Annotated in this window: 55 protein-coding genes (1 of these 55 running past the window's edge); 31 read left to right on the top strand and 24 right to left on the bottom strand. The window is 68.5% G+C overall.

Annotated elements, in window-relative coordinates; genetic code table 11:
• A protein-coding gene (locus tag RM531_RS06930) for a penicillin acylase family protein (RefSeq protein WP_311658280.1) crosses the window boundary here: on the top strand, positions 1–941 show its end. It extends 2,134 nt beyond the left edge of the window; 941 of the gene's 3,075 nt are visible here — the last part of the coding sequence; its start codon lies beyond the left edge, outside the window; it ends in the stop codon at positions 939–941.
• 50 nt (positions 942–991) lie between these two features.
• Positions 992–1,978: a hypothetical protein gene (locus RM531_RS06925; RefSeq protein WP_311658279.1), complete on the top strand. Its 987-nt coding sequence runs from the start codon at positions 992–994 to the stop codon at positions 1,976–1,978.
• 8 nt (positions 1,979–1,986) lie between these two features.
• Here the strand turns inward: RM531_RS06925 and RM531_RS06920 are convergent, their stop codons facing one another.
• Positions 1,987–2,895 carry an alpha/beta hydrolase gene (locus RM531_RS06920; protein WP_311658278.1) on the bottom strand — a complete coding sequence of 303 codons (909 nt, stop codon included), beginning with the start codon at positions 2,893–2,895 and terminating at the stop codon, positions 1,987–1,989.
• 104 nt (positions 2,896–2,999) lie between these two features.
• On the opposite strand from RM531_RS06920, the gene RM531_RS06915 reads away from it, so the two are divergent.
• The 9 genes from RM531_RS06915 (at position 3,000) to RM531_RS06875 (ending at position 13,892) form a co-directional block, all read left to right on the top strand.
• Positions 3,000–4,277, top strand: coding sequence for a putative DNA modification/repair radical SAM protein (locus RM531_RS06915; protein ID WP_311658276.1), 1,278 nt, complete (start codon positions 3,000–3,002; stop codon positions 4,275–4,277).
• 54 nt (positions 4,278–4,331) lie between these two features.
• Positions 4,332–5,744 carry a UdgX family uracil-DNA binding protein gene (locus RM531_RS06910; RefSeq protein ID WP_432280504.1) on the top strand — a complete coding sequence of 471 codons (1,413 nt, stop codon included), beginning with the start codon at positions 4,332–4,334 and terminating at the stop codon, positions 5,742–5,744.
• 64 nt (positions 5,745–5,808) lie between these two features.
• A complete protein-coding gene (locus RM531_RS06905) occupies positions 5,809–6,291 on the top strand; it encodes a MarR family winged helix-turn-helix transcriptional regulator (protein WP_311658274.1) in 483 nt (160 codons plus the stop codon).
• A gap of 48 nt (positions 6,292–6,339) precedes the next feature.
• Positions 6,340–7,452 (top strand): 2'-deoxycytidine 5'-triphosphate deaminase, encoded by a 1,113-nt coding sequence (locus RM531_RS06900; protein ID WP_311658273.1) that lies wholly within the window; start codon positions 6,340–6,342, stop codon positions 7,450–7,452.
• A 295-nt stretch (positions 7,453–7,747) separates the two neighbouring features.
• On the top strand, positions 7,748–9,985 hold the full coding sequence (locus RM531_RS06895) for a hypothetical protein (protein ID WP_311658272.1): 2,238 nt from the start codon (positions 7,748–7,750) through the stop codon (positions 9,983–9,985).
• 122 nt (positions 9,986–10,107) lie between these two features.
• The gene (locus RM531_RS06890; RefSeq protein ID WP_311658271.1) at positions 10,108–10,581 is read left to right on the top strand and encodes a hypothetical protein; all 474 of its coding nucleotides are present in this window, start codon (positions 10,108–10,110) and stop codon (positions 10,579–10,581) included.
• A gap of 86 nt (positions 10,582–10,667) precedes the next feature.
• Positions 10,668–11,909: a polyhydroxyalkanoate depolymerase gene (phaZ, locus tag RM531_RS06885; protein ID WP_311658270.1), complete on the top strand. Its 1,242-nt coding sequence runs from the start codon at positions 10,668–10,670 to the stop codon at positions 11,907–11,909.
• A gap of 135 nt (positions 11,910–12,044) precedes the next feature.
• Entirely contained in the window at positions 12,045–12,833 is a 789-nt protein-coding gene (locus tag RM531_RS06880; protein ID WP_311658269.1) for a glucose 1-dehydrogenase, read from the top strand.
• Between the two features lie 51 nt (positions 12,834–12,884).
• Positions 12,885–13,892, top strand: coding sequence for a zinc-dependent alcohol dehydrogenase family protein (locus tag RM531_RS06875; RefSeq protein ID WP_311658268.1), 1,008 nt, complete (start codon positions 12,885–12,887; stop codon positions 13,890–13,892).
• Between the two features lie 39 nt (positions 13,893–13,931).
• Here the strand turns inward: RM531_RS06875 and RM531_RS06870 are convergent, their stop codons facing one another.
• Genes RM531_RS06870 through RM531_RS06855 form a run of 4 tightly spaced genes read right to left on the bottom strand, consistent with a single transcriptional unit; the run spans position 13,932 to position 16,335 of the window.
• Positions 13,932–14,561 (bottom strand): rhomboid family intramembrane serine protease, encoded by a 630-nt coding sequence (locus RM531_RS06870; RefSeq protein WP_311658267.1) that lies wholly within the window; start codon positions 14,559–14,561, stop codon positions 13,932–13,934.
• A 7-nt stretch (positions 14,562–14,568) separates the two neighbouring features.
• On the bottom strand, positions 14,569–15,189 hold the full coding sequence (locus tag RM531_RS06865) for a flavin reductase family protein (protein ID WP_311658266.1): 621 nt from the start codon (positions 15,187–15,189) through the stop codon (positions 14,569–14,571).
• A 6-nt stretch (positions 15,190–15,195) separates the two neighbouring features.
• Positions 15,196–15,834, bottom strand: coding sequence for a DUF1294 domain-containing protein (locus RM531_RS06860; RefSeq protein ID WP_311658265.1), 639 nt, complete (start codon positions 15,832–15,834; stop codon positions 15,196–15,198).
• Between the two features lie 18 nt (positions 15,835–15,852).
• Entirely contained in the window at positions 15,853–16,335 is a 483-nt protein-coding gene (locus RM531_RS06855) for a YajQ family cyclic di-GMP-binding protein (RefSeq protein ID WP_311651146.1), read from the bottom strand.
• A 69-nt stretch (positions 16,336–16,404) separates the two neighbouring features.
• On the opposite strand from RM531_RS06855, the gene RM531_RS06850 reads away from it, so the two are divergent.
• On the top strand, positions 16,405–17,076 hold the full coding sequence (locus tag RM531_RS06850) for a thiol:disulfide interchange protein DsbA/DsbL (RefSeq protein WP_311658264.1): 672 nt from the start codon (positions 16,405–16,407) through the stop codon (positions 17,074–17,076).
• Here the strand turns inward: RM531_RS06850 and RM531_RS06845 are convergent.
• Positions 17,071–17,373, bottom strand: coding sequence for a DUF3301 domain-containing protein (locus RM531_RS06845; RefSeq protein WP_311651148.1), 303 nt, complete (start codon positions 17,371–17,373; stop codon positions 17,071–17,073). The genes RM531_RS06850 and RM531_RS06845 overlap by 6 nt on opposite strands.
• Positions 17,374–17,494: 121 nt before the next feature.
• Between RM531_RS06845 and pbpG the strand changes: the two genes are divergently transcribed.
• Complete coding sequence (gene pbpG, locus RM531_RS06840) at positions 17,495–18,448, top strand: D-alanyl-D-alanine endopeptidase (RefSeq protein ID WP_311658263.1); 954 nt, start codon at positions 17,495–17,497, stop codon at positions 18,446–18,448.
• On the opposite strand, the gene RM531_RS06835 is transcribed toward pbpG, so the two are convergent.
• From RM531_RS06835 to RM531_RS06805, 7 genes are read right to left on the bottom strand one after another with little or no spacing between them, the layout of a single operon-like run.
• On the bottom strand, positions 18,445–19,431 hold the full coding sequence (locus RM531_RS06835; RefSeq protein WP_311651150.1) for an LLM class flavin-dependent oxidoreductase: 987 nt from the start codon (positions 19,429–19,431) through the stop codon (positions 18,445–18,447). The two genes, pbpG and RM531_RS06835, sit on opposite strands and share 4 nt — an antisense overlap.
• On the bottom strand, positions 19,431–20,129 hold the full coding sequence (locus tag RM531_RS06830) for a YceH family protein (RefSeq protein ID WP_311658262.1): 699 nt from the start codon (positions 20,127–20,129) through the stop codon (positions 19,431–19,433). Before RM531_RS06830 ends, RM531_RS06835 begins: the two co-directional genes overlap by 1 nt.
• Positions 20,130–20,173: 44 nt before the next feature.
• A complete protein-coding gene (locus RM531_RS06825) occupies positions 20,174–21,058 on the bottom strand; it encodes an alpha/beta hydrolase fold domain-containing protein (protein WP_311658261.1) in 885 nt (294 codons plus the stop codon).
• Positions 21,055–21,522: a DUF1499 domain-containing protein gene (locus tag RM531_RS06820; RefSeq protein ID WP_311658260.1), complete on the bottom strand. Its 468-nt coding sequence runs from the start codon at positions 21,520–21,522 to the stop codon at positions 21,055–21,057. The genes RM531_RS06825 and RM531_RS06820 overlap by 4 nt, the downstream gene beginning before the upstream one ends.
• 21 nt (positions 21,523–21,543) lie before the next feature.
• Positions 21,544–22,938, bottom strand: coding sequence for a DASH family cryptochrome (locus tag RM531_RS06815; RefSeq protein ID WP_311658259.1), 1,395 nt, complete (start codon positions 22,936–22,938; stop codon positions 21,544–21,546).
• A complete protein-coding gene (locus tag RM531_RS06810; protein ID WP_311658258.1) occupies positions 22,935–23,087 on the bottom strand; it encodes a DUF2256 domain-containing protein in 153 nt (50 codons plus the stop codon). Before RM531_RS06810 ends, RM531_RS06815 begins: the two co-directional genes overlap by 4 nt.
• Positions 23,087–23,332 carry a hypothetical protein gene (locus RM531_RS06805; RefSeq protein WP_311658257.1) on the bottom strand — a complete coding sequence of 82 codons (246 nt, stop codon included), beginning with the start codon at positions 23,330–23,332 and terminating at the stop codon, positions 23,087–23,089. The genes RM531_RS06810 and RM531_RS06805 overlap by 1 nt, the downstream gene beginning before the upstream one ends.
• A 110-nt stretch (positions 23,333–23,442) precedes the next feature.
• Here RM531_RS06805 and RM531_RS06800 point away from each other — a divergent pair, with 110 nt between their 5' ends.
• Complete coding sequence (locus RM531_RS06800; protein ID WP_311658256.1) at positions 23,443–23,949, top strand: DUF1993 domain-containing protein; 507 nt, start codon at positions 23,443–23,445, stop codon at positions 23,947–23,949.
• Between the two features lie 55 nt (positions 23,950–24,004).
• Positions 24,005–24,499, top strand: a complete 495-nt coding sequence (locus tag RM531_RS06795; RefSeq protein ID WP_311658255.1) for a hypothetical protein — start codon at positions 24,005–24,007, stop codon at positions 24,497–24,499.
• Here the strand turns inward: RM531_RS06795 and RM531_RS06790 are convergent, their stop codons facing one another.
• Positions 24,500–25,909: a hypothetical protein gene (locus tag RM531_RS06790; protein ID WP_311658254.1), complete on the bottom strand. Its 1,410-nt coding sequence runs from the start codon at positions 25,907–25,909 to the stop codon at positions 24,500–24,502. It lies immediately after the preceding gene.
• Positions 25,884–26,087, bottom strand: a complete 204-nt coding sequence (locus RM531_RS06785; RefSeq protein WP_311658253.1) for a SlyX family protein — start codon at positions 26,085–26,087, stop codon at positions 25,884–25,886. Before RM531_RS06785 ends, RM531_RS06790 begins: the two co-directional genes overlap by 26 nt.
• 247 nt (positions 26,088–26,334) lie before the next feature.
• On the opposite strand from RM531_RS06785, the gene RM531_RS06780 reads away from it, so the two are divergent.
• A complete protein-coding gene (locus RM531_RS06780) occupies positions 26,335–27,069 on the top strand; it encodes an SH3 domain-containing protein (protein WP_311658252.1) in 735 nt (244 codons plus the stop codon).
• A gap of 16 nt (positions 27,070–27,085) precedes the next feature.
• Here RM531_RS06780 and RM531_RS06775 read toward each other — a convergent pair whose 3' ends face one another.
• The gene (locus tag RM531_RS06775; RefSeq protein WP_311658251.1) at positions 27,086–28,807 is read right to left on the bottom strand and encodes a sugar phosphorylase; all 1,722 of its coding nucleotides are present in this window, start codon (positions 28,805–28,807) and stop codon (positions 27,086–27,088) included.
• 46 nt (positions 28,808–28,853) lie between these two features.
• Here RM531_RS06775 and RM531_RS06770 point away from each other — a divergent pair, with 46 nt between their 5' ends.
• The 7 genes from RM531_RS06770 to cls all read left to right on the top strand — a co-directional run bounded on the left by RM531_RS06770 (position 28,854) and on the right by cls (position 37,976).
• Positions 28,854–30,188, top strand: a complete 1,335-nt coding sequence (locus tag RM531_RS06770) for a DUF945 family protein (RefSeq protein ID WP_311658250.1) — start codon at positions 28,854–28,856, stop codon at positions 30,186–30,188.
• 51 nt (positions 30,189–30,239) lie between these two features.
• Entirely contained in the window at positions 30,240–32,132 is a 1,893-nt protein-coding gene (gene mnmG / locus RM531_RS06765) for a tRNA uridine-5-carboxymethylaminomethyl(34) synthesis enzyme MnmG (RefSeq protein ID WP_311658249.1), read from the top strand.
• A 76-nt stretch (positions 32,133–32,208) separates the two neighbouring features.
• Positions 32,209–33,864 (top strand): peptide ABC transporter substrate-binding protein, encoded by a 1,656-nt coding sequence (locus RM531_RS06760; RefSeq protein ID WP_311658248.1) that lies wholly within the window; start codon positions 32,209–32,211, stop codon positions 33,862–33,864.
• Positions 33,865–33,904: 40 nt separating this feature from the next.
• Positions 33,905–34,819: an oligopeptide ABC transporter permease OppB gene (gene oppB, locus RM531_RS06755; protein ID WP_311658247.1), complete on the top strand. Its 915-nt coding sequence runs from the start codon at positions 33,905–33,907 to the stop codon at positions 34,817–34,819.
• 7 nt (positions 34,820–34,826) lie between these two features.
• Complete coding sequence (locus RM531_RS06750; protein WP_432280503.1) at positions 34,827–35,732, top strand: ABC transporter permease subunit; 906 nt, start codon at positions 34,827–34,829, stop codon at positions 35,730–35,732.
• Between the two features lie 5 nt (positions 35,733–35,737).
• A complete protein-coding gene (locus tag RM531_RS06745; protein WP_311658245.1) occupies positions 35,738–36,526 on the top strand; it encodes an ABC transporter ATP-binding protein in 789 nt (262 codons plus the stop codon).
• 4 nt (positions 36,527–36,530) lie between these two features.
• Positions 36,531–37,976 carry a cardiolipin synthase gene (cls, locus tag RM531_RS06740; protein WP_311658244.1) on the top strand — a complete coding sequence of 482 codons (1,446 nt, stop codon included), beginning with the start codon at positions 36,531–36,533 and terminating at the stop codon, positions 37,974–37,976.
• Here cls and RM531_RS06735 read toward each other — a convergent pair.
• Positions 37,960–38,778 carry an endonuclease/exonuclease/phosphatase family protein gene (locus RM531_RS06735; RefSeq protein WP_311651174.1) on the bottom strand — a complete coding sequence of 273 codons (819 nt, stop codon included), beginning with the start codon at positions 38,776–38,778 and terminating at the stop codon, positions 37,960–37,962. The two genes, cls and RM531_RS06735, sit on opposite strands and share 17 nt — an antisense overlap.
• A 46-nt stretch (positions 38,779–38,824) precedes the next feature.
• Here RM531_RS06735 and RM531_RS06730 point away from each other — a divergent pair, with 46 nt between their 5' ends.
• Genes RM531_RS06730 through RM531_RS06715 form a run of 4 tightly spaced genes read left to right on the top strand, consistent with a single transcriptional unit; the run spans position 38,825 to position 44,296 of the window.
• Positions 38,825–39,856 (top strand): ABC transporter ATP-binding protein, encoded by a 1,032-nt coding sequence (locus RM531_RS06730; protein WP_311658243.1) that lies wholly within the window; start codon positions 38,825–38,827, stop codon positions 39,854–39,856.
• A 45-nt stretch (positions 39,857–39,901) separates the two neighbouring features.
• Complete coding sequence (locus RM531_RS06725) at positions 39,902–41,170, top strand: amidohydrolase family protein (protein ID WP_311658242.1); 1,269 nt, start codon at positions 39,902–39,904, stop codon at positions 41,168–41,170.
• Between the two features lie 53 nt (positions 41,171–41,223).
• A complete protein-coding gene (locus RM531_RS06720; RefSeq protein WP_311658241.1) occupies positions 41,224–42,636 on the top strand; it encodes an alkaline phosphatase PhoX in 1,413 nt (470 codons plus the stop codon).
• On the top strand, positions 42,629–44,296 hold the full coding sequence (locus RM531_RS06715; RefSeq protein ID WP_311658239.1) for an alkaline phosphatase D family protein: 1,668 nt from the start codon (positions 42,629–42,631) through the stop codon (positions 44,294–44,296). Before RM531_RS06720 ends, RM531_RS06715 begins: the two co-directional genes overlap by 8 nt.
• A gap of 115 nt (positions 44,297–44,411) precedes the next feature.
• On the opposite strand, the gene rbp is transcribed toward RM531_RS06715, so the two are convergent.
• Both rbp and RM531_RS06705 read right to left on the bottom strand, forming a co-directional pair.
• A complete protein-coding gene (rbp, locus tag RM531_RS06710) occupies positions 44,412–44,684 on the bottom strand; it encodes an RNA-binding regulator (protein ID WP_349255414.1) in 273 nt (90 codons plus the stop codon).
• 243 nt (positions 44,685–44,927) lie between these two features.
• Positions 44,928–45,713 (bottom strand): M48 family metallopeptidase, encoded by a 786-nt coding sequence (locus RM531_RS06705; protein WP_311658237.1) that lies wholly within the window; start codon positions 45,711–45,713, stop codon positions 44,928–44,930.
• Positions 45,714–45,872: 159 nt separating this feature from the next.
• Between RM531_RS06705 and uvrD the strand changes: the two genes are divergently transcribed.
• Positions 45,873–48,038, top strand: a complete 2,166-nt coding sequence (uvrD, locus tag RM531_RS06700) for a DNA helicase II (RefSeq protein ID WP_311658235.1) — start codon at positions 45,873–45,875, stop codon at positions 48,036–48,038.
• A 63-nt stretch (positions 48,039–48,101) separates the two neighbouring features.
• Positions 48,102–49,160: a transporter substrate-binding domain-containing protein gene (locus tag RM531_RS06695; protein ID WP_311658233.1), complete on the top strand. Its 1,059-nt coding sequence runs from the start codon at positions 48,102–48,104 to the stop codon at positions 49,158–49,160.
• 22 nt (positions 49,161–49,182) lie between these two features.
• Here RM531_RS06695 and RM531_RS06690 read toward each other — a convergent pair whose 3' ends face one another.
• From RM531_RS06690 to RM531_RS06675, 4 genes are read right to left on the bottom strand one after another with little or no spacing between them, the layout of a single operon-like run.
• A complete protein-coding gene (locus tag RM531_RS06690) occupies positions 49,183–49,821 on the bottom strand; it encodes an SPOR domain-containing protein (RefSeq protein ID WP_311658232.1) in 639 nt (212 codons plus the stop codon).
• Positions 49,821–51,593, bottom strand: coding sequence for an arginine--tRNA ligase (argS, locus tag RM531_RS06685; protein ID WP_432280502.1), 1,773 nt, complete (start codon positions 51,591–51,593; stop codon positions 49,821–49,823). Before argS ends, RM531_RS06690 begins: the two co-directional genes overlap by 1 nt.
• A 35-nt stretch (positions 51,594–51,628) precedes the next feature.
• On the bottom strand, positions 51,629–52,465 hold the full coding sequence (locus tag RM531_RS06680) for a class I SAM-dependent methyltransferase (RefSeq protein ID WP_311658228.1): 837 nt from the start codon (positions 52,463–52,465) through the stop codon (positions 51,629–51,631).
• On the bottom strand, positions 52,462–54,648 hold the full coding sequence (locus RM531_RS06675; RefSeq protein WP_311658227.1) for a primosomal protein N': 2,187 nt from the start codon (positions 54,646–54,648) through the stop codon (positions 52,462–52,464). The genes RM531_RS06680 and RM531_RS06675 overlap by 4 nt, the downstream gene beginning before the upstream one ends.
• A gap of 460 nt (positions 54,649–55,108) precedes the next feature.
• On the opposite strand from RM531_RS06675, the gene RM531_RS06670 reads away from it, so the two are divergent.
• On the top strand, positions 55,109–55,909 hold the full coding sequence (locus tag RM531_RS06670) for a hypothetical protein (RefSeq protein WP_311658225.1): 801 nt from the start codon (positions 55,109–55,111) through the stop codon (positions 55,907–55,909).
• Between the two features lie 54 nt (positions 55,910–55,963).
• Entirely contained in the window at positions 55,964–56,560 is a 597-nt protein-coding gene (locus tag RM531_RS06665) for a Yip1 family protein (RefSeq protein ID WP_311658224.1), read from the top strand.
• On the opposite strand, the gene RM531_RS06660 is transcribed toward RM531_RS06665, so the two are convergent.
• The gene (locus RM531_RS06660) at positions 56,557–57,147 is read right to left on the bottom strand and encodes an NUDIX hydrolase (RefSeq protein ID WP_311658222.1); all 591 of its coding nucleotides are present in this window, start codon (positions 57,145–57,147) and stop codon (positions 56,557–56,559) included. The two genes, RM531_RS06665 and RM531_RS06660, sit on opposite strands and share 4 nt — an antisense overlap.
• Between the last annotated feature and the right edge of the window lie 62 nt (positions 57,148–57,209).

Here is a 57,209-nt window from a genome sequence, read left to right as displayed (position 1 = left end):
TCGCCGACCGCGACGACATCGCCTTCATCCACTCGGGCCTGTACCCGCGACGGGCCGAGGGCGTGCACCCGGACCTGCCGGTCTGGGGTGACGGCACCCGCGACTGGCAGGGTTTTCTGGATCTGGCCGAACACCCGCAGGCGATCAATCCGTCCCGCGGCTTCCTCGCAAGCTGGAACAACCGGCCGGCCCGCGACTGGTGGGCGGCTGACGCCAACGCCAGCTACGGCCCCAACCACCGCAATGACTCTCTCGACCGCCGGCTTACAGACCTGGTCGACCAGGGCAACGTGACCCGCGCCAACGTGGTCGAGGCGATGGGCGACGCCGCCACCGTGGACCTGCGCGGGCGGGAAATGCTGCCGTCGGCCCTGGACGTGCTCGAGCAAGGCACATTGACGGCCGACGAGCAGACCGCGGTCGACCTGATGCGAGACTGGATCGCCGGCGGCGCCCTGCGCCGCGACCGCGACAACAACGGCGAGTACGACGACGCCGCGGCCGTCGCCCTGATGGACGCCTGGTACAACCCGATGATCGAGCAGGCGCTGCCGCAACTTACCGCGCTGGAAAACGTGAACGGCGGCAACCGCATGATCATGGGTCGCGACAACCCACCGGGGCCCATGGGCTCGGCCTACCAGTCGGGCTACTTCCAGTATCTGGAGCGGGTATTCGACATGGCGCTGAACGCCGACCCGCGGCCTTACCGCGAACTCGAGTGTGGCGGACCCGACGGCAACTGCCGGGCGGCGCTGCGCACCAGCCTGGCCACGGCGCTGGACAGCCTTGGCGGCATCGGCAACCGGGCCAACTGGGACGCCGACGAGGCGGGCGATCGCATCGTCCACCGCCCGCTGGGCCTGTCGGCGGTACCCGCCATCGACTGGCAGAACCGCCCGACCTTCCAGCAGGTAGTGGAATTCGAACGGCGGCGGTAACCCCGCCGCTCTGGCCTACAATATCGTGTGTATTACCAACGGAGCCCCGCTTGAAATCCGCCCTTGCCGTTTCCGCCCTCTGCCTGGCCGGCACCGCGCTGGCCGACGACACCGTGATCCAGCGTGAACTGCACGTGGTGGTCAACGTCGAGGCCTCGCAATCCTGGGAGAGCCACACCGAGGAATACGGGCATCAGCACTGGGACGCCGACACCACCCAGCGCTACGAGCTGCGCACCACGCTGCAGTCGGATACCGGGCTGCACACACGCAATATCCTGAATCCGGACCAGCAGAAACGGCTGCGGGCCAAGACCATCCACCTCGCCCGGCAGGCACGGCGCCGCATCGAGGCCAGCGGTAACGAGTTCACCATTCCCCGCACGCCCGAGGAAAAGGCCGACCTCAACCGCCAGCTCCAGGAAGAACAGGCCGCCTGCGGCGCCGACATGGCCTGCCGGGACGCGGTGATGCAGCGCTACGTGGCGATCTTCGCGGTGCTGGACAATCCCGAGGTGCTCGACCCGGCCACCGACGAGGGCACGCCCCGCTACCGCTATTTCGAACCGTTTTCGGGTTGCGACTCGCAGTGGCAGGTCGAGATGCAGATGACCATGACCGGCACGCGCTACAGCGAAGCCCAGGACGAGGTCGTGCCGTTTACCGAGAAGCGCAGTGCCGACCAGGGCAACGTCGCCCAGGACGTGCCGCTATGCCAGCGGTTCCTGGCGGTGATGGACACCGACGCCGAGGCCGAGCCGTTCTATCTGGAGAACGTCTACGTGCCCTCGGCCGAAGGCGAAACCGTGATCACCGAGGCCGGCTACACCCGCCGCAAGACCGAAAGCCAGCCCATGGTCCCGGGCGTGCTGGGCTGGGCCACCCAGCAGTTGCGCCACGCCGAACCCCGCGGCGAAGTCAGCGCGGAGATTCCGCTGAAGTTTGCGCTCAACAACATTTCCGAGGAATCCGGCTCGTCGAAGGGCACGGCCGAGGTCACGTTGCGCTGGTCGTTCACGCCGCTCGGCGAGGACTGACGCCGAATTCAAGTCAGCAAGGTGGTCCGCCAGAACGTGAGCTGATCGGCCACGGCCCGCTCGAAATCGGCGCCAACATAAATGTCGAAGTGGCCGATGTCGTACTCGTGTGTCGTGACCGGGCCGCCCAGCCGGGCAGCGGTGCGGCGGGCCGCTTCGGCCGGCGCGACGCTGTCTCGCGTGCATATCTGGATCAGCGCCGGGCAGCGCACCCGGCGCGCCCGGGTCACTGGCCGATAGGCCGCCAGCGTCAGCGCCATGCGGGCGGTCATCTCGTTACGCCAGTTGTCTGGCGTGATGGCGCTGTAGCCGGACAGGGCATCGTGACTGCTCATTGCGGCGAATTCCCCCGGCGCGGCGATCACCGGCACCGTGACCGGCGCCCGACCAGCCAGCCCGCGCAGCTGATCGACCAGGCCGTTGCCGGCCAGCCGCGCCACGTGACCGATGCCCGCGTATCGGGCCATCGCCAGGGTGGCGGCCAGCCCGTCCATCATCGGCCCCTGGGCGGCGATCGCCGCAATCCCGGCGTCCTCCGCGGCCAGGCTGATCACATGCCCACCGGAGAACGAGCTTCCCCACAGGGCCACACGCTCGCCATCCACCCCGGCCAGCGAACGCGCAAACGCGATGGCCGCGCGCCAGTCGTCGAGCTGACGGCCGACCTGTAGCAGCTGCCGCGGCTCGCCGTCGCTGGCGCCGAAATGCCGGTAGTCGAACAGCAGCACGTTGAGACCGGCGGCGGCAAAGCGTTCGGCATACGGTTCCAGACCGGCATCGCGCGTGCCCGCCAGGCCGTGGGCCATCACGATCACCGGCGCTGGCTCGGTCACAGCGGGCCGGTAATGCCAGGCCCGGCAGGTCACGCCGTGGCTGGCAAAGGCAACGTCGTCGCGGTTGAAGGCGGTCTCGGTCATGGGTCATGCCTGGTTGGTGGGCGGAAATTTCGCAATGCATCCTAACCGAGCCGATCCGGCGTATCCCGCTTGCCCGCGCCATCAAGGTATATGAACATACAGTCATGGAGCTGCTGCGAAAACTCGAGATCCTGGCGGATGCCGCCAAGTACGATGCCTCCTGCGCGTCCAGCGGCACGGCCTCGCGCAACTCGGTGGGCGGGCGTGGCGTGGGCTCCGCCGAGGGCTCGGGCATCTGCCACGCCTACGCCCCGGACGGACGCTGCATCTCGCTTCTGAAGATCCTGCTGACCAATTTCTGCGTCTACGAATGCCATTACTGCATCAATCGGAATTCGTCCAACGTGCCGCGGGCGCGCTTCACGGTGGCCGAGGTGGTGCGGCTGACGCTGGATTTCTACAAGCGCAATTACATCGAGGGCCTGTTCCTGAGTTCCGGGGTGATCCGCAGCCCCGACTACACCATGGCGCAGCTGGTCGAGGTGGCCCGCTGCCTGCGTCAGGACCATGACTTCCGTGGCTACATCCACCTCAAGACCATTCCCGACGCCGACGGCGAGCTGCTGGCCGACGCCGGACGTTTCGCCGATCGGCTGAGCATCAACGTCGAGCTGCCCACGCAGCAGGCGCTGGCTGATCTGGCGCCGGAAAAGGACCACCGCACCATCAAGCTGTCGATGGCCCGCATCCGCGAGCGGCGGGAAGCCGATGCCGAGGCCCGGCGTGCCGCGGCCCGCGTCAGCAACCGGCCACGCGGCGCCCGCCGGCCGCCGACCCGTTTCGCCCCGGCCGGCCAGTCCACCCAGATGATCGTGGGCGCCGACCCCGCCACCGACGCCGACGTCCTGGCCACCACCGATCAGCTGTATCGCTCGTACCGCCTGAAGCGGGTGTATTTCTCGGCGTTCAGCCCGATTCCCGACGCCTCGGTCCGACTGCCCGCCCAGCGCACCTCGCTGGTCCGCGAGCACCGGCTGTATCAGTCCGACTGGCTGATCCGCTTCTACGGGTATCGCCACGACGAGATCACCGCCGGCACCGACGACACCCCCGGCAACGGCATGCTGGACCTGGACATCGACCCCAAGCTGGCCTGGGCCCTGCGCAACCGCGCGGCGTTTCCGGTGAATCTCGACCGGGACGACCGCGAACGCCTGCTGCGGGTGCCCGGGCTGGGGGTCAAATCGGTCAACCGGGTGCTGCAACTGCGCCGCTGGCAGCCGGTGCGGCTGGCGGACCTGGTGGCAATGAAAGCAGACGTACGCAAGGCCATGCCCTTCATCATCTGTGCCAACCATCATCCCGGTGTCGGCGAGGTGACCAGCCAGCGGCTGCGTGCCCGCTTCGCCCCGCCCGCCGAACAGCTGGCGCTGGACATCTGAACCGTGGACCAGCCGTCGCTGTTCGCACAATCGCCGCCGGCCGCAGACCAGCGTCTGGTGGCATTCAACCCCGATTTCGCCGGCTGGCAGGCCGCGGCCCGGTCGCAGCTGGCCGCCGGGCGGCGACCGGAATCACTGTGGTGGACGCCCGACCCGACGGCGGCTACGCCCGCCAACCCGGATCAACCGATACCGGTGCCCCGCCGCTTCATGGAACTGGCCCGCCCGGCCAGCTGCCATCGAGCATCGGACCGCTGGGCACTGCTTTACGCCGTGCTGTGGCGCCTCACCCACGGCGAGCGCCATCTGCTGCAGCTGGCCGGCGACCCGCAGACCGCCCGATTGCACACCTATGCGAAGGCGGTGCGCCGCGACGTGCACAAGATGAAGGCCTTCGTGCGCTTTCGCGAAGTCGCCGAGCCCGGGCACGACGAACCCCGCTACGTGGCCTGGTTCGAGCCGGACCACCACATCGTGGGCTACGCCAGCGGCTTCTTCCGCCGCCGGTTCGCCAACATGCGCTGGTCGATCCTGACCCCCGACCGCTGCGCCCACTGGGACGGCCACGGCGAGGTCTGGTTCACCCCCGGCACCATCCGATCCGCCGCCCCCGACGCGGACGAGATGGAAACCGCCTGGCAGACCTATTACCGGCACATCTTCAATCCGGCGCGGGTGAAGCTGGCGGCCATGCGGGCGGAGATGCCGCAGAAATACTGGAAGAACCTGCCCGAGGCCCGGCTGATTCCCGAACTGGTCCGACAGGCCGATCGGCAGGTGGCGACCATGACCGATGCGCCCCGCGCCGAGCAGGCGCCGCGCTGCGGACCGCGACCGCCGACACCGGATGCCGCGCGGCACCGGGCAATCGAGGCCGCCCCGGCCGATTCGCTGGCCCGGCTGTCGCTGCAGGCCGCGGGCTGCCGCGATTGTGCGCTCGCGGGCCCGGCCACCCGGACCGTGTTCGGTGAAGGCCCGTCCGACGCCCGCCTGATGATCGTGGGGGAACAGCCCGGCGACCGCGAGGACCTCGCCGGCCGTCCGTTCGTCGGGCCCGCGGGACAACTGCTGGACCGGGTACTGGCCGAGGCCGGCATCGACCGCAGCGGCACGTACGTCACCAACGCGGTCAAGCATTTCAAGTATCGCCCGGTCGGCAAGACCCGTCTGCACGCGCGACCGGACGCCGCCGAAATTCGTGCCTGCTGGCCGTGGCTGGACGCCGAGATCCGGCTGGTCGACCCGGAATTCATCGTCTGCCTGGGTGCCACCGCTACGGGCGCCCTGCTCGGCGGGAAAGCCGGCGTGCACCAGAACCGCGGGCGGTGGCTTACCCGCGCCGGGCGGCAAATTCTGGTGACGGTGCATCCGGCCTGGCTGCTGCGCCTGCCGGACAGCCACGCCGCCGGGGAGCGAGCCGCGTTCGCGGCGGATCTGTCCCGGGTGGCGAACGCGCTGGCAGCCTGACCACCGTGGCCGCATACCCGCCCGGGGATTCAACCCGCGTCGGATTCGCGGTAGATTCCCGGGTATGAAACAAGACACCGCCTCCGATGGCCGGTTTCCCAACCTCGCCATCGACGAACAGCTCTGCTTTGCCCTGTGCCGGGCTGCCCGGGCGATAACCCGGGCGTATGCCCAGCGCCTGGCACCGCTCGGCCTGACCTATCCGCAGTATCTGGTGATGCTTGCGCTCTGGGAGGAACAGCCGATGGCCGCGGGCAAGATCGCCGAGCGCATCTGCCTGGATCCGTCGAGCCTGACGCCGCTGCTAAAGCGCCTGGAGAGCAATGGTCTGGTCACGCGGCACCGCCCGGCCGACAACCAGCGCAAGCTGCTGGTGGGCCTCACCCAGACCGGCCGCGACCTGCAGGCCCGGACCGCCGACGTGCAGCATTCGGTGGCCGCGGTCACTGGCCTCGACGTTGGCGAACTCGCGGCGATGCGCGACGACCTGCACGCGCTGGCCGATCAACTGCTCGACGCCGACCGCCAGGATTCGGCCGCCGCCTGATCGGCGCCGGGCATGCAGTCGGCCCGCGGCGCTGGTATAAGACCGCCCATGCAAGAGCCAGCCCGACCCGCCGCCGACACCCTCGACGCCGCCACCGGCATCCTGCCGTCCCAGCATCTCGCGCAGTTGCTGGCGCAGGGCGAAATCCGCACCGGCCAGTCACTCGACGAGGACCAGATACAGCCCGCCAGCCTCGATCTGCGGCTGGGGCCGGTTGCCTATCGGGTGCGCGCCAGCTTCCTGCCGGGCGCGGATTTCAAAGTGGCCGACAAGCTGGATCACTTCGCCATGCATCGCATGGATATCAGCGAGGGCGCGGTGCTGGAACGCGGCTGCGTCTACATCGTGCCGCTGCAGGAGTCGCTGGCGCTGGCGCCCGGGCGCAGCGCGATCGGCAACCCCAAGAGCTCCACCGGCCGGCTGGATGTGTTCACCCGGCTGATCACCGACCACGGCGCCGAATTCGACCGCGTGCGCCCCGGCTATACCGGCCCGCTGTATGCCGAGATCGCGCCGCGCACGTTCAGCGTGCTGGTACGGGAAGGCTCGCGGTTGTCGCAGCTGCGCATCCGCCACGGCGGGACCTCCGGCGACGATGGTCAGCTCAGCCGGCTGACCGGCGAGGCCCACCCCGCCAGCCGCATCCAGCCGGTTAGCGTCGATGTGCGGGGCGAGGAACCCGAGGGCCTGATCGGCTACCGCGCCAAGGCCCACGCGGGGCTGATCGACATCGACCGGCGCGACCATTACGCCATCCGCGATTTCTGGGAGCCGGTACACGCCCGTTACGACCAGGGCCTGGTGCTTGATCCGGGCGAGTTCTACATCCTGGCCTCGAAGGAAGCGGTCGACATCCCGCCCGACCAGGCGGCGGAAATGGTGGCCTACGACACCCTCGTCGGCGAATTCCGCGTCCACTACGCCGGCTTCTTCGACCCGGGCTTCGGCCACGCCGAGGCCGGCGGCAGCGGCGCCCGGGCGGTGCTGGAGGTGCGCTCCTACGAAGTGCCGTTCGTGCTGGAACACGGCCAGACCGTGGGCCGGCTGATCTACGAACCGCTCACCGAACGCCCGGACCAGCTCTACGGCGTCGGCCGGCTGCAGTCCTCCTATCAACGGCAGGGGCTGTCACTTAGCAAGCACTTTCTCAAGCCGAACTAAGCAGGCTAGGATGCCCCCGGGGTCGGCGAATCCCGGGGATGGGAGGACAACAACGAGAGGCGTCGCCACAGACGACGGTCAATAACAAAGATAGCGGGCTGCGGCCCGCTTATTTTTGGTTACCGCCCGTCATCGGCTGTCATCAGCCGTCAATCGCGCCCCGCCAGACTCACCCACACGATATTTCAAACCGCATCGGCCGTTCTTCGGATGGCGGCCACCGCGGCTCGGGTCGCTTCCGCATACGCCGGTACCGACCGCAGCAACCATCCGCTAAACGAGGGAGACAAGCCGAATGCATCATCGAATCCTGCACCGCCTGGCCATCGCGGCCGCGCCGGCCCTGTTCGCCGCCGGCACCGCCATGGCGCAGGGCGAAGACCAGCCGGTCGTGGCCGCCGACATCGAACTGCCACCGGAACTGAGCTGGCTCGCCGACCTGATCGAGGTCGCCAATCTGGACGAGGTGATGCCGGCGCTACCCGCGGATGCCGACTCCATCGAGGATCTGCCGGCGGAAACGCAGGCCGAGCTGGATGCACTGCAACTACGCCTGCAGAGCAACAGCCTCACCAATGGCGAGGTCGCCGAGCAGGTCACCGACCTGCTGCAGGCGGTCGACGTCCAGCAGCTTTACGACGAGCTGCCGCTGGATTCGCTGCCGGGCAGCCGCCCCCTGGTGGAACAGCTCGGCCTTGATGGCCTGATCGCGGACAGCCAGCAGGGCCTGAACACGCTGGGCTTCCTGGTCGACGTCATCACCTTCCGCTTCGAGACCGTCAGCGACGGTGTGACTCGTCAGCACTTCGGCCTGCTGAACACACCCATGCGCCTGAACGTCGACCGCAACTTCGGTGGCGACGTGGTCGCCACCTTCAGCCTGCGCCCGGACGGGGACGGCGGCCTGGGCCTGACGTTCGACGTCAAGCGCACGGAGAACCTGATCCGCGGCCTGTTCGGCGTGGTGCTGGGCAGCCGGCCGCAACCGCCGCTGCCGCTGGATATCCGTGCCGTGGTCGACATCCCGGTCGACGCGCTGGTCGGCGGCACCGAACCGCCGCTGCGGGTGAGCTTCGGCTTCGACAGCGACACCGGCATTCCCGAGCGCGCCACTCTCGACGCCGCGGTGCAGAACGCCACCAGCGGCGGCGCGCTCAATGCCCAGGCGAATCTGACCACCGACAGCCCCAACGATGATCTCGCCCTGGTGGGCTCGGTCAGCCGCGAGCAGGCGGAAACGCGGGAGTTCGTCGAACTGGTCCGCTTTGGCGTCGATCTGTCGCCGGTGCCGGCAAGCTTCGGGCTGGCCGCCGATCTGGCCAACGACCTGAACGTCAGCCTGACGTCGTCGACCCCCACGACCCCGACCGTCACCTTCGATGCCGCTGATCAGGCCAGCGGTGAAATCGTGGTGGATGCCCTGCCGACCTCGCTGGACCTGTTCCTGGGCGCCGATGACGGCAACCAGGTGGTGCAGTACAGCGCGGGTGGGCCGATCGGCGCCATTCTCGCCAGTCTGAACCTGGAGGATGGCCTCGACATCACCGCCTCCCTGCAGGACCTGCCCGACGCCGCCACCCTCGACTTCGGTGACGGTAGTGCCATCGACATCGACCTCGGCGGCGCCGAGATCGGGGAGATCGCCTTCACGCTGACCGACGGCCCCGAACCGCGCAACGTCGCCACCGGCAACAACGGCGCGGTGCTGGACACCACCGAGGGCCTGGTCGCCGGCGCCCGCTTCCAGGGATTCCGCGGCCTGACCTTCGCCACCGACCCGGCACTGGGCCTGACCGCCATGATCGACACCCCCACCCCGGTGGTATTCGACGTGGACATGGCCGATGGCGGCTACGCGGATGTCGAATTCAGCAACTTCCCGTCGGAGGTGTCGCTGTCGCTGGCCGACGCCGAGCTGCTGGACGTGTCGTATGCCGCCAATGAGCCCGTGGACAACCTCAGCGTGCTGACCAATCTCGGGCTCGACATGATCACCGCCGAGTTCGAGAACCTGCCGACGCTGCTCGAACTGTGCGTCGCGCAGGGCGCCGCAAGCTGCACCGGCGCCACCGGCGGCAACGTGGTCGACGCCAGCCTTGAGGCCGACGGCGAACTCACCATCCGCGACGCCTTCTTCTGCCTGGCAGGTGACTGCGCCAACCCGAGCGAGTTCGTGCAGCTGTCGCCCCTGACCTTCACCCGGCTGGCGCTGTCCGGCAACACCGAGGAATCCTGCATCGAAGTCATTTTCATTGGCGAGCAGTGCCTGGGCAACGGCTCGGCCGGCCAGTTCTTCATCGACACCGGCAACGCCCCGGTGATCGGAGACATCGACGCCGATCTCGGCGATACCGAGGTATATATCGATGGGCAGTTCCGGGCGCAGAACCGGCGACTGGACTACAGCGTGCTCGAGGGCGACTTCGACCGCAGCGGCAGCATGATCTGCAACCCGCTGAATGTCGACGTGATCACCGGCGGTACCAATATCGGCGACTTCATCGACCCCGCCGATCTGCTCTGCAGCAACTGACGTGGTCACCGGCCGCACCGGGGGCGGGTAGCCGCCCGTCCCCGGTGTGTCACCGGGTTTCACCCCGGACCGGTCCGCCGGTTATGCTCGGCGGCATCGCCTGACCTGTCACGGGACTTTCAATGACGCGGATTACCCATGCCGGCCTTGCAGCGCTGGCACTGATGCTGGCCACCGCCGGCCATGCCCAGACCGAAGCCGGCAAGACCGATAACACCCTCGGCGCCGAAATGCTGGCCGAATGCGCCCAGCGCGTGCAGAACCTGCGCGAGGAGTCCGCGCGGCTCAACCGGGCGGCCGACGAGTTCGAGCAACGCCGTCAGGCGCTGGCCGAGCAACATGAGTCGGTCGACGGCGGCGACGGGGTGGAAGCCTCGGGGCGCCTGCTGGAATACAACAAGCAGGCCGAGGCCTTCAACGAGGATATCGCCGATTTCCGCGACGAGGTGATTGCGGTCAACGACACCAAGCAGTGGTACCACGATAACTGCGCGAACCGTGCCTACCGGCGCAGCGATCTCGAAGCGCTGCCGGCCGATCAGGCGGCCGCCATGCGGGCCGGGCTGGCGGACGTGGAAGTGCCCTATATCGAATGAGCCAGCCGGGGGTAATCTGGCCTTTTACGGTGCCGATCTGCTAGTTTCACGGTCGATTTTGCCCCGCCACAAGGGAAAACATGCCCATGCGCTACGCTCTTTTCGATCTGCAACGCGAGTGCCTGAAGCCCGCCACGGCCGTGCTGTCGATGGCGGAACACGCCGCCCGCTCGCGGGCCTATCCGCTGGCCCGGACGCCGGTCGGCCGGCTGCAGGCGGCGACGTTCGAATCCACCCGGCGCCTGTTGCAGAGCTATCCCAAGCAGCCGTGGGCCTATGACGATGTCGAGGTGGACGGCGAGCGCCACACCGTTCGCGAGACCGTGGTCGCGCGCAAACCCTTCGCCAATCTGCTGCGCTTCCGGCGCGACGGTCTGCCCGACGATGCGCCCAAGGTGCTGTTCGTGGCGGCGGTCTCCGGCCACCATGCCACCCTGTCGCGGGAAACCTACGAGGCCTTCCTGCCGGATCACGACGTCTACGTCACCGACTGGCTGGACGCCAAGCACGTGCCCGCCAGCGAGGGCCGGTTCGGGCTGGAGGAATACACCGATTACCTGATCGAGTTCCTCGAGGGCCTGGGCCCGGAGACGCACCTGTTCGCCATCTGCCAGGCCGCGGTGCCGGCGATGGTGGCCACCGCCGCCATGTGCCGCGACCGCAATCCCTGCCGGCCGCGCAGCCTGCTGATGATGGCCGGGCCGATCGATATCCGCGTGAATCCCAACGACATGCTCAAGAAGTGCGAGCAGGTCAACATGCCGCTGCTCAAGGCCTCGCTGATCCACCGCGTGCCGGCGCGCTTCGCCGGCGCCGGCCGGCGGGTCTACCCCGGCGCGCTGCAGCTGACCGGCTTCATGTCGATGAACCCCAAGCTGCACCTGACCAAGCACTGGGAATTCTTCCGCAACGTGGCATCCGGCAACGAGGCGGCGGCGGCCAAGCACCGCGAGTTCTACGACGAGTATTTCTCGCTGCTGGACACCACCGAGGAGTTCTACATCGAAACGCTCGAGCGGGTGTTCATCGATCAGCACCTGCCCAAGGGCTGCATGCAGTATCGCGGCCGCACGGTCACCGGGGAGTCGATCCGCGACGTGCCGATCATGACCATGGAGGGCGCGCTCGACGACATGGTCGCGATCGGCCAGTGCAGCGCCGCACTCGACCTGTGCCCGAACCTGCCGGATGCGGACAAGCATGCCTACGTGCAGCAGGGCGTGGGCCACTACGGCATCTTCAAGGGCCAGCTCTACCGCGAGGAAACGGCGCCCGAGGCCAAGGCCTTCATCGAGCGCCACAAGACGCCGCGCAAGAAAACCAACTGACGCCTGAATGTCGGTCGCCGGCCTACCCGTTCGCAGGGGGCCGGCGGCGGGCAGCAGCGGCTAAGGTCGGGAACGCCCCGCGAGAGGGCGCACGAAGACCATACAGATGACGCGAATCATCGGAGGAGAGAACCCATGGGTCGACTGGACGGCAAGGTCGCGCTGATTACCGGCGGGGCACGAGGGCTGGGCGCGGAAGGCGCGCAGGCCATGGCGCGGGAAGGGGCGAAGGTCCTGATTACCGACATCCTGGACGACGTCGGCGAGCAGACCGCCCAGGGCATCCGCGATGCCGGCGGTCAGGCCAGCTATGCCCATCAGGACACCACCGACGAATCGCACTGGCCGACGGCCATCCGTGCCGCGGTGGATACGTTCGGCGGTCTCGACATTCTGGTGAACAACGCCGGCATCGAAATCGTCAAGACGCTGGCCGACACCACCATGGAAGACCTGCAGCGCATCTCGGCGATCAACGAGCACGGCGTCTACATGGGCATCAAGTACGCCGTGGACCCGATGACCGAGCGCGGTGGCGGCTCCATCATCAACCTGTCCTCGGTGGCCGGCATGCAGGGCTTTCTGGGCCTGACCGCCTACTGCATGAGCAAGGGGGCGGTACGTCTGCTGACCAAGGCTGCGGCGGTGGAACTGGCCCGCATGGGCACCAAGATCCGCGTCAACTCGGTGCACCCGGGCGTGATCCAGACCACCATGGGCCAGCGCCTGTTCGAGCGCTACGTCGACTACGGTCTGGCCGAGGACTACGCCGATGCCGAGGCCAAGTTCACGGAGCGCCACTCCATCGGCCGCCTCGGCCGCCCCGAGGACGTGGCCAATCTGTTCGTGTTCCTGGCCTCGGACGAATCCTCGTTCATCACCGGCGAGGAACACGTGATCGACGGCGGTCTGACCTCCGACTGATTCCCCGGCGCCCGCGCGCCGGCTCCATTCTTCGACGCTATCGGAATTCCCATGAAAGCAGTACGCCTGAGCAACCCGGCCAGCCTCGACAATCTGGCGGTGGTGGACATCGACAAGCCCAGCCCGCAGGCCGGCCAGATCCTGGTCAAGGCCCGCGCCAGTTCGCTGAACTTCCACGACTATCTGGTGGTCACCGGCGGCCTGCCGGTGGACGACGGCCGCATTCCGATGTCCGACGTCGCCGGCGAAGTGGTGGAAGTGGGCGCCGGCGTGCGGGAATTCACCGTCGGCGACACCGTGATCGGCACCTTCTTCCCCACCTGGCTGTCCGGCGAACCGACTCTGGCCCAGACCTGGGGCTGCATCCCCGGCGATTCCATGGACGGCTATGCCGCGGAATTCGTCTGCGGGGCGGAAACCTCGTTCACCCACGCCCCGGCCGGCTACACGATGGAAGAGGCCGCGACCCTGCCCTGCGCCGCAGTCACCGCCTGGCGGGCCCTGTTCGCCGAGGGCGAGCTGCGCCCCGGCGAAACAGTGCTGGTCCAGGGCACGGGCGGTGTTTCCATCTTCGCCCTGCAACTGGCCAACGCGGCCGGCGCCACGGTCATCGCCACCTCGTCGTCCGACGAGAAGCTGGACCGGGTGAAGGCGATGGGCGCCGACCATCTGATCAACTACAAGACCACGCCGGAATGGGGCAAGGCCGCGGCCGCCCTGTGCCCGCGCGGCGGCGTGGATCACATCATCGAGGTGGGCGGCCCGGGCACCATGACCCAGTCGATTGCCGCGGCACGCGTGGGCGGCCACATCTCGCTGATCGGCGTGCTCACCGGCATGGCCGGCGAAATTCCCACCGCTGCGATGATGATGCATCAGCTCAAGGTGAAGGGCATTACCGTGGGCACCCGCGAACATCAGCAACAACTGGTCCGCGCGCTGGACAACACCGGCATCAAGCCGGTGATCGACAGCAGCTTCGGCCTGGACGAGATCGCCGACGCCTTCCGGCATCAGGCATCGCAGAAGCACTTCGGCAAGATCTGCCTGAGTTACTAGCGCTCGCGTGTCGCCCCGGGACCCGCCGGGTCCCGGGGTTCAGCTACCCAGCGGCGAGGCGATCGTGCGCAGGAAGTGGCCGGCCAGTCCCGGCTCCATCACCAGCGCGAACAGCACCCCGTAACCCCCGCCCCGGAGATGGGCGCTGTGATTGATGCCGTCGGCACCCTGGCGGGAGGCGTAGACGCTGTAACCCACGTAAAGCGCAGCGAAAACGATCGCCGGCAGCGGCACGAAGAACACGAACAGCAGCGACCAGGGCGCCAGCAGGATGTAGGCGAACAACACCGCCGACACCGCCCCTGAGGCCCCCAGGCTGCGATAGTTCGGATCCCGGGCGTGCCGTAACCAGCTGGGCAGCATCGCCACCACGATGGCCGACACATAGAACAGCGCGTACCCCGGCGCCCCGATGTAGCGGGTGAAGAACGGCTCCATCGCCCGGCCGAAGAAGTACAGCGTCACCATGTTGAACAGCAGATGCGCGCCATCGGCGTGCACGAACCCGTGGGTGACGAAGCGGTGCCACTGACCGCGCCCGATCGCCGGCGGCCAGAACAGCATGTCGCCGAGCAGCTTGCGGTTGCTGAACGCCGGAATCGACACCGCGCAAGTCACCGCAATCAGCAGCAGCGTGACCAGCGGCTCCTGGCTCGGCCCTACCGGCATGGCCGGCTCATTCGGGTCGCGCCATGCGGAACAGGTTCTCGGCGTCGATGCCGAAATAGTCTGCGGGCCCGCCGGCGCGCAGGATGGGCCGCGCCGCCGCGGTGTCGTAGATGCCATCGACGATCAGCATGCGGTCAATGTGCACCCCCACGACCTCGCCGAACACCATCCAGGTATCCACCGCCGCACCGTCCGACCCCTGCAATTGCAGCACCTGAGTACGTCGGCACTCGAAGGCCACCGGCGCCTCCGCCACCCGGGGCGCCGACACTACCCGCGACGGCACCGCAGTGAGCCCGACAAGCTCGAACTCGTCCACGCTGGCATCCACCCCAGCGGCGCTGGCATTCATCGCCTCGGCAAGTTCACGGGTGGCCAGATGCCAGACGAAATCACCGGTCGCTTCAATGTTGTTCAAACTGTCCTTGCGGCCGACGCTGGCGAACCCGATGATCGGCGGGGTGTAATTGAACGCATTGAAGAAACTGTAGGGCGCCAGATTGCGCGTCCCGTCACTCGCCAGGCTAGACACCCAGCCGATCGGCCGCGGCGCGATGATGGCATTGAACGGGTTGTGGGCCAGGCCGTGGCCGGCGGCGGGTTCGTAGAAGTACAAGTCTTCGCTCATCGCGCATCAGGCCGCATTTTGCCAGATTCCATTTATCAACTGATTGATAATATTTGTATTTCCGCCCCACACAAGGTAACCAATTGCGGAAACATTCAGACTTGCCGTGACCCAGAAGATCACTTGGAATTCTTGCTTGCTAGATTTATGGCGTAAAAAGCGCTGCGCCGCCAACCCACCAGGCCAGCCGCCAGCCAGGGCCATTAGATGGAGGGTCGATTCTGACGTCCGCCATTTGCCGAGACGCGCAGAAGATTTATCCCAACTATAGACAAAAAAGGTCATGACACTTACTGAAAGATAAGCAAGCACCACTAACCAGGATATGCGGCCCAGGCAAGCAGCGAATATAATAAAAACTACGAAAAATAACGCAAATACTATCGGCAAAGGGCCAGTCTTCGGTTTCTTTTCCAACTGTTGCGGGGGCCGGGAGCGAGCTGAGTACCGAACTTTTTCGGCTCGCGATTTACCGTTCCTGCCCTTGGCGATTTCGTAGGAAACGATATCCCCGACTTGCGGTCTTCGTGACCTTCCAGAAAACGCTCTAACGTGGACAAAAACAGAGCTTTCGTCTCCATGCCATGAGATAAAGCCGAAGCCCCTTTCATCATTCCACTGCGTGATTGTTCCCTGTAAACGCATTCGACTTCGGCCAAAGCCTCAATCCCGGAAATTATCGAACTGCAACGGCAGTTCCTGCTCGGATTTCTTCAGCATGGCCATGGCCGCCTGCAGGTCATCGCGCTTCTTGCCGGTGACGCGGATCTTGTCCTCCTGGATCTGGGCGCTGACCTTGAGCTTGGACTTCTTCAGTTCGGCGATGATGCGCTTGGCCGCCGCCTGCTCGATGCCCTGCTTGAAGGTCACCGTGCGGCGCACACCGGCCAGGTTGGACTGCGTGTCGCCCAGTTCCAGACTGCGCAGGTCGATGCCCCGGGCGGGCAGGCGCTGGCGCAGGATGTCGTGCATCTGATCCAGCTGGAATTCGCTGGGGGCGTGCTCGGTCAGGACCTGCTTGTCCCAGTCGAAACCGGCATCCACGCCCTTGAAGTCGAACCGGTTGCCCAGCTCGCGGTTGGCCTGGTCCACGGCGTTGGTGAGTTCGTGGACATCCACTTCGGAGACGATATCGAAAGAGGGCATGGCACTCGGCATGGCGAACGGGATGAGCCATTATAGAGGCCTGCCCCTTCCGTTGCCGACGCCGCATTCATGGCTCGATTCCCCCGCCGGCCGGCGCGTTGCGGCCACCTCGCGACAGTCCTGGCCACCGCCCTCGTCGTGCTCGGCCTGCCGTTGACCGGCCATGCTGAGCCGGCCGGTTTCCAGCCGGGCGTTCACTTCCGCGCGCTCGATCCCCCGATGGCCACCCGCTCGGGCGACCGCATCGAGGTACTGGATTTCTTTGCCTACAGCTGTCGGCACTGCTACATCTTCGAGCCCATTCTCGCCCAATGGGCGCGGGGGCTGCCCGATGACGTGGTGCTCAGGCGCGTGCCTCTGACCACCGGGCCCGGCGGCGACCTGCACGTCCGGCTGTTCTACACCGTCGAGGCGCTGGGGGTGATCGACCGCCTGCACACGAACATTTTCGAAGCGGTGCTGCGCCAGGGCCGGCCGCTGCAGACGCGGGCCGACATTCGCGCCTTTCTGGTCGAGCACGGCGTGGACGGCGATGACTTCGACCGGGTGTTCGACAGCCCGACCATCGACAAGCGCATCAACGCCGCCTTCCTGATCAGCCAGGGCTACGGCGTGCGCACCACGCCCACGATGGGAGTGGACGGCCACTACTTCGCCGACCCGGTGCCGGCCCGGACCTACCAGCGTTTTCTGCAGGTGATCGATTTCCTGGTACAGCGGCGGCGCGACGCCGGCTCATAGCGGGTGCGGATCGAGGTCGACATCGGCCACGCGACGCCCGTGCAGCACCACCGACCCGGCATAGCGCCGTTCGCCGCGCACGTAGAACTCGAAGCCATAGGTCCGGCGCAGCGTGGCGCGGCCCCGCCGGTCGCGGCCCGGGCGCAGGGCGCGCAGATGAATTTCGTCGATATACATCACCTCGGCCTCGGCGCAGGCGCGGCGGGCAGCATCGCGCGCCCGTGCCCGCGCCCCCAGCGCACTCCACCAGGCCAGCCCCAGCAGGGCGAAACCCAGCAGCCAGAGCAGGTTGTTCACGGGGCGGTTTCCATGTCGTATTCCACCGGCCCAGTATGGCGGTCCACCCGCCGCCGGGGGTAGCCGCCGGCCGAATCCCCGGGCAGAATCCGGGTTGGCCCGGTCCCTTCACGTCCCCGCAATGTCCCTGAAGCCGCTCGGCGTCCTGCTGCTCACCCTTGTTGCATTCACGGCTCACGGCGAGGCCCTCACGCGCGATACCGACCGCCTGCACCTGGCCTCCGTGCACGCCGCCGTGGTGGACCTGGACGAAGGCGTGATGCTCTACGCCAAGCACGCCGACCGCCCGGTGCCCATCGCCTCGGTCACCAAGCTGATGACGGCGCTGGTGGTGCTGGAATCAGGCGCCGATCTGGACGAATCACTGACCGTGATCGAGCGCGACCGCGAAGCCGCCAACAACGCCTATTCCCGCATCCGGCCGGGCTCCACCATGGCCCGCGGCGAGCTGCTGCGGCTGGCGCTGATGAGCTCGGAGAACCGCGCCGCCTACAACCTGGCCCACCATCATCCCGGCGGATTCGACGCCTTCGTGGCGGCCATGAACCGCAAGGCCGAGACGCTGGAGATGCACCGGTCGCGGTTCGTCGACCCCACCGGCCTGTCGCCCGGCAACCGTGCCACCGCCGCCGATCTGATCCGCCTGCTGACGGCGGCGCTCGCGCGCGACGAAATCCGCGACTACACCCAGACCGGCAGTTACACCGCCCGCTTCGGCAACCCGGCCTACACGCTGCCCTACGGCAACACCAATCCGCTGGTGCGCCGCGCGGACTGGGACGTACTGGTCAGCAAGACCGGGTACCTCGATGAGGCCGGCCGCTGCCTGGCCACGGTGGTGCGGGTGGATGGCCGCCGCTATGGCGTGGTGGTGCTCAATGCCTTCGGCAAGCTCACGCCGATCGGCGACATCGGCCGCATCCGCCGCTGGCTGGTCGAGGGCGAGGGTGGCCGCGTGGCGGGACCGGCGCTGGCCTATGAACGCCGCCGGACCGCGCCGCTGGAAGCCGATCTGCCGCGGGTGGTGCGCATGCCGAGCGACGGCGACACTGCCACCGCCGCCCTGACCCGCTAGCCGGTTCCGGCAATCAGCCGATAGGCGCGCAGGCGCGCCTCGTGGTCGTGGATGTTGGAGACCACCATCAGTTCGTCGGCCCCGGACTCGGCCATCATGGTGTCGAGGCGCTCGCGTACCTGTTGCGGATCCCCCACCACGTGCCGCTGGCGATTCTCCGCGATCAGCTCGCGGTCGCCTTCGGTGTAGTCGTAATCCATGGCCTCTTCCGGCGTGGGCAGCGGCTGGAAGTCGCCCTTGTTGAGCCGCAGCCAGGCCAGATCGAAGCTGGCGGCCAGGTACTCGGCCTCGTCCTCGGTGGGCGCGCAGATCACCGACACCCCGAGAATGGCATGCGGCTCGGGAAATTCGTCCGAGGGCTGGAAGGCCTCGCGATAGCGGGTTATGGCCGGCCCCGGCGGGGTGGCGCTGAAGTGGCTGGCGAAGCTGTAGCCCATGCCGGCGCCGCCCGCGGCCGCCGCACTGGCGCCGCTGGAACCCAGAATCCAGATCGGCGGCAGGCCGACATCGTTGGGCATCACCTTGACCCCGTTGATGGGGTGCATGCGCGGCAGGGTCCCGCGCGATAGCGACAGCATCTGGTTGAACAGGTCGCCGAAGCGTTCCGGCGACTCGGCCCCCAGCGCCTTCGAGGCCCGCGCGTCCGAGCCCGGGGCGCGGCCGATGCCCAGGTCCATGCGGCCAGGGTAGAGCGCTTCCATGGTGTGGAACAGCTCCGCCACCCGCAGCGGCTTGTGGTTGGGCAGCATGATCCCGCCCGGGCCCACACGGATGCGATCGGTGCGGGCGGCCACGTGGGCCAGGATCGGCTCCGGCGCCGGACTGGCCAGGCTGGGCATGCTGTGGTGCTCGGAAATCCAGTAGCGCACATAGCCGAGTTCCTCGGCCAGTTGTGCCAGATCGACGCTGCGGCGCACCGCCAGCGAGGCCGGCGTGCCGCTGGCCACCGGAATCAGGTCGAGAACGGACAGGGGATAACGCATCAATCGGTCTCAGGGTCGGAAATTTCCAGCGCGGCCAGCCGCGCCTCCAGCGTCGCCACCCGGGCTTCCAGGGTTGCCACCCGGTCGTCGAGATCGCCGCCGGGCCGTACGACGGGCGCCGGGCGTTCGTCGTCGTCGGGCGCCGCCCGGCCCAGCGGGGCGGCGGGGGCATCGGCATCCATGTCGGCCCCGGAGCCCAGCGTGTGGGCGTACCGGCATTCGCGCTTGCCCGGCTCGCGCGCCAGTCGCCGCACCAGCGGCCCGGCCGGATCGGCGGCCATGTCATCCAGCGTCGCTTCCACCGCCGCGACGCTGTCGAACGCGAACAGCCGCTGGGCACGCGTGCGCAGCTCTCCCGAGGTTTGCGGGCCACGCAGGAACAACAGAGCCAGCAGCGCCATGGCCTCGGGCGACAGCGCCAGCGGCGTGCCCGGCCCGCCGGCCAGCCGGTGTTCGTACTTGCTGACCCGGCCGCCGTAGCCGGAGGCCATGCGTACCAGATTCTTGCGGGTCAGCGCCCCGAGGGTGGCGCGGACGTCGCCCTCGCTCAGCGCCATCACCGGGTCGCGGGCGCTTTTCTGGTTGCAGGCGTTGACCACCGCGTTGACCGACAGCGGATACTGCTCCGGCGTGGTCACCGCCTTTTCCACCAGACTGCCGAGCACCCGCTGCTCAACCGTATCCAGTTCCAATTCCATGCCGGACTCCTCGCCCAGAGCAAAGACGCGCAGTGTAACGCCCGTCAGCGCAGCACGCGGTCGAGGAAATCGATCCCGGCGTCCACCGCGCCGCGGTCGGCCAGGAACAGCGCCACGTGACCGAGCCCGCGGACCAGGTACAGCTCGGCCGGCACGCCGGCGGCATCCAGCGCGGCCTTCATGTCCTCGGCATGATCCGGCGGCACCAGCATGTCCAGCCCGCCGTGATACAGGAATACCGGCGGCGCCTGCTCGTGAATGTGGGTGACGGGCGACGCCCGGGCGTAGATGTCGGGCCCGTCTTCCCGTGAGGTGCCGAGAAACTGCGGTACCAACGTACCGCCCTCGAACTTGCGCAGATCGGTGGGCGTGCCGCCGGCCACCACCGCCTGCAGGCGCGTATCCGGCCCGCCGTGGGGCTGATCCAGCTCGTCGCCCGCCTCGATCATGCCCAGCAGCGCCACCAGATGGGCCCCGGCGGAATAGCCCATGCCGCCGATACGGGCCGGGTCCAGCGACAGCCGGTCAGCGTTGTCCCGCAGCCAGCGCAGCGCCATCTGCAGATCGTGAATCTGGCCGGGGAAGACGGTGTCCGGGGCGAACCGATAACCCACGTTGAACACCACGAATCCGCGACGGGCCAGGCGTTCGGCGATATCAGCCATGTCGTCCGGCTCGCCCCGAGCCCAGCCGCCGCCGTGCACCAGCAGCACCCCGGGGAAGGGGCCCGCGCCGGCGGGGCGGTAGAGATCGCCGCGCAGACGCTCGGGCCAGTCGTCGCCGACGTAGGCAACGTTTTCCTGAAGCCGGAAATCCCGGGTCTGCGGCGCCGGCTGGGCCTCGCCCGCCACCCGGCCGCTGTGACTGACACAGCCCCCCAGGAGCAGGGCGGCGAGCAGTGCCGCTGCTGCCGGCCGGACCCGGATCACGGCTGCGACCCGGCGGGCGCGGTCATGCCGCGCGCTTCCAGACGCTCGGCAAGCGCTTCCACCCGCTCGCGATTCACCTGGAAATCGTAGTAGCCGACGCGGGCGCTGGAACGCACCTGGATGCGCCCGGCGTCGGGTTCCAGCAGCAGTTCCAGATCATCGGTGTAGAACCGCCAGGGGCTGATCACTTCGGCATGCAGATAGCGGTCGTCGGCCGTGACGATGGTAGTACGCGGCATGCCGGCCACCGCCTCGCGCACCGCCGGCCAGGCCTGATCCGCCGGCTGCTGCAGCCGCAGGGCGGGCACGCGCTTGTCGGGATCGTTGGCCTGGCTGCTCACGCAGCGCGGGGCGGCGGGGCAGTCGGTCAGCCCGCCGTCGACCAGGCCGGTGCTGCGTTCGGTCATGCTGGCGCAGCCGGCCGCGAGGCTAGCCAGAGGCAGGAAGATCAGGAATCGGAACATGGGAAATGCCTCGAGTTGTGGTCAGTCTGCGGCGGCGTCGCGCCAGGCAGCGGGCACCGTCGCCAGCGTCGGATAATCGAGTTGTCGCCGCAGCTCGTCGGGCAGCAGAAACGGCGTGTGCCGCTGGTCCGCGGGCAGCCCCCGCAGCTCGGGCAGCCAGTGACCGACGAATGCCGCGTCGGGATCATAGCGCCGGGCCTGCCAGAGGACATCGAACCCGCGGTCGCGGCGGTCGGTGCCCACCCCTGCCACGCTGGCCCAGTTGCCCCAGTTGCTGGCGACGTCGTAATCCACCAGACGGCTCTCGAACCAGGCCGCCCCGCGGCGCCAGTCCTGCCCCAGATCGCGGGCGAAGAAACTGGCGGCGTTCTGGCGCCCCCGGTTGGACATGTAGCCGGTAGCGGCCAGCTCGCGCATGTTGGCGTCGACGAACGGCATGCCGGTGCGGCCCTCGCGCCAGGCCGCGAAGCGATCGTCATCGCGGGCACGCGGCCGGTCCTGCCGGTTCAGAATGCCGGCCCGCCGGAACAGCCGGCCGCCGTAGGCGCGCAGAATCCAGCGAAAGAACTCCCGCCACAGTAGTTCGAAGCCCAGCCAGTAGGTGGACTCGTTGGCCACGACCTCGCGCTCGAAGCGGTGGATTTCTGCCATCAGCTGCCGCGGGGAGAGGCAGCCCAGCGCCAGCCAGGGCGAGAATCGGGAGGAAAAATCCGGTCCCAGAAGCCCGTTGCGGGTCTGCTTGTAGTCGGCCAGGGCCTCCGTGTCCCAAAAATAATGCCGGACCCGCGCCAGCCCGGCGCTCTCGCCGCCGGTGTAGGGGCAGCCCGCCGCCGGCCAGTCGGATGACGCCGGCAGCGCGTCCGGCCAGCCCGTCAGTCCCGGCGGGGGCGGCGGCAGGCGGGTGGGCGCGGGGATTGGCGCGCCGGGACGGCAGTAGCCCTCCACCTTGCGGCGAAAGCGGCTGAAACCGGGCGGCACGTCATCCGGCGCGAACGGCAGTTCGGCAGCCTCGTACAACCCGTTCGCCTCGTGGCAGTCGAGCATGCCGGCCGGCAGGGCGCGCGCCACGGCGGCGACCTGGTCGCGTTCTTCCGGGGCAATTTCGAAGGTGGTCGTGACCCGCTCGGCACCCAGGGTGGCCGCCAGTCGCGGCAGGAGATCGGACGGGTCGCCCTGCAATACCAGCAGCCGGCCGCCGCACGCCGCCAGACGTTCCCGCATATCGGTCAGCGACTCGCGCAGGAATGCCCGCCGGTGCGGACCCAGACGAGGCTGGCCGTCCGCGTCCCGCGCCTCATGGCGGGCGTCGATGCAATAGACCGCCAGCCAGTGATCGGCGCCGGCGGCCGCGGCGGTCAGTGCCGGATTGTCGTCCAGCCGCAGGTCATTCTTGATCCAGTAGATCGCCGTGGTCATGCGCCGGTGCGACCCTGGCGCTTGCAGCGCTGGCTGCAGTAACGCACCGCCTCCCAGTGACGAGCCCACTTGCGGCGCCAGGCAAACGGCCGGCCGCAGCCGGCGCAGACTCTCTCCGGCAGATCGCCCTTGCGGCGCATGCGTGGCATCAGCCCGCCACCCAGTGCAGGACCAGGGCGGTGACGCCACCGGCGATGGTCACCACCCCCAAGGCCAGCCCGGCGATGCCGGCCCGGCGGCGCCAGCGGGCGCGGCGGCCGGCACGGTGCAGCGCGGCCACTTCAGCCTCGGGAAGCAGGTCCACGTCCCAGTGGGTGGTCTGGCGGTTCTTGGCTTCATTCAGCCAAACGCGGGCCTTGCGGCGGGAGGTCTCGGGCGGATCGGATTCGGGCATAGGCTTGTGTACGTGGGGACGCGATCGCGGATGCGCGGGGAGAATGTCACGGGCCTGTCACGCCGTGGGTCATACTCGGGGCTTGCCATTGTTTCATCCGGAGACCCGACATGAATATCGACATGTACAGCGCTTCGATTCCGGTTTTCGACCGCTTCCTGGCCAACCTGTCCGGGCTGCTCGACAAGGCGGAGGCCCACGCCGAATCACAGGATATGGCCGACACCAAGTACGTGGTCAGCCGTCTTTACGCGGACATGGCGCCACTGTCATCCAACGTCCAGTTCGCCTGCGACACCGCCCGCCGCTGCGCGGCGCGTCTGGCGGGCGAGGACCCGGGCAGCGAAGCCGACGACGAAGCCACCCTGGACGAGCTGCGGGCCCGCATCCGCCGAACCCGCGATTACCTGGCAGGCGTGGATGCGGATCGTATCCGCGGTACCGAGGACAAGACCGTGCTGCTGGAAACCCCGATGGTCACCATGGAATTCACCGGCCATGACTACCTGCTGAATTTCGCGCTGCCCAACTTCTTCTTCCACGTCAGCATCAGCCACGGCATCCTGCGCCAGCAGGGCGTGCCCATCGGCAAAATGGATTTCATGGGCGCCGCCTGACATCCGACCCGGCCCTGACGGCGTATCCAGACCGGGAATCCACGAGGGAGTTGACGTGCCAGACACGGGCCCGTCGCGCGTGCCGCTGCGGCCGAATCGCCTGATCATGCCGGTGTTCTTCGCCGCCAGCGTAATCCTGTGGATGCTGGCCCCGGACCCGGTGCTGGGGGCGCTCACACCGGTGGTGGGCACGCTGGCGGTGATCTGCGCCGGGCTCAATCTGGCGCGGGTCACGTGGATCGTCTACGGCTTTTCCCGCCGCCATCGTGCCGCGTTGCAGCGGCTGGCGGGCCCCGACTGGCGCCAGTTGAACCGGTCGATGGGCCTGATGGTGCTGGTTCTGCTGGCCACCACCGCCATGGCCGCCGGGTTCTACGTGATGGCCACCACCCTGCTGGAACAGCCCGCGAACATGGCCAGCCAGTCCCGCGTGCTGTGGTTGCTGACCGCGGGCGGTCTGGCGCTGGCCATGGCTTTCGGCGAACTGGTCACGCACCTGGTGGCAGTGGTCGACCACACCCTGAAGACACTGTCAGCGCCCGCGGACTAGTCACTCACCGCGCGGCAGCGCCGCGCGCGCCTCGGCCTCCCGCTGCCTGGCCCGCGCCAGGGTGTCTTCCTGCTCGGCAATGCGGCGATCCATGCGTTCGCGACGTTCGCGCAATGTCTCGATGTCCTGCTGCTGCAGGCGCCGATCCTCTGCCTCCGCCTGCTGCCGCGAGACGGGGCTCTGCCAGCGATCCTGGAAGATCACCTGGCCGTCGGTGGTCTTGAGCGCGTTGACGAACACGAAGGCGTGGCGGTCCTCGCCGGCGCGGAAGTCACTGCCGGTGAACGCCAGCCCGACCCCCGGCCGGCCGTTGAGGCCGATGCGAATCTCGTCATGCTCGCCCGGGTCCAGACCACGGCCGCCGAAATCCGCGTACAGGCTGCGATCCTCATAGTAGCGCTGCTCCTGCGGATGCCAGACCACCACATGCACGTCGGCGGACGACAGCTTGTGGCCGCTGTAATTGATCACGTCGGCGAGCACCGTGTCCTCCGGCGTGCCGATGTTTCCCGTGCGCGTGACCAGCCGGGTATTGTCGAAGGACACCAGCTTGTTCTCCGCGGTGAAGGATTCGCGGCGAATGCGCTGCTCCCAGTCGCCGGCCGCGTCGGCCGCTTTGGCGGCGGCCCGGTCGGCATCCAGCGATTGCTCGGCGCGCCGGATTTCGTCGGTGAGACGCTCGCGATCACCCTTCATGATGGTGAGACGATCCGCCGCCAGCTTGCGGGCCTTTTCGGCGTCGTCGAGTGCCTGCAGGGCCTCGGCGCGACGGGCATCCGCGGCATCCATGGCGGCAACGCTGTCGAACCCGCGCCGCTCGGCCTCCGCACGGCGCTCGGCCGCCTCGTCCGCCCGGGCCTGCGCCAGCCGCTCGGCCACTGCCTCGCCGGCCGCTGCCGCGGTGGCATCGCCGGCCAGCCCCCAGTCGAGCAGGAACGGACGATCGTCACGCGTCAGGCGGTATTCCAGCGGCCCGCGGATTTCCAGCGGGGCCAGTTCCGTGCCCGTGGCCCTGGCCCGTTGCCTCAGGTAGTCGGCCGCGCGGACCAGGCCGACGGTATCCATCCCGGAGGCCCGCGCAAACGCCTCGCGCGCCGCCGACCGGGCGAACGGGTAGCCGGTCTGCAATACCGGCAGCACGTCCCGCAGCTCGCCGCGCACCACCAGCGTGGCGCGACACACGCGCACGCCGTCCCGGATGCCCTGATCGGCCGGCTCGAGGATTTCCACCGTCGCCCAGGCCGGTTCGGCGCCGGCGAAGCGGGTGTCCCGATGCATCTGATCCACCACCAGCGGATCGGCGCAGGGGCCGGGCCCGGAGCCGCTGCAGCCACCCACCGCCAGCAGGACCGGCGCCAGCGCCAGCCACCAGCCGCGCCGGGGTTCAGTAATGCGGGGGCGGACCATCATCCGGGCTCGCATCCTGGTCGTCCTGCAGCGCCCGCAGTCGCTCGGCCAGCTGCCGGCAGAAGGCTTCCAGCTCGCCCACGCGGGTCTGCTGGGCGTGCAGCGTGTCTTCCAGCGTGCGCAGCAGATCCTCCTGCCAGGCCAGCCGGATTTCCAGATCGGTGAGTCGCGCATCACTCATGGCGGCATTCTGCCCGCTTCGGCAATGATCGGCATTCATTCAGGTCCGGTTCAGCCATGCGCGCGCATCCTGTGTCGCGTCGGCCGGGTTCCTCCCTGTCCGGTCCGACACGAAGCGGTTCCTGTCCGTTTCATTGTTCTCTCCTCGCTCGGCCGGCCCGTTATCGGGTCGGCCTTTTTTATGACGGCGGCGTTTCGCCTATGATCACCGCATGGTCCCGAACCAAACCCGAGGTTCCCCCCGCATCATGCCAATGTCGATGATCCGTCGCGCCGCCCTGATCGTCTGCCTGGCGGCGTTCAGCCCGGGCGCGACCGCCCAGAGCGAATCCTACGAGTCCGGCGCCGACGCCTTTGCCGCCGGGGACTATGACACGGCCATGGCGCAGTGGCGTCCACTGGCCGAGGAAGGCAACGCCGCCGCCCAGTACAACCTGGGCCTGGTGTTCGCCAACGGGTTCGGCGTGATGCGCAATGCCGGCACCGCTCGCGAGTGGTATCGAAAATCCGCCGAACAGGGTTACGCCCGCGCCCAGCACAATCTCGGTGTGCTGCTGCAGAACGGCGAGACCGGCGAACCCGACTACACCGCCGCCGCCCGCTGGTACCGCGAGGCAGCCGAGCAGGGCGAGGCCGCTGCCCAGAACAACCTGGCCATGCTCTACGTGCAGGGCCTCGGGGTGGAGGAGGACCGCGCCCGCGCCGCCCGGCTGGCCGCGGAAGCCGCCCGTCAGGACAACGAGTCGGCCCGGCGCAATCTCCCGCGGCTGCTGGAGGGGCTGCCGGCCGCCACCATCAAGGGCAGCAAGGTGAACGTGCGCACCGGCCCCGGCACCGATCATGACAAGCTGCTGCAGACCGACAAGGGCGCGCAGGTGCACATTCTCGCCACCGAGGGCGAGTGGAAGGAGATCATCTTCACCGACGGCTACGCGATCGGCTGGATTGCGGAGTTCCTGCTCGATACCGAGGGGGAAGACTAGCCCCGCCGACCCGTGCCTAATTACTGAACCAGGCCACCTGATAGGGCGCCAGCGCCACCTCGCGGATGGTGGCCGGCATCGATCGGCCCGCCACCAGATCCCACCAGCGATTGGCTTCCGGCAGCACCGACGTGCTGAGGCGGACCTCACGGTCGGTGAGGTTGTGCACGGCCAGCAGGGTCTGGCGACCGTCCAGGCTCTGCCGCTCCACCACGAACAGATGATCCCCCAGATCCACGATGCGCTGCGCAGCATCCGGGTGAAATGCCGGCTGCGCCGCCCGCGTGTCCAGCAGATGGCGCATGCCGCGGAAGATGCGTGCCGGCTCGCCTTCGCCGTCCAGCTTCGCGGCCAGTTCGGCATGGTCCCAGCGGCGGCGGTTGATGGATCGATAGCGGCCGCTGGCCTCCACCCCGCGCCGATCGTTGGGCGTGCCGACCAGGCTGTGAAAATACACCCCCGGTACGCCGCGCAGTGACAGCGCGACGGCCTGCGAACACAGGAAACGCGCGGCCGCATGGCCGTCGTCCCCGGCCAGCGCGCTGACATAGGCGATATTCAGTTCGTAGGGATGATGGACGCCGTCGTTGCCGGCCCGGGTGGACACGAAACCGCCACGCTCGCGCACCGTCGCCACCAGCGCGTCCCGCTGTGCGTCATCCAGGATGTTCTCCACCGCGCGCACGCCGATGCCGTCGTGCGAGGCGGTGAAGTTGAAGAAGTGGCACCCCGGCGGCAGCGCCGGCAGCGACGCCGCCCACTCGCGCAGGGCCGCGCCGTCGCCGGTCAGCAGCGTGTGCAGGAGCAGCGGCGGCAGGGCGAACTGATAGGCCAGATGCGCCTCATCGCCGTCGGTGAGATAGCTGATGTTTTCCCGGTGCGGCACGTTGGTTTCGGTCACCAGCAGCACCTGCGGGGCATAGCCGGCCAGCAGGGCCCGCAGGAACTTGATCACCCGGTGGGTTTCCGGCAGATGGATGCAGGGCGTGCCGATCCGCTTCCAGAGAAAGGCCACGGCATCCAGCCGCAGCAGCCGGGCGCCGGCCGCCACATAGCCGAAGATGATGTCCACGAACTCGGCCAGCACCGCCGGATTGGCGAAATCCAGATCGATCTGGTCCTCGCTGAAGGTGGCCCACAGGTGGCGGGTGCCGCGGGCGGTGGGCACCTCGGCCAGCAGCGGGGTGCTGCGCGGGCGCACCACCGCGCGCAGGTCGGTGGCCGGGTCCACCTCGATGAAGTAATCCCGCCCCGGGTCGGCGTCGGCCAGATAGTTGGCGAACCACTGGCTGCCCCGCGAGATGTGGTTGAGCACCAGATCGAACATCAGCTCGCGTTCGGCGGCCAGCGCGCGCACGTCCGACCAGTCACCCAGATTGCGGTCGACCGCGCGGTAGTCGATCACCGCGAAGCCGTCATCCGAGGAATAGGGATAGAACGGCAGCACATGCACCGCCGGCAGCACGTCCGGCACCCGCTCGCGCAGGAAGCGACGGAGGGTGGCCAGCGGCACCTCGCCCGGGGCCTGCACCATGTCGCCGTAGGTGATCAGCACCGCCAGGCTCTGGTCGACCGGGCGACCGGGGCCCGCGTCGCCGGCCGGCAGGCCGTGCTTCTGGGCACTGGCGCTGGCCCGGTCCATAATCAGGGCCGCGCCGCGCCCGCCGTACAGCGGCGTCAGCCAGTCGAGCAGCGTGGCCGTGTCGGGCCGCGGAGGCATTTCGGTCGTTGGAGGCACGCGTGGATTATCGCCGTATCAAGTCCTTCCTGCATCTCATGAAGGCATGATCCGGGCCATTCGCAACGGCCTGCTGGTCGGCCTCATCGGGCTACTGGTCATCGCGCTGGCGGCCCCGATCGTGGTGGGTTTCTATCTCGAACGCGAGCACGAGCGCCTGATCGGCAACATCAACCTGCCCGGCATGTGGCGGCTGGCGCCGGCCGGCTTCGATCGCGGGCTGTTCCGGTCGGACCTGCGCCTGCGGCTGGTGGCTGCGGACTGCGTGGCGCCCGGGTGTGACGGGCCGGTGCTGGATCTGACCATTCATCACGGCCCGGTTCCGTTCACCGCCCCGGCGGCCAGCGGCGCGCGCCTGCAACCCGCCGCCGGCGTCATCACGGGACAGTTGCCGGTGACGGTCCTGCTCGACGCCCGCCGCCTGCAACCCACGCCGCCGCCGCTGACGCTTTACGCGCGAGCCGGCCTCGACGGCGACACCGACCTGCGCGCCGCGCTGCCGGCGCTGAGCCTGCGCGTGCCCGACGGGGATGGCGCGGCCCGGCTGGAAACCGATGCGTTCGAGGCCACCGGCGCAATCACCGGCCCCGACCGGGCCCTGACCGTGCGCGCCATGCTGCCGCGATTCTCGCTGGTGGCCGAACGCGGTGGGCAGATCGGCTTTCGCGATCTGGTTGTCGAGATCAGCGCCGGGCGCGATCCCGATGGCAGACCGGCGGGCTACCGGCTGCAGCTCGAGGACCTGCAACTGGCCACCCCCGGCGGCGACGGCGCCGCCCTGGAGGGGCTGCGCCTGGCCGCCCATGCCCGGGCCGGCGGCGAGAACTTCGATCTGCGCATTTCGCGCATCGCGGCCCGGGGCGAGGACTACGGCCCGGTGCTGGCCGAGGGCCGACTGACCACCACGGACGGCCCGACCCGCCTGCCGGAACTGGCGGCCCGGGTGACGCTGGCACCGGCGCCGTGGGCGCGGCTGGTCCGGGCCGGCCCGACGCTGACGCTGGACCGCCTGCTGCTGGGCGCCCCCGACGGCGACATCCGTCTGGAAGGCGAGATCGGCGCCCGGCCGGATGCCGAGCCTGCGCAGGCCCTGCAGGGCGACATGCGTCTGCAGCTGCCGGTCGCCACCATGCGCAACATTACCGCCGCGGTGATGCGCCACCGGCATCCGGATCAGCCGCCACCGACCCCCGAGCGGGTGGAGGGCGCCATCAATGAATGGCTCGCCCGCGGCTTCATCGCCTATACCGAGCCGGACCACGCCTACGTGATCCACGCCGCCCTGGACGGCGACGACATCCGCGTGAATCAACGCACCCTGGAGAACTGGCAGGTGCTCATCGACGAACTGGACATGCCGGAACCCGCGCCGGCACGTTAGAATTCCGGATTACGCATCACCGCCGGCTGCACGGCCGGGACGGCATTCCGCATGAGCAATACCAACGAATTCGACGTCATTATCGTCGGCGGGGGACACGCCGGCACCGAAGCCGCGCTGGCCGCGGCGCGCCAGGGCGTGCGCACCCTGCTGCTGACCGACAACATCGAAACCGTGGGGCAGATGTCCTGCAACCCGGCCATCGGCGGCATCGGCAAGGGGCATCTGGTCAAGGAAATCGACGCGCTGGGCGGCGTCATGGCCCGGGCCGCGGACCGGGCCGGCATCCAGTTCCGCACCCTCAACGCCCGCAAGGGCCCGGCGGTGCGCGCCACCCGCGCCCAGGCCGACCGCATGCTCTACAAGTACGCGGTGCGCGAGGCGGTCGAGCATCAGCCGAATCTGGCCCTGTTCCAGCAGTCGGTGGACGACCTGATCGTGACCGACGGCCGTGTGGCCGGCGTGGTCACCCGCATGGGGCTGCGCTTCGCCGCGCGGGCGGTGGTGCTCACGGTGGGCACCTTCCTGGGCGGGCGCATCCACGTGGGCACCAGCCAGTTCGGCGGCGGGCGCGCCGGCGATGCGCCCTCGAATGCGCTGGCCGAGCGGTTGCGCGATCTGCCCTTCGACGTGGGTCGGCTCAAGACCGGGACGCCCCCGCGCATCGACGGCCGCAGCGTGGATTTCAGCCGCCTGGCCGAACAGCCCGGCGACGAGCCCGCCCCGGTGTTCTCGTATCTGGGCTCGCGGTCGGAGCATCCCCGGCAGGTGCCCTGCCACATCGCCCACACCAACCCGGCCACCCACGACCTGATCCGCGAGCGGCTGCACGAGTCGGCCATCTATTCGGGCGAGATCGATAGCGTGGGCCCGCGCTATTGCCCCTCGATCGAGGACAAGATCGTGCGCTTCGCCGACAAGGCCAGCCACCAGATCTTCGTCGAGCCGGAGGGCCTGAACACCACCGAGCTCTACCCCAACGGCATTTCCACCAGCCTCGGCTTCGACACCCAGCTGGCGCTGGTACGCTCGATCGACGGTTTCGAAAACGCCCACATCACCCGGCCCGGCTACGCCATCGAGTACGACTACTTCGACCCGCGCGGCCTGCAGGCGAGCCTGGAGACCCGACATCTGCCCGGGCTCTACTTCGCCGGCCAGATCAACGGCACCACCGGCTACGAGGAGGCCGCCGCCCAGGGCCTGCTGGCGGGGGGCAATGCCGCGCTGGCGGTGCGCGGGCTCGAGCCCTGGTGGCCGCGCCGGGACCAGGCCTATCTGGGCGTGCTGGTGGACGACCTGATCACCCGCGGCACGCTCGAGCCCTATCGCATGTTCACCTCCCGCGCCGAACACCGCCTGCTGTTGCGCGAGGACAACGCCGACCTGCGCCTGACCCCGACCGGCCGCGATCTGGGGCTGGTGGATGACCACCGCTGGCAGGCGTTCGAGACCAAGCGTGAGGCCGTGACCCGCGAACAGCAGCGCCTGGCCGACCTGGTGGTGCGGCCGGACGACGTGACCGACGACGCGCTGACCGAACGCCTGGGCGGCCGGCTCAAGGAGGCCTGCAAGGCCGTCGAGCTGCTGCGCCGGCCGAACCTCGGCTATGCCGACCTCCGCGGCCTGCCGGCGGTGGCCGAACAGGCCGTCGACCCGGTAGTGGCAGAACAGGTGGAAATCCAGGCCAAGTATGCCGGCTACATCGAACGCCAGAACGCGGAGATCGACCGCAACCGGCGTCACGAGGACACGCGCCTGCCGGACGGGCTGGATTACGCCGCGGTGGCCGGGCTGTCCAGCGAAATCCGCGAGAAGCTGGCGCAGCAACGGCCGGCCACGCTGGGCCAGGCGGCACGCATCCCCGGGGTGACGCCGGCGGCGGTATCACTGCTGCTGGTGCATCTCAGGAAGGGCGAGCGCGTATATCGGGAAAGCGCCTGACAGGCGACGCGGGGCCGTTCGCCCGCTTTCGCTTTTGCTGTAATCTCGGAAGCGTTTTCCAGCGAGGAGAGTGACTGTGCGAGTCCTTCTGACGGCACTGGGTGTGGGGCTTCTGCTTGCCGGTTGCGGCCAGGGCGGCAGCGGCGAGTCGGATTCCTTCCCGGTCAAGATCAAGCCCGAAATCCTGGACGACGGCACCGGTGTCCTGCGCAAGGGCAACGGCGCCGAACCCGGGACGCTGGATCCACACAAGGCCCAGGGCGTGCCCGCGGCCAACATCCTGCGCGACATCTACGAGGGGCTGATCTCGGAGGAACCCGACGGCACCATCGAGCCGGGCGGCGCCGAAAGCTGGGAGATCAGCGAGGACCGCAAGACCTACACCTTCAAGCTGCGCGAGGACGCGGTGTGGTCGAACGGCGAGCCGGTCCGGGCCGAGGACTACGCCTATGGCCTGCGGCGCACCGTCGACCCGGCCACCGGGTCGGTCTACGCCAGCATCCTGGCGCCGATCGAGAACGCCGAAGCGATCATTGCCGGTGACAAGGCCCCGGACACCCTGGGCGTGACCGCGGTCGACGAATTCAAGCTGGAAATCCGCCTCAAGGCGCCGACCCCCTACTTCCTGGGTCTGCTGACCCACAGCACCACCTACCCGCTCTACCGGCCGGCGGTGGAGGAACACGGCGACCAGTTTACCCAGCCGGGCAATGCGGTCACCAACGGCGCCTATCTGCTCAAGGAATGGGTGGTCGCGTCCGAGATCGTGCTCGAGGCCAATCCGGACTACTGGGATGCCGATAACGTCGGCGTCGGCCGGGTGGAGTATTACCCGATCGAGAACACCTCGTCCGAGCTCAAGCGCTACCAGGCCGGGGAACTGGACTGGACCGGCTCGGTGCCGATCCCGCAACTGGAGACGGTGCGCACGCACGTCCCGGATCAGCTCAAGACCAAGCCCAGCCTGTCCAATTACTACTACGGCCTGAACGTCACCCGCGAACCGTTCCAGGATTCCCCCGAACTGCGCCAGGCCCTGTCGATGGCGATCGACCGCGAGGTGATCGTGGAGAAGATCACCCGCGGCAACGAGATTCCCGCCTACCAGTGGGTGCCGCCGGTGGTGAGCGACTACCAGGGCGCCAAACTGGCCTACGCCGACATGCCGCAGGAACAGCGCAATGCCCGCGCCCGTGAGCTGTATGCGGAAGCCGGCTATGGCGAGGACAATCCGCTGACGGTGGAGATCCGCTACAACACACTCGAGGCGCACAAGAAGATCGCCTCGGTGATCGCCAGCATGTGGCAGAACGTGCTGGGGGTGGACGTGGAGCTGGTCAACGAGGAATGGAAGGTGTTTCTCCAGAACGTGTCCGAGCGCCGGGTGACGGAAGTGTTCCGCGCCGGCTGGGTGGGGGACTACGACGACCCCTACACCTTCCTGGAGTTGCTGCATTCGGATTTCGGCATCAACGGGGCCGGCTACAGCAACCCCGAATACGACGCCCTGCTGAACAAGGCCTCGCGCATGCCCGGCGGCGAGCAGCGCCAGTCGGTGCTGCGGGAGGCCGAGGCGATGCTGCTGGCCGACCATCCGGTGATCCCGGTGTTCTTCGGCACCAGCAAGGCGCTGATCAAACCGTATGTAAAGGGCTATGTGGGCAATCCCATGAGCCACTACTACAGCAAGGATTTCCGCATCGAGCCCGCCGACGACAGCCCGGCCCAATGAGCCGGGTTCGCCGCCCCCGCCCAAACTAGGAGCCGATGCCGTGCTGGCCTACGCCGTTCGCCGCATTGCGGGGGTGGTACCCACCCTGCTGATACTGCTGACCCTGGCGTTCGTGCTGATCCGCTCGGCGCCCGGCGGGCCCTTCGACGCCGAAAAGCAGCTGCCGCCACAGATCGAGGCCAACCTGCAGGCCAAGTATCATCTGGACGAGCCGCTCTACCAGCAGTACGCACGCTACGTGTGGGACGTGCTGCATTTCGATTTCGGTCCCTCGTTCCAGTACAAGGACCTGACTGTCACCCAGCTGATCACGGACGCCTTCCCGGTATCGCTGAAGCTGGGCGCGGCGTCACTGCTGTTCGCTCTGCTGTTCGGGGTGCCGCTGGGCGTGCTGGCGGCCCTGCGGCAGAACAGCGCCACGGACTACGGGCTGATGACGCTGGCGATGGTGGGTATCTCGATTCCCAATTTCGTGCTGGCGCCGCTGCTGATCCTGCTACTGGCGGTATACAACGACTGGCTGCCGGCCGGGGGCCTGGGCGGGCCCAGCCACTTCGTGATTCCGGTGCTGGCGCTGGGCACCGCGATGATGGCCTATGTCGCACGGCTGACCCGCGGCTCGATGATCGAGGTCCTGCGCTCCGATTTCATCCGCACCGCCCGGGCCAAGGGCCTGACCGCCCGTCGCGTGCTGTTCGTGCACGCCCTGCCGGCCGGGCTGACGCCGGTGGTGTCGTTCATGGGACCGGCCACCGCCGGCATCATCACCGGCTCGGTGGTGATCGAGACCATCTTCGGCATTCCCGGCCTGGGCCGCTTCATCGTGCAGGGCGCCACCAACCGCGACTACACCCTGGTGCTGGGCGTGGTGCTGTTCTACGGCATGCTGATCATCCTGTTCAATCTGCTGGTCGACCTGGTCTACGCCTGGCTCGACCCCCGCGTGAGCTACTGAGGGCCGCCTGGTGATATTCCGCCGCAAACGTGACGCGGACAGGCTGGCCGCAACCGCAGAGGTGGCCAGCCGCAGCCTGTGGTCCAACGCCATGCGGCGGCTGATCCGCAATCGCGCGGCGCTGGCCGCCAGTGCGGTGCTGGGGCTGATGGTAGTGCTGGTGCTGATCGGCCCGGCGCTGTCCCCCTACGATCAGGCGACCCAGGACTACGGCATGATCTGGACCGGGCCGGATGCCGGCAGCGGGCATCTGTTCGGGACTGACAGCCTGGGCCGCGACCTGTTCGTGCGCACCATGCAGGGGGGGCGCATCTCGCTGACCATCGGCGTGGTCACCACCCTGGTCAGCCTGATCATCGGCGTGACCTACGGCTCGGTGGCCGCCTACTTCGGCGGCCGGGTGGATTCGCTGATGATGCGGGCGGTGGACATTCTCTACGCCATGCCCTTCCTGTTCTTCGTGATCCTGCTGATGGTGGCCTTCGGGCGCAACATCTACCTGATCTTCATCACCATCGGCGCGGTCAGCTGGCTGGACATGGCCCGTATCGTGCGCGGCCAGACGCTGTCGGTGAAACAGAAGGAATTCGTCGAGGCCGCGCGCATGGCCGGCGCCTCCTCGTTCAACGTCATCCGGCGGCACATCGTGCCCAATCTGCTGGGCGTGGTGGCGGTGTACATCACCCTGACCATTCCGCAGGTGATCCTGTTCGAGTCCTTCCTGAGCTTTCTCGGCCTGGGGGTGCAGGAGCCGGCCACCTCCTGGGGCACGCTGGTCAAGGACGGGGCCGACGAGATGAGCCGCGCGCCGTGGCTGCTGATCTTCCCGGCGGTGTTCCTGGCCACCACGCTGTTCTGCTTCAACTTCATCGGCGACGGCCTGCGCGACGCGCTGGACCCGAAGGACCGTTGATCACGATGCTGCTGCAAGTAACCAATTTACGGGTCAGCTTCGATACACCCGACGGCCCGGTCGACGCCGTGCGCGGGCTCGATTTCGAGCTGGCCGAGGGCCAGACGCTGGGCATCGTGGGGGAATCCGGCTCGGGCAAGAGCCAGTCGGTGCGGGCGCTGCTGGGCCTGCTGGACAGCAATGGCCGGGTCAGCGGGTCGGCGCGTTACCGCGACACCGAACTGATCGGGCTGTCCGAGCGCGAGCTTCGACGCATTCGCGGGTCGCGCATCGCGATGATCTTCCAGGATCCGATGACCTCGCTGAACCCGCATCTGCGGGTGTCCACCCAGATGACCGAGGTGCTGGCGCAGCACCAGGGCCTGCGGCGGCGCGCGGCCATGAGCCGGGCGATCGAGATGCTCGAGGCCGTGCGCATCCCCGATGCGGCCCGGCGTATCCGCTACTACCCGCACCAGTTTTCCGGGGGGATGCGCCAGCGCGTGATGATTGCCATGAGCCTGCTCTGCCAGCCGGATATCCTGATCGCCGACGAGCCCACCACCGCCCTGGACGTGACCGTGCAGGCGGAAATCCTCGACCTGATCCGCGACCTGCGCACCCGCTTTTCCACCTCGGTGATCCTGATCACCCACGATCTGGGCGTGGTAGCCGGCACCTGCGATCACGTGGTGGTGATGCGCGACGGCGAGGTGGTGGAGCGGGCGGCGGTCGGGGCGCTGTTCGACCAGCCGCAGCACGACTACACGCGGCGGCTGCTCGCCGCGGTGCCGAAGCTGGACGCCGGCGGCTGACATCGTGGACATCGCCTGGCAGGCCCAGCTGCGGTTCCTGATCCCGGCGCTGGCCGCCACCCTCGCGGCGGCCGCGGCCGTAATCCACATCCTGCTGCACAAGCGGGATTCCCGCGGGGCCTTCGGGTGGATCGCCGTTTGCCTGCTGTTCCCGCTGTTCGGGCCGGTGCTCTATGCGGTATTCGGCATCAACCGGGTGCAGATCCGGGCCCAGCGTCTGGACCAGCGGGCCACCCATGCCCTGGGCCAGCGGGCACCCGGGGTCGACAGCGGCCACACCCGTCGCACACCTGCGGTGCCCGAGTCCCTGACCGGCCTGGCGGCCGCGGCCGACCAGCTGGCGGCAGTGCCGCTGGTCGCCGGCAACGAACTGGCGGTCCTGCACCACGGCGACCAGGCCTACCCGGCCATGCTGACGGCGATCGAGCAGGCCGAGCGCTACGTCTATCTGGCCACCTACATCTTCGAGACCGATAGCACCGGGCGCCAGTTCGTGGCGGCACTCGGCCGGGCGGTGGCACGCGGGGTGGATGTGCGGGTGATGCTCGACGGTTTCGGCGAGTACTACGCCTGGCCTCGCCGCCGCGCCGGCGGTCTGCTGCGGCGCCAGGGCGTGAGTGTGGCCCGCTTTCTGGCGCCCAGCCTGCTGCCGCCGTCACTGCGCATCAATCTGCGCAATCACCGCAAGATTCTGGTGGTGGACGGCATCCGGGGATTCACCGGCGGCATGAACATCGGCGACCGGCATGTCGGCGCGGCGCGCCGGCCGCGGCGGGTGGACGATATGCATTTCGCCCTGGCCGGGCCGGTCGTGCATCAGATGGAAACCGTGTTCCTGGCCGACTGGGCATTCGTGACCGGCGAACGCACCGCGGCCGGCGACTCGGCGGCGGCTCGGGGGTCGGCCACCTGCCGTGTCATCGACGACGGCCCCACGGAGGACCCGGACCGGATCGCCCTGCTGCTGAGCGCGGCGGTGGCCACCGCCCGCGAGCGGGTGCTGATCATGACCCCCTATTTCCTGCCCTCGGCCGGCCTGATCGCGGCGCTGCAGGCAGCCGCACTGCGGGGGCTGGACGTGTCCATCGTGCTGCCGGCCGCCAACAACCTGCCCTACGTGCACTGGGCTTCGCGCCACGGCCTGCGGGAGCTGCTGGTACGCGGGGTGAAGATCTACTACCAGCCGGCGCCGTTCGTTCACAGCAAGCTGTTCGTGGTGGACGACGGCTACGCCCTGATCGGCTCGGCCAATCTCGACCCGCGCAGCCTGCGGCTGAATTTCGAGATGCAGGTGGAGGTATACGACCGCGGTTTCGTGGCCGAACTGGCCGATCACCTGGCGGGGCGCATCGAGGCCTCGCGCCGCTACACCGCCGCGGACTTCGACCAGCGTTCGCTGCCGGTGCGGCTGCGCGACGCGGTGGCCTGGCTGTTCACGCCGTATCTGTGACCGCTTCCGGGCGCGCCAGCCCCGCGGCCACGTCAGGCGGCAGCGCCACGCGCATGGCGACCGGCCGATGATCCGACAGCCGCACGTCCACCGCCTCGGCATGCGTCACCGTCATCCCCGGACTGGTCAGGATGTGGTCGATACCCCGACGCGGCCGCCAGCTGGGAAACGTGACAAGCCGTTCGCCATGCACGCGCAGGGCGCCATCGGCCAGTGCCGGCGCGCGCCGCAGATGGCCGGCACTGCAGTTGGTGTCGGCCATCACCACGACATGTTCGAACGGGGCGACCAGCCGCCGCAGCGCCACCAGTTGCTGGGCCCGGCTGCCGCGGGTCAGGGCCAGATGCGTCACCACGACCGCCAGCGGGGATGCCGGATCGCCGAACTGTGCCAGCAGCGCGCCGCGACCGGGCAGCGTGCCCGGCAGCGCATGTTCGCTGACGGCGAACGGCCGTACCCGGGCGAGCAGGCCCAGCCCGTGCTGGGCGACGTGGCCCAGGTTCCGGTTGACCAGCGAATGCCAGTAGCTGAAGCCGCCCCGGCGGGCGAGCAGCTCCATCTGGTTCTCGTAGCCACTGCGACGGCTGCCGGCGTCGATTTCCTGCAGCCCCACGATGTCGTAACCGGCCACCAGGTCCCCGATACGGGCCAGGTTTTCCTGCACTTCGAGGCTGGGCAGCAGGTGGCGCCAGCCCCGGGTGAGATACTCGCGATAACGTTTGGTGCCGATACCGACCTGCATGTTGAAACTGAGCAGATCGAGTTCGGCCGCGTGACGGCTGGCCCCGGGCGGGCGGCTCATGGCGAGTCACTCTGTTGACGATGCATCACAGGTTACCATTGGGGTCATGACCGCTCTTGGACCACAACCGGCCGCCGATATTCCCGCGCCCCTGCTGGCCGCCGAACAACTGCATGTGCATTTCCCCATGGCGACCAGCTGGCCATGGCAGACCGGCTCGGCCCTGCGGGCGGTCAACGGCATCGACCTGAGCCTGGCCGCCGGGCGCACGCTGGGGGTGGTGGGTGAATCGGGCTGCGGCAAGTCGACCCTGGCGCGGGCCATCACCGGTCTGCAGCCGATCACCTCGGGTCGTCTGACATTCGAAGGCCGGGATGTCACCGACCTGAATCAGGCCGGCTGGCGGCGCCTGCGCCGCGATGTTCAGATGGTGTTCCAGGACCCGCTGGCCAGCCTCAACCCCCGCATGACCATCGGTGAAGTAGTGGCCGAGCCACTGCGCCACCTGTTTCCCGAACTGTCCCGCGCCGAGCGCTGGGACCGGGTGACCGCCATGCTCGAGCGGGTGGGGCTGTCCGGCCACATGGTGAATCGCTATCCGCACGAATTCTCCGGCGGCCAGTGCCAGCGAATCGGCATCGCCCGGGCCCTGGTGGTCCAGCCCAAGCTGCTGGTCTGCGACGAGCCGGTGTCGGCACTGGATGTGTCCATCCAGGCGCAGATTCTCGACCTCCTGCAGGCCCTGCAGGACGAATTCAACATCGCCATGCTGTTCATCGCCCACGATCTGGCGGTGGTGCGCCAGATCAGCGACGAGGTGCTGGTGATGTACCTGGGCCAGGCCATGGAGGCCGCCGACCCGGACACCCTGTTCGACCGCCCGCGCCACCCCTATACCCGGGCCCTGATCTCCGCCGTGCCGCGGCCGGACCCGGATTTCGAGCGCACCCGCAAGCGCATTCTGCTGGAGGGCGATCTACCATCGCCGGCCGACCCGCCCTCCGGCTGCGTGTTCCGCACCCGCTGCCCGTGGGTGCAGCAGGACTGCGCCGAGACCGTGCCGGAACGCCGTCCGCGCAGCGACGGCCGCGGCGAGGTGGCCTGCCACTACGCGGACGAACTGGCCCGCGCGAGTTGATCCGCGCGGTCGTCCCGCCAGGGCGGCCCGCGCTATAGTCCGGGCATGTCCCGACCACCCCGCCTGCGCCGACTCGGCTCGGCCCTCGTGCTGCTGTTGCTGCTGGCGGCCGGCCTGCTGCTGGCCGGCGACCGCTGGCTGACCTCACTGGGCGGGGCATTCGCCCATGCCCCGGAGGACGCCGAATGGCTGCTGACGCCGACCACCCGCGCGCTGGTCGAGGCCAGCTATGACGGGCTGGGCGACACGCCGCCAGTGGTCGACCACTGGGTACACGTGCTGTCCCGTGGCGACGCCGACAACGGCAATGCCAGCTTCCTCAACCCGGCCGCGGGCGAATTCTGGCCGTTCCGCCATTACGTCGCCCTGCGGCTGCTGCTCGGCGCCGGCGGCGTGCGCGACCGTTCGCATCTGGACGAACGCTATCCGGCCCGTCTGATGCGCCAGGTCCGGAGCCTCCCGCACCCGCATCAACTGCAGCTGGTCGGGCTCGATCAGCGTTTCGACCGCGATGGCCGGGCGCAGCCCGAGGGGACCCTGGCCTACGTCGACAACGAGCGGGTGGCGGCGCTGGCCGAGCGCTATCCCGAGCACCTGCGGGCGGCGGTCTCGATCCACCCGGATCGCCCCCATGCGCTGGCCGAGATCAACCGCTGGGCCGGTCGCGACATCCGCCGCATCGCCTGGATGCCGGCCCTGCAGGGATTCGACCCGGCCGACGGCCGGCAGGATTTCTACGCGGCGATGGCGGAGCAGGACATGGCGCTGATCGTGCACGTCGGCGCCGGGCCCGGGCTGGGTCTGGGCGAGGCCGCGCTGGGCAATCCGGAACGGCTGCGCCCGGCGCTGGCGGCAGGACTGGAGGTGACGATGGTGCTGGGCGGGGCCGACGGGCGCTACCCCGACCCGCAGGCCGAGGGCCGTACCGTGTCCGCCACCGAACTGGTCCTGCGCATGCTGCGCGAGCCCGAACTCGAGGACCAGCTGACCGCGGTGATCGGCGGCGTGGCCACACGCCCGCACTCGCGACAGGCCCTGTCCCGGCTGCTGCAGGCGCCCGACCTGCAGGACCGGCTGGGCTATGCCAGCGTCTACCCGCTGCCGGCCGTGGCCGCGGCCACCAATCCGGGCGGACTGCGCGACGCAGGATATCTGCCGGACGAGGCCACCGCGTCGCTGCGTGAACTCTACGACCTGAACCCGCTGCTGTTCGATTTCGTGCTCAAACGCCAGCTCCGGCTACCGCACACCGACCTGGGCCTGTCCGCCAGCGTTTTTACCGGTCCCGACGACGAGACCGTCACCGCCAGGTAACAGTCCAGCGATATAACCGCAGGCCGTCCCTTCGCGAAACGGTCCTGCCGGCCATGCCCACCAATCCGACTTTCCCCCGTCCGGTCGATCCGGTACGTCGCCGGCTGCTGCTCGGCGGCCTGAGCAGCGCCGGCGTGCTCGCCGTCGGCCCGCTGCTATCGGCCTGCGGCGGCGGCAGTGGCGGCGGTCCGGCCATCGGTCCGGGCGGCTCGAACAACGCCGGCGGTGGTGGCGGCACCATCCGCCCCGCCCAGCCCGCCAGCAACATCGCCAATCTCGGGCCGCTGCAGGCGCCGGACGCCAACGGTCTGCGGCTGCCGGCCGGCTTTACTTCCCGCATCATCGCACGGGCCGGCGAGGACCCGACCGGCGGCTCAGGCTACCGCTGGCACACCTTCCCGGACGGCGGCGCCACCTTCGCGCAGCCGGACGGCGGCTGGGTGTACGTCTGCAACAGTGAATTCCTGCCCGGGGGCGTTGGCGCGCTGCGTTTCGATGCCGCCAGTAACGTGGTCGATGCCTATCAGATCCAGCGCGGCACCCTGCTGAACTGCGCCGGCGGCCCGACCCCCTGGGGCACCTGGCTGACCTGCGAGGAGTACGAGGCCGGATTCGTCTACGAATGCGATCCCAGCGGCCAGTCCTCGGCGGCCCGGCTGAGCAATCAGCGCCCGGCCATGGGCACGTTTGCCCACGAGGCCGCCGCCATCGACCCGGAACGCCGGCAGGTCTACCTCACCGAGGACGAATCGGACGGCGGCTTCTACCGCTTCACCCCGGACAGCTACCCCGATCTGTCCAGCGGGCTGCTGGAAATCGCCGAGGTGCTGGGCACCGACCCGGCCACCCGGCGCCAGGTGATCTGGCACGAAGTGCCTCAGCCCAACCCGACGCTGGCACTGACCAACGAACTCAGCGGCGTGCTCGCCGAGATTCCGCTGGTGGGCGACCTAACCGAACCCGTGCTCGAACTGATCGGCACGCCCACCCGTCGGCAGGTGGCCAACAGCACGGTGTTCGACGGCGGCGAGGGCATCGCCTGGCACGACGGCATCGTCTACTTCACTACCAAGGGCGACAACCGGGTGTGGGCGCTGGACACCGCCGCGCAGACCATCGAAATCATCTACGACGACGACATGTTCGCCGACGCCGTGCTCACCGGCGTGGACAACGTGGTGGTATCGGCCGGCGGCGACGTGCTGGTGGCCGAGGACGGCGGCGACATGCAGATCGTGGCCATCACCCCCGAGCGCCAGCTGGTGCCGCTGGTGATGGTGACCGATCAGGCCGAGTCGGAAGTCACCGGCCCGGCCTTCTCGCCCGACGGCACCCGGCTGTACTTCAACAGCCAGCGCGGGCCGGAGCCGTCCGCCGGCGGCCTGCCGATCCCGGGACCCGGCGGCCGCGGCCTGACCTACGAAATCACCGGCCCGTTCTTCGACGGACCCATCACAAATGGGTAGGCCGCGCCGGCGACCGGGCGTTTCCCGCCGCGACCTGCTGCGTGGCGCCGCCGGGGCGCTGGCGATCACGCCCTGGCTGACCGCCTGCGGTGGCGGCAGTGGCAGCGGGGCGAGCGGCGACGAGGCCCGGGCCACCGCCCGCGCGCCGGGTTCCGGGGCAATGTTTTCCCACGGGGTGGCCAGCGGCGACCCGCTGGCCGACCGCGTGATCCTGTGGACCCACGTCACCCCGCCGGACAGCGGACCGATGCCGGTCGACTGGCAGATCGCGACCGATGCGAGCTTCGACGACATCATCGCGCAAGGCAGCACCCTCGCCGAGCCGGCGCGGGATCACACGGTGAAGGTGGACCCGACCGGCCTGACGCCGGATACGGTCTCTTTCTACCGCTTCATCGCCGCGGGCAACCGGTCCGCCACCGGGCGCACGCGCACGCTGCCGGCGGGGCCCACCGAGCGGGTACGGCTGGCGGCGGTGTCCTGTGCCAGCCTGCCGCACGGCTTCTTCAATGCCTACCGGCGCATTGCCGAGCGTGACGACCTGAACGCGGTGGTCCACCTCGGCGATTACATCTACGAATACGGCAACGACCCCGGCCAGTACGGCGCGGACGTGCAGGCCGGCGGACGGACTTTCGAACCGGCACACGAGACCCTGAGCCTGGACGACTACCGCACGCGACATGCCTGCTACAAGCTGGACCCGGACCTGCAGGCCCTGCACGCCAGCCATCCCATGATCGCGATCTGGGACGACCACGAAACCGCCAACAACGCGTTCGTCGATGGCGCCGAGAATCACGACCCGGCCACCGAGGGCGACTGGCCGCTGCGCCGCGACGCCGGTCTGCGGGCCTACTACGAGTGGATGCCGATCCGGGTAACCGACCCCACCGACCGCCGCGTGGCCTATCGCCAGTTCCGCTTCGGCGATCTGGTGGAACTGTCGATGCTGGAAACCCGGCTGCTGGCCCGCAGCGAGCCCGCCGGCCAGGCCGACGCGGGCGATATCAATGATCCGGCGCGGCAACTGCTGGGAAACACGCAATTCGACTGGCTGCGCGCCGGTCTTCAGGATTCACGCACCCGCTGGCGGCTGCTGGGGCAGCAGGTGATGATGGGACAGCTGCGGCTGGCCGGGCTGCCGGAGCTGATGCAGCTGCCCGTGCCCGAGCTCGATCGCCTGCTCGGTCAGGTGCCACTGGTGGGGACCGGCGGGGTGCTGCTCAACCCCGACCAGTGGGACGGCTACCGGGCCGCCCGTCAGCGGCTGTTCGACCTGTTCGCCAACACCGGCAACGTGGTGGTGCTGACCGGCGATATCCACACTTCCTGGGCGATGGATCTGCAGCCGGACCCGTTTCCGATCACCGGAAGCCTGTTCGGCGGCCCGCCGGTGGGCGTGGAATTCGTGGTGCCGTCCGTCACCTCGCCGGGGCTGCCGCAACTGCAGCCGGCGCGCCAGCTGATCCGGGTCAACAACCCGCACATCCGCTATGTCGACCTGGCCGAGCACGGCTACGTGATCGTGGATGTGGATGCGCAGCGAGTGGAAGCGCAGTGGTGGTATGTCGACGATATTCTCGGGCCGTCGAACGGCGAACGCTTGGGCGCCACCATGCGCACCGAGAGCGGAGCAAACCGGCTGACCGCCGGCTGACTTCCCGGACCTAGCAGGCCGCTATCGCGGACGCCATCAGCGCCCGCGCAATCGCAATCCGACTCCGGCAACGGCGTGCCGGCCGGCGGTCACACGCCAGCCGGCACAGCCCGCGTCAGAACTGGCGGGGACCCCGTGGCCGATCTTCGCGGGGCCGTGCTTCGTTGACCCGCAGGTTGCGGCCCTGGAAGTCGGTTTCGTTCAGCCCCTGGATCGCGGCCTCGGCCGAGCCCTTGTCCGGCATCTCGACGAAGCCGAACCCGCGCGAGCGGCCGCTTTCACGGTCGGTAATGATCTTGGCGGAGCTTACCTCGCCGTAGGCTTCGAATGCGGCGCGCAAGTCATCTTCGCTTGAGCCCCAGGGCAGATTGCCCACATAGATGTTAATCACAGCAGAATCCCGAATCGCGGCGCCATTGCCCTACGTCGTCCGCCGGGGCACGGCAATGGCACGAACCCATCCCCCAGGGGCCGGCTTGTTATGCCGACGGTTCGAGTGTAGCGCTTTTTTCCGTCAAGCAATATGACCGCCCGGCGGAATGGATCCGGCAGTCCTAAAGTGACTTTTGTGCAGCCCGCCGGCGTGGCCGGCCGTTACCGGCCGTTTTACCCAGAACCGGCAAGGCCGGCGTCAGCCGCAGTTGGGCCGCCGGCCGGCGTTCCGGGCCTGCTGATAGAGCGGCATCGCCTTGGGGATGTTCTCATTGAGCTTGTTGATCCGGCTTTCATGCCCGGGGTGGGTGGACAGGAATTCGGGCGGCGACCCGCCGCTGGACCGCGCCATGTTCTGCCATAACTGCACCGAAGCCTGCGGGTCGAAACCCGCCCGGGCCATGAGTTCCAGACCCACCACATCGGCCTCGCTTTCCTGAGCCCGTGAGAAGGGCAGCAGTACGCCAACCTGAGCCCCTAGGCCCAGCGCGGCCATGGCGGCCTGGCCCATGCCGCCGTTGCCGCCACCGGCAATGGCGCCGGCCAGCTGCAGGGCACTCTGGGTGGCGAACTGGCTGGACACCCGTTCATTGCCGTGATCGGCCAGTACGTGGGCGACTTCGTGGCCAATGACCGTGGCCAGCTGGTCCTGGTTACGGCTGACGTCGAGCAGGCCGGTGTAGACACCGATCTTGCCACCGGGCAGGGCGAAGGCATTGGCCTGGTCGTCGGCGAAGACGGTGACCTCCCAGGTGCCGCCGGTCTGGCGGGTAATGGCGTTGGCCACGCACTGTACGTAGTTGTTGACCCGGCTGGACTGCTCGATCGGTGTTTCCTGCTTCATCTGCTGATAGCTGGCCGCGCCCATTTCGGCGAGATCCGAGGAGGGAAACAGTTTCAGTTGCGGTCGGCCGGTGGGCGAGGTGGCGCAGGCGACGGTGATCAGGGCCGTCAGCAACACCACGATCAGGTTGCGCTTGTGCATGATTCAGTCCTAGACCGATTGCAGTCGGTTGCAGTTGGAGTTCGGCGCGCGCGTCGCGTTCATGTCCGAGAGCTTAAGACATTGGGATGAACCGCGTCTGAACAACCCCGAGAAGGTCGGTCACGGCGGCCGGCCGGGGTGGCGTTACAATCGCGGCCCATGAGCGATGATATCTCCCACATACTCGACGGACTCAACGACGCGCAGCGCGAGGCGGTGGGCGCCCCGCCGGGCCACCGGCTGGTGCTGGCCGGCGCCGGCTCGGGCAAGACCCGCGTGCTCACCCACCGGGTGGCCTGGCTGATCGAAGTGGAAGGGGTGTCGCCACAGTCGATTCTGGCGGTCACCTTCACCAACAAGGCCGCACACGAGATGCGCGGCCGCATCGAGCGGCTGGTGCGGGTGCCGGCCTCGGCGATGTGGGTGGGCACCTTTCACGGCATTGCCCACCGGCTGCTGCGCCTGCACTGGCGCGAGGCGAAACTGCCCCAGACCTTCCAGATCATCGACAGCGACGACCAGTACCGGCTGGTGCGGCGCACGCTCAAGAATCTGGAACTGGACGAGGCCCGCTGGCCGCCCAGGCAGATGCAGGGCTTCATCAACGGCTGCAAGGAGGAAGGCCGGCGGCCGCAGCACCTGGCCGACACCGGGGATTTCGCCCGGGCGCAGATGATCCGCGTCTACACCGCCTATGAAAGCGCGCGCGAGTCCGCCGGCCTGGTGGACTTCGCCGAACTGCTGCTGCGGGCCCACGAACTGGTACGCGACGACAGGGAACTGCAGGCCCACTATCGCAAGCGCTTCCGCCATCTGCTGGTGGACGAATTCCAGGACACCAACACCCTGCAGTACGCCTGGATCCGGGTGCTGGCCGGCGATCAGGCGAAGGTGTTCGTGGTCGGCGACGATGACCAGTCGATCTACTCCTGGCGCGGTGCGCGGGCCGACAACATCCTGCGCTTCGCGGAAGACTATCCGGATACCCAGACCGTCCGGCTGGAGCAGAACTACCGCTCCACCTCGACCATCCTGTCCGCCGCCAACGGGCTGATCCGCCACAACAGCGGCCGCCTGGGCAAGGAACTGTGGACCGACGGCGCCGAGGGCGAGCCGATCGACGTCTACGCCGCCTTCAACGAGATCGACGAGGCCCAGCACGTGGTCACCCGCATCCGCGGCTGGCTGGACGACGGCGGGGCCCGCTCCGAAGTCGCCATCCTGTACCGCTCCAACGCCCAGTCGCGGGTGCTGGAGGAGCAGCTCATCCGCGCCGAGATTCCCTACCGCATCTACGGCGGCCAGAAATTCTTCGAGCGGGCCGAGATCAAGGACGCCATGGCCTACCTGCGCCTGATCATGGCCCGGGCCGACGATGCCGCCTTCGAGCGCATCGTCAACACCCCCACCCGCGGTATCGGGGCCGCCACCGTCGACAGGATCCGCGCCCACGCCCGGGCCGAGGCGATGAGCCTGTGGCAGGCGGCCGACGCCCTGGCCCGCGAGGGCCTGCCGGGCCGGGCCGCGAATGCGGTGCGCGCGTTCCTGACGCTGATCGACGACCTCGACGCCGAAGTGACCAACCGCGATCTGCGCGAGATAACCGAGACGGTGATCGACCGCAGTGGCCTGAAGGCGCACCACGGCAAGGACAAGTCCGAAAAGGGCGAGGCCCGGGTCGAGAACCTGGACGAACTGGTATCCGCCGCCCGCGGCTTCGTGGCCGACGAAACCGAACCCGGCGATGCGCTCACCCAGTTCCTGGCCCACGCCGCGCTGGAGGCCGGCGAGAACCAGGCCGGCGAGTGGGACGACTGCGTGCAGCTGATGACCCTGCACGCTGCCAAGGGCCTGGAATTCCCGCAGGTATTCCTGGTGGGATTGGAAGAGGGCCTGTTCCCGCACCAGCGCTCGGTGGAGGACCCGGACGGCCTGGAAGAAGAGCGGCGGCTGGCCTACGTCGGCATGACCCGGGCGATGCAGCGCCTGCATCTGTCGCACGCGGAACTGCGCCGGCTGCACGGCAGCGAAAATCTCTGCGCGCCGTCACGCTTCCTGCGCGAGATCCCCGCCGAATTCTTGCGCGAGATCCGGCCGCAGGCCCAGGTCAGCCGGCCGATGTTCGATGGCAGACGCGGCCTGATCGACACCGGCGCCGGCCCGGAGGGCCTCAACCTCGGCCAGCGCGTGGCGCACAAGAAATTCGGCGAGGGCGTGGTGCTGTCGTTCGAGGGCGAGGGTGCCCGGGCCCGGGTACAGGTCAATTTCGACGGCGCCGGCAGCAAGTGGCTGATGGCGGGGTACGCGAACCTGCAGCCGATTTAGCCACGCGCGGCACCGTCCGGGGTCTGCTAGGTTTAAGCGACCAGACCCACCCGGGGATTCCCCATGCTGCGCCGGCTTGCGCTGTTCGCGCCACTGCTGTTGCTATCCGCAACGGTTACCGCCCAGACCCTGACCGTGGGCACCAGGATCGCGCCGCCCTTCGTGGTGGAAACCGAATCCGGCGATCTGGGCGGCATCAGCATCGAGCTTTGGGAACGGCTGGCCGAGGATCTGGATCTGGCCTTCGAGTACCAGCGCACCGATATCGACGGCCTGCTCGCCGGTCTGCAGGACGGCTCGCTGGATGTGGCCGTGGGCGCGCTGACCATGACCGCCGCGCGCGAGCAGGTAATCGATTTCACCCACCCCTTCCACACCACCGGTCTGGCCGTGGCGGTGCAGCCCGACAGCGCGGGCGCGTGGGATGCCATCAAGCGATTCTTCTCGGTCGAGTTCCTGATGGCCGTGCTCGGCCTGCTGGCGCTGCTGCTGGCGGTGGGCCTGGTGATCTGGCTGGCCGAGCGCCGTGCCAACCCGGATGAGTTCGGCGGCGGAACCAGCCGCGGTCTGGGCAACGGCCTGTGGTGGGCGGCGGTCACCATGACCACCGTGGGCTACGGCGACAAATCCCCGCGCACGCTGGCCGGGCGCATCGTCGGACTGGTGTGGATGTTTGCCGCCATCATCCTGATCTCGGGATTCACCGCGGCCATCGCCACGTCACTGACCGTCGGCCAGCTCGGCACCCGCATCGACAACGTGGACGACCTGCGACGCATGGCGGTGACCACGGTGGCCGGGACCTCCAGCGCCGCCGCACTGGACGCCCGCGGCATCGGCTACTACCCGGTGGATGACCTCGACAGCGGGCTGGCGGAACTGGCCGCCGGCCGCACCGACGCGGTGGTCTACGACGCCCCCATCCTGCAGTACGTGGCCAATAACGAGTATCCGCGCCGCACCACGGTGCTACCGCTGCGCTTCGAGCGTCAGGAATACGCCCTTGCGGTCACGCAGGACAGTCCGCTGCGGGAGCGGCTGAATCAGCGGATTCTGGAAATCGTGAACCAGCCGGCCTGGAGCCAAACGGTGCGGTCCTATCTGGGCGCCGGGCAACCCTAGACCTGAGCGCGAGGCGCCGCCTCTAGCCCTTGACCCGCATGACCAGGCTGTCGATGCCCTTCTCGTCGAGCTTGCGCAGCGTGGCGTTGAGCCGTTCGGTACTTTCCAGCGTGGCCGTGCGTACCCGGTACACCACGCGCCCGGATTCCAGCCGCACTTCTTCGATGCTCGATTCGATGCCCAGCAATGCCAGCCCCGCCTTGCGCCGGTCGGCGTCGGCGTGGCTGGAAAACGAGCCAGCCTGGATCACGTAGCGACCCGGCTGTTCCACCTTGCGGGTGGTGGTCTGGCTGCGTTCGGTATCGCCGGTGTATTCCTCTTCCGGAATCACCACCTCGTAGTTGGGCAGCATTTCGTAGAACGCGAACCGCGGCGACGGATCCTTGGCCGGCTCGTCGTCCGGTGCGGCCTCGCCGGATTCATCGGCACCCCCCGCGGCGGGAATCTCGATGCCGGCCACCTTCAGGCCACTGCTGCCGGCCGGCCGCCCGAACACGTATACCCCGGCGGCCGCGGTCAGGCCGATACACAGCCCACAGAACAGCCAGACCCACCCGGGAATACCGGCGGCGCGGCTGGTGGACTTGCGCTTGGCCGCCGGCCGTTTACGGGGTTTCTTGCGGCCGTCACTGCTGCGGGTCTTGGCGTAATCCCGGGCCATTACATCACCTCCGGACTGGTCACGCCGAGCAGCGTCAGACCGTTGGCCAGAACCTGACGGGTGGCCTGGATCAATGCCAGGCGGGCGTTGCGCAGGGCTGCATCCTCCACCAGGAACGGGTGCGCGTTGTAGTAACTGTGGAAGGCGTCGGCCACCTCCCGCAGATAATGCGCCAGCGTGTGCGGCGCATAACCCAGGGCGGCGGCCTCCACCACTTCCGGGTAGCGCGACAGCTCGGTGAGCAGGCGCTGTTCGTGTTCCTCTTCCAGACGCGCCAGATCGGCGGCCTCGGCACTGAACTGCAGCCCGCGTTCGTCGAGCTGGCGGCCAACGCTGCAGACCCGGGCATGGGCGTACTGGATGTAATAGACCGGGTTGTCGTTGGACTGGGACTTGGCCAGCTCCAGGTCGAAATCCAGATGCTGCTCGTTGGAGCGCATGACATAGAAGAAACGGGTGGCATCCATCCCGACCTCGTCGCGCAGCTCGCGCAGGGTCACATACTGACCGGCACGGGTGGACATGGGCAGCTTCTCCGCCCCGCGGTAGAGGATGGCGAACTGCACCAGCTGCACCGCCAGCCGATCGGCCTCCCCGGTCAGGGCCTGGACGGCGGCCTGCACCCGCGGCACGTAGCCGTGATGATCGGCGCCCCAGATATCGACCAGACGATCGAAGCCGCGGTCCAGCTTGTTCAGGTGATAGGCGATGTCGGCGGCGAAATAGGTGTGGGTGCCATTGGCGCGCACCAGCACCCGGTCCTTCTCGTCGCCGAAACGGGATGACGCGAACCAGGTCGCGCCTTCCTCATCATAGGTGTGGCCGGCCTCACGCAGACGCTCCAGCGCCGCTGCCACCGCGCCATCGTCCACTAGGGAACGTTCCGAGAACCAGCGATCGAACGCCACCCCGAAGGCCGCCAGGTCGTCGGCAATGTCGGCCAGCTGCTCGTCCAGGATCACCGCCAGCAGCTGGCGGAAACCGTCCTCGCCCACCAGTTCGCGGGCACGAACAATGATGGCATCCAGATAGGCATCGCGGTCGCCGCCGGCGTCGACATCAGCCGGCAGACCCGCAAGCACCTCGGCGGCGGGATGGCGGAAGGCGTCGCCCTGTTCGACCGCCAGCTTGTCGGCCGCGGCCTGCACATAATCCCCCTGATAGGCGCCGGCCGGGAAGGGCATCTCCTCCCCACGGCACTGCAGGTACCGGCACCACAGCGACATCGCCAGGATATCCATCTGCCGGCCGGCGTCATTGACGTAGTACTCGCGGTGCACGTCGAACCCGGCCGCGGTCAGCAGCCGGGCCACGCAGTCGCCGTAGGCCGCACCGCGGCCGTGGCCCACGTGCAGCGGGCCGGTGGGGTTGGCCGACACGAATTCCACCATCACCCGGGTGCCCGTCCCGATGTCGCTGCGGCCGTAATCGGCCCCGGCCGCGAGAATATCCGGCACCACCTGGCGGAAGGCCGCCGGGGCCAGACGGAAATTGATGAAGCCCGGCCCGGCGATTTCCACGCCGGCGATCCGCTCTGATGCCGGCAATGCCGCCACGATGGCCTCGGCAATCTGGCGCGGGGCGCGGCGGGCCGGCTTGGCCAGCGTCATGGCGATATTGCTGGCGAAATCGCCGTGGGCGGGATCGCGGGTGCGCTCCACGTGCGGCGCGTCGGGCGTGGTCACGTCGGGCAGCGCGCTGGCGGTCGCCTCGGCGAGCATCTGCTGGATCAGGGTCTTCAAGGTGTCGGGCCAACCGGGGGGGGTGCGCAAGGGGCGCGTAAGTGTAACGGGTGGCCGTGGGGCTGTTAACCGTTGGTGGCGCGGGCTTCCAGCAACTCGAAGAACCGGCCGGTCTCCGGTACCGGCAGGCCGCCGTTATCCAGCGCTGTCACGTCCACCACCTGCGCATCCGTGAAACCGGCCTGTTCCAGCGCGGCGGCGGCGTCCTGCTCGTGCTCGAACAACCGGTCGCCGAAATCCCCGCCGGTGAGCTGACCCAGCATCCGCAGGAATAGCGGCACCGCCAGGCCCAGGGAGCGGGCGCGGGCCCGCGGGTTGATGTCGGTGATATAGATGCCGCCGCCGAAGCCGCTCAGCAACCCGTGGAGGTTGGCCCAGGCCCGCGGCTTGTCGGCAAAGCCGAGGTAATCGGTCACGCCCTCGGTGATCGCCATCGCGGTGCCGCGCGCATGGCCGGCGGCGGTCCGCAGGCTGTCGCCGAAGTCGTCGGCCAGCAGATCGGCCGGGACCAACCGGTAGTTGGCGGGCAAGTCGAGCCCCGCCAGCCGGCGACGCTTGGCCACCACCATGCCCGGCAAGTCGGCCTCCACCACCCGCATGGCCGGAAAGGCCCGGGCCAGCGTCAGCCCGCGGGCCGACAGGCCGGCGCCCACGTCGAACAGCAGATCCGGCGACTGCTGGCGGATGCGCTGGCCGATCCAGTGATGCCGCAGCCGCAGGAAGGCCAGAAAATGGCCCGCCGGCTGGCCCAGCCAGCGCATCGGCATCAGCCCGAGCCGCAAGGCGTCATACCCGACGCGACCGGTCCAGGTATCGAAGGCCTCGGCGCCGGGAAAGCCGGCACGCCGCCAGGTCTGGGCGGTCACGTGGGCGGTGGGGGCGATGCGCGGGTTGCCGGTCAAATCAGTTCCTGCGGGTCGACGTCTACCGACCAGCGTACCCGACGGGCCTCGCGCAGACCGCCGACCGCCGGCAGCCAGGCCCGCAGGAAGCGATGCAGCGGTGCCCGGCTGGCGGCGTGGATCAGCAGATGCGCCCGGAAACGGCCGGCGCGGCGTTCCAGCGGCGCCGGCGCCGGGCCCCAGATCGCCACCGCTTCGTCAGCCGAGGACGAGGCCAGACCGGAGGCCGCGGCAAGAAAGCGGGTAGGCGCGTCGGCATCGGGGGCCTCGGCCTGCACCAGGGCGAGATGGCCGTAGGGCGGCAATCCGGCGGACTCGCGCTCGGCCAGGGCCGCGTTGGCGAAGGCGTCATACCCGGATCGCACCAGCGTGCCCAGCAGCGGGTGATCGGGATGGCGGGTCTGAAGCAGCACCTCGCCGGGGCGCTCGCCGCGGCCCGCGCGACCCGCCACCTGGGTCACCAGTTGCGCCATGCGTTCGAACGCGCGGAAATCGGCGGAAAAAAGGCCGTGATCGGCGTTGATCACGCCGACAAATGTCAGGGCCGGAAAATCATGGCCCTTGGCCAGCATCTGCGTGCCCACCAGCACGTCGGTGGTGCCGGCGGCAACGCTGGCGAGCATGCGTTCCAGGCTGCCACGGCGGGCGGTGGTATCGCGGTCAAAGCGGGCAATCCGGGCGGCGGGCAATCGTGATCGCAGCGCGGCGGCCACCCGCTCCGTGCCTTCGCCCACGGCAATCAGCTCGCCGCCGCCGCAGGCCTCGCACTCGGTCGGGGCTGGCCGGGCGGCGCCGCAGTGATGACAGCGTAGATTCCGGCCGCCCCGGTGCAGGGTCATGCCGGTATCGCAGCGCCGGCAGGGGGCGATCCAGCCGCAGTCATGGCAGATCATGGCCGGGGCGAACCCGCGACGATTGACGAACAGCAACGCCTGGCCGCCGGCCTCGACATGCTCGTGAACGCGCGCCAGCAGCGGTCGCGACAGCCCCTCCTCCAGCGGCCGGCTGCGCACGTCCAGCAACTGGATCGCCGGCGCCGATGCCCCGGTGGCGCGCGTGGCCAGGCGGGCGTGGCGGTATCGCTCGGCCCGGGCGTTGTGCAGGGTTTCCAGCGCCGGGGTAGCCGAGCCCAGCAGGATCGGCACGTCCAGCTGCTGCGCCCGGCGGATCGCCACGTCCCGGGCCGAGTAACGCAGGCCATCCTGCTGCTTGAACGAGGCGTCGTGCTCCTCGTCGATGACGATCAGGCCCAGGTCCGGCAACGGCGTGAACACCGCCGACCGGGTGCCGAGCACAATCGCCGGTCCGCCGGCCCGGGCCGCCAGCCAGCCCTCGAGCCGCTGCACCGCGGTCATGCCCGAATGCAGCACAATCAGCCGGCCGCCCACGCGGTCGCCGAAGCGGGCCACCAGCTGGGGCGTGAGCCCGATTTCCGGCACCAGCACCAGTGCCTGTCGCCCCTGCTGCAGCGTCGCCTGCAGCAACTGCAGGTAGACCTCGGTCTTGCCGCTGCCGGTCACGCCCTGGAGCAGGGTGACGGCAAATCCGTCGGGGGCGCTGTTGATGGTGTCGAGCGCACGGGCCTGGTCCGTCGTCAACGGCGGGCCGGGACGGGGCTCGGGCGGCTGCGCCGCGGGATCGCAATGCTCGATCAGCCCCTGTTCGGTCAGACGCGCCAGGACGGGGGTCGCGCGGGGCAGCAGGCTGCGCAGTGCGGATTCGGGATACCCATCCGGCGCCGCCGCGAGCTGTTCCAGCAACTGACGCTGGCGCGCCGCCCGTGGCGGTGCGTCGGTGAGAACCCGTCGGCCTTCACTCGAGAGACGCCAGTGGATAGCGGCCGGGCGCCGCGCGGGCTCGCCGCGACGCAACAGAACCGGCAGGGCGGTTGTCACGGTTTCGCCCAGCGCATGGTGGTAGTAGCGGGCGGTCCACTCGAGCAGTTCGCGCAGATCCGGGCCGAGCAGCGGCGTGTCGTCTATGACCTCGTCAATCGGCCGCAGCCGAGCCGTATCCACCGCCGCCTGTGCTGCGGTGCCAACGACCAGCCCGATCAACCGCCGGCGCCCGAAACTCACCCGCACCCGCCCCCCGATGACCGGTGACGGCCCGCTCGCGGGAGGCAGATAATCGAAAGCGCCGTGCACCGGGGTGGGCACGGCCACGCGGATGACGCCGGACATGGGCCAAGTGTAGACCAGGCCCGGGCCAACGGTTGTGGATAACTTTGGGGACAAACGGCGGACGCATCGCGCGATTTGCGGAACCTATCTTTTTCTATTATGGCGATATAGAAAGGCTATTTATATATTTTCTTTTAAACTCATATAGTTAAAAGCCCCCAATAGAACTCCGGCGACTGCACTGCCTTGAGGGCCCTAAACCTGCCACCGCACTGGAAATGTGCATAACTCTGACCGCGCGACGATAAACCCTTGGTTGCGCGGAGAAAAAAATCGAACGGTAGATCGTGCCGATCAACTTGGTACCGGCGCCCCATCGCCCCCTGAATCGGGGCGGTTCCGGGCATCATCGGAGCGTGATATAAGCGTGGTTACCGCTTGAGGTGACACCCGCAACAACGGCTCGATCGTGCAGCGGGTAACGGGGACACGCTTACCGGATTCTTCCAGGGAGACAATCATGAACCATAAGACAACCGGCGCGCTGGTTGCGCTAGTTCTGGCCACCGCGCCATGGGCGGCGCAGGCCGGCAAGGCAACCGTCCAGGCCACGGATGACAGTGGCAAGAGCATGAACATGGATTTCGAGTATCGCGGCGACAACCAGCTGCGCATGAGCGTGCCCCAGCAACAGGGCGGGTACATGCTGGTAGACGGCGACGCAGTTTACAGCGTCACCCAGCAGAACGGGCAGCCCATGGTCATGCGGCTGGACAAGCTCCTGTCGACCAGTGGTATGCAGGCGCCGGCCTTGCCGGGTGGCGACGTCGAAGGCGTCAGCAAGATGGAAAACACCGGCCGGACCGAGACCGTGGCCGGGATCCAGGGTGAAGTCTGGACGATGACCTACACCGATGCGGACGGGCAGACCCGCACCGACGAGGTCGTCGTCAGCGACGATCGGCGCGCGGTGGCGTTCTCGCAAGCCCTGACGGGCATGGGGCGGGCCATGGCGAAAGCGGCCGGTCAGCCGGCACAGGACGATCCGCTTGCCCGTCAGATGGAAGGCAAGGGGATGCTGCGCATGGGCTCGCAGATGCGAGTCACCGCCCTGTCCGATGCGGATCCGGCCGCGAGTCGCTTCGCGCTGCCCGCCGAACCCATGGAAATACCCGGCATCGGCTCACTGGGTGGCATGTTCGGCAAGCAGGCTGAACGCCAGCAGCAGCGAACCGAATCCCGCACCGAGAGTGAAACCAACAACGCTGTCGACAACGCGGTGGACAAGGTACTGGACAAGGCATTCAGCATCTTCGACTGACGCTGATACGCTCCACCGCATCAGGCACAACGCAAACCGCAGCGGAGAACCGACATGGCGGATTTCGACCTCGAACGCACCCAGTCCCTGCTCAAGGGGGCAGCGCTAAATCCCGAGCCCACCTGGGACAGCTTCCGCGCCGACAACCCCGACTGGACGCAAACCGCCGTGCTGGTGGCCGGCCCGATGATCGTGATCACCGCGGTGCTGGCACCGATCCTGGGCTGGATCTTCGGCACCAACATGCTGCCGGGCGCCGGCGGGTTCGTCACCCAGATCTTCGTGACCCTGATATTCGGCCTGATCGGCCTGGGTATTTCCGGCGCCGTGTTCGGCCTGCTGGCCGGCAGCTTCGGGGGCACCCAGAGCTTCGATAATGGCTTCGCCGCCGTCAGCCTGGCCGCGGTGCCCGGCTACGCCGGCCAGATCATCGGCACTCTGCCGCTGATCGGCTGGCTGATCGGCCTGGCGCTGAGCATCTACTCGATGGTTCTGCTCTATCGCTGCCTGCCCCGGTTCGTGGGCGTGCCCCAGGAAAAGCGGGTCGGGCATTTCGTGGTGGGTTTGATCATCCTAGTCGTGATCTACGCCATCATCAGCTTCCCGCTGGCGGGGCTGTTCCTCACCGGCAGCGGCGTGCCAGCCGTCTAGCCCCCGGCTCGGCCGGCCACCCGCGCCAGCTCACCGAGCATCATCAGGGTCAGGCCCCAGACGGTCTGACCCTGATGGACACGGCTGGGCATGGGCACGCGCAGCGGGCCGACCCGCCAGGCAAAGGTGCGCCGGTGCTCACGCCCGACGACCACCGAAAGCGGTAGCCAGAAAATCTCGGCCACTTCATGGTTGCCGTCCAGATCGCCGGCCTGTTCGGGGTAGCGGTAGACGAACGGCGACACCACCATCGGCAGTGGTCGGCCGTGAGCACGGGTCAGCCGGTCGTGCAGGCGGCCGATGCGATCGGTTTCGGTCAGCACCAGGCCGGTTTCCTCAAACGCCTCGCGGCAGGCGGCGGCGCCACCGCCGGCATCACCGGTGGATAAACGACCGCCCGGGAAGGAGACATCGCCGGACCAGGGGTCACCCGCCCGCCGGGCCCGGCGCGTCAGCAGTACCTGCGGCCCGTCCGGGCCGGGGGCGACCACCACTGCCACGGCCGCGCGGATGAAGCGGCGGCGCGCGGGCAGGCGCAGCGGACGATGGCGCCGCAGGGCGGATTCGAGCGCGGGGAGGTCGTTCATGCGGCGCGAATGACGGAATCGGCTTGATCCGGCCTGAAACCATCCGCCACCAGGTAGGCCCA

The organism is Spectribacter acetivorans (assembly GCF_031846305.1).
GTDB classification, from domain to species: domain Bacteria; phylum Pseudomonadota; class Gammaproteobacteria; order Nevskiales; family Salinisphaeraceae; genus Spectribacter; species Spectribacter acetivorans.
The sequence above is the reverse complement of the archived record's forward strand: the minus strand, read 5'-3'. Positions and strand labels throughout refer to the sequence as shown.

Coding starts and splice junctions, on each gene's coding strand:
- RM531_RS06900 (WP_311658273.1), top strand. CDS start 6,340: ATGCAAGAGCCAGCCCGACCCGCCGCCGACACCCTCGACGCCGCCACC.
- RM531_RS06870 (WP_311658267.1), bottom strand. CDS start 14,561: ATGCCGGTAGGGCCGAGCCAGGAGCCGCTGGTCACGCTGCTGCTGATT.
- RM531_RS06905 (WP_311658274.1), top strand. CDS start 5,809: ATGAAACAAGACACCGCCTCCGATGGCCGGTTTCCCAACCTCGCCATC.
- RM531_RS06865 (WP_311658266.1), bottom strand. CDS start 15,189: ATGAGCGAAGACTTGTACTTCTACGAACCCGCCGCCGGCCACGGCCTG.
- RM531_RS06800 (WP_311658256.1), top strand. CDS start 23,443: ATGAATATCGACATGTACAGCGCTTCGATTCCGGTTTTCGACCGCTTC.
- RM531_RS06890 (WP_311658271.1), top strand. CDS start 10,108: ATGACGCGGATTACCCATGCCGGCCTTGCAGCGCTGGCACTGATGCTG.
- RM531_RS06665 (WP_311658224.1), top strand. CDS start 55,964: ATGGCGGATTTCGACCTCGAACGCACCCAGTCCCTGCTCAAGGGGGCA.
- RM531_RS06835 (WP_311651150.1), bottom strand. CDS start 19,431: ATGCGTTATCCCCTGTCCGTTCTCGACCTGATTCCGGTGGCCAGCGGC.
- mnmG (WP_311658249.1), top strand. CDS start 30,240: ATGAGCAATACCAACGAATTCGACGTCATTATCGTCGGCGGGGGACAC.
- RM531_RS06790 (WP_311658254.1), bottom strand. CDS start 25,909: ATGATGGTCCGCCCCCGCATTACTGAACCCCGGCGCGGCTGGTGGCTG.
- RM531_RS06730 (WP_311658243.1), top strand. CDS start 38,825: ATGACCGCTCTTGGACCACAACCGGCCGCCGATATTCCCGCGCCCCTG.
- RM531_RS06850 (WP_311658264.1), top strand. CDS start 16,405: ATGGCTCGATTCCCCCGCCGGCCGGCGCGTTGCGGCCACCTCGCGACA.
- RM531_RS06875 (WP_311658268.1), top strand. CDS start 12,885: ATGAAAGCAGTACGCCTGAGCAACCCGGCCAGCCTCGACAATCTGGCG.
- RM531_RS06660 (WP_311658222.1), bottom strand. CDS start 57,147: ATGAACGACCTCCCCGCGCTCGAATCCGCCCTGCGGCGCCATCGTCCG.
- RM531_RS06695 (WP_311658233.1), top strand. CDS start 48,102: ATGCTGCGCCGGCTTGCGCTGTTCGCGCCACTGCTGTTGCTATCCGCA.
- RM531_RS06735 (WP_311651174.1), bottom strand. CDS start 38,778: ATGAGCCGCCCGCCCGGGGCCAGCCGTCACGCGGCCGAACTCGATCTG.
- RM531_RS06770 (WP_311658250.1), top strand. CDS start 28,854: ATGATCCGGGCCATTCGCAACGGCCTGCTGGTCGGCCTCATCGGGCTA.
- RM531_RS06880 (WP_311658269.1), top strand. CDS start 12,045: ATGGGTCGACTGGACGGCAAGGTCGCGCTGATTACCGGCGGGGCACGA.
- RM531_RS06780 (WP_311658252.1), top strand. CDS start 26,335: ATGCCAATGTCGATGATCCGTCGCGCCGCCCTGATCGTCTGCCTGGCG.
- RM531_RS06815 (WP_311658259.1), bottom strand. CDS start 22,938: ATGACCACGGCGATCTACTGGATCAAGAATGACCTGCGGCTGGACGAC.
- RM531_RS06785 (WP_311658253.1), bottom strand. CDS start 26,087: ATGAGTGATGCGCGACTCACCGATCTGGAAATCCGGCTGGCCTGGCAG.
- RM531_RS06675 (WP_311658227.1), bottom strand. CDS start 54,648: ATGTCCGGCGTCATCCGCGTGGCCGTGCCCACCCCGGTGCACGGCGCT.
- RM531_RS06715 (WP_311658239.1), top strand. CDS start 42,629: ATGGGTAGGCCGCGCCGGCGACCGGGCGTTTCCCGCCGCGACCTGCTG.
- RM531_RS06855 (WP_311651146.1), bottom strand. CDS start 16,335: ATGCCCTCTTTCGATATCGTCTCCGAAGTGGATGTCCACGAACTCACC.
- uvrD (WP_311658235.1), top strand. CDS start 45,873: ATGAGCGATGATATCTCCCACATACTCGACGGACTCAACGACGCGCAG.
- RM531_RS06705 (WP_311658237.1), bottom strand. CDS start 45,713: ATGCACAAGCGCAACCTGATCGTGGTGTTGCTGACGGCCCTGATCACC.
- pbpG (WP_311658263.1), top strand. CDS start 17,495: ATGTCCCTGAAGCCGCTCGGCGTCCTGCTGCTCACCCTTGTTGCATTC.
- RM531_RS06920 (WP_311658278.1), bottom strand. CDS start 2,895: ATGACCGAGACCGCCTTCAACCGCGACGACGTTGCCTTTGCCAGCCAC.
- RM531_RS06805 (WP_311658257.1), bottom strand. CDS start 23,332: ATGCCCGAATCCGATCCGCCCGAGACCTCCCGCCGCAAGGCCCGCGTT.
- RM531_RS06860 (WP_311658265.1), bottom strand. CDS start 15,834: ATGCGTTTACAGGGAACAATCACGCAGTGGAATGATGAAAGGGGCTTC.
- phaZ (WP_311658270.1), top strand. CDS start 10,668: ATGCGCTACGCTCTTTTCGATCTGCAACGCGAGTGCCTGAAGCCCGCC.
- RM531_RS06720 (WP_311658241.1), top strand. CDS start 41,224: ATGCCCACCAATCCGACTTTCCCCCGTCCGGTCGATCCGGTACGTCGC.
- RM531_RS06895 (WP_311658272.1), top strand. CDS start 7,748: ATGCATCATCGAATCCTGCACCGCCTGGCCATCGCGGCCGCGCCGGCC.
- RM531_RS06820 (WP_311658260.1), bottom strand. CDS start 21,522: ATGTTCCGATTCCTGATCTTCCTGCCTCTGGCTAGCCTCGCGGCCGGC.
- RM531_RS06915 (WP_311658276.1), top strand. CDS start 3,000: ATGGAGCTGCTGCGAAAACTCGAGATCCTGGCGGATGCCGCCAAGTAC.
- RM531_RS06725 (WP_311658242.1), top strand. CDS start 39,902: ATGTCCCGACCACCCCGCCTGCGCCGACTCGGCTCGGCCCTCGTGCTG.
- RM531_RS06690 (WP_311658232.1), bottom strand. CDS start 49,821: ATGGCCCGGGATTACGCCAAGACCCGCAGCAGTGACGGCCGCAAGAAA.
- RM531_RS06810 (WP_311658258.1), bottom strand. CDS start 23,087: ATGCCACGCATGCGCCGCAAGGGCGATCTGCCGGAGAGAGTCTGCGCC.
- RM531_RS06830 (WP_311658262.1), bottom strand. CDS start 20,129: ATGGAATTGGAACTGGATACGGTTGAGCAGCGGGTGCTCGGCAGTCTG.
- RM531_RS06745 (WP_311658245.1), top strand. CDS start 35,738: ATGCTGCTGCAAGTAACCAATTTACGGGTCAGCTTCGATACACCCGAC.
- RM531_RS06670 (WP_311658225.1), top strand. CDS start 55,109: ATGAACCATAAGACAACCGGCGCGCTGGTTGCGCTAGTTCTGGCCACC.